Below are 57,035 nucleotides of genomic sequence, written 5' to 3'. Positions count from 1 at the left end.
GGAGCCGGCGGAGGCAGGGGGTGCCGGCGGCGCGGGCGGAGGCATGGCCGCGGGCGGCGACGTAGCCGCCGACGAAGAAGAAGAGGGCCAGCGTCTGAAGGAGCCAGGAGACGGGTGTCAGCGCCGGCATGTAGTGCAGCGGGCTGGCGGCGCGCACGGTGCCGCTGTCGGCGACGAGGGCGGTGACCAGCCAGTGGCCGAGGACGACGCCGAGGATGGCGAGCGCACGCAGGGCGTCGATCCCGCGGTCCCGGGTGACCGGGGTGGCGGCGTCGATGCGCAGCAGGAGGTCACGCACGAGCGCCGCCGGCGGACGAGGGACCCGGGAGAGCGGGGCCCGGGGCGCACGAGGCGTCGGAACACGGCACCGGCACGGGCGGACGCCGGCCGTCGGCGGTCGCCGCGGCACCCGGCGGGCGCGGCACGCGTGCCGTCGCCGCGGCCGTCGGCCCGGCGTCCGCCCCGGCGGTGGTGCCCCGCCCGGCACGGGTCGCCCCTGCCGTCACCTGCGCAGGCGCGGAACCGGCGCCGCGGGCCTCCGCCCGCACCGGTCCCCCTGCGGTGGCGGAGGTCGCGCAGGCGGCCTCGCCCCGCACGATCCGGGCCATGCTCCGCAGCGGTACGGAGCCGGGGTCCAGGTAGTCGCTGTGGCCGCCGGAGCCCGCGGGGAAAGGGCAGGCGCCGAAGTCCGGTGAGGCCGGGTCCGTGCCGAAGCCGAGCGTCGTCACGAGCAGCGGGATCCGCACATGCGGTACCTCGCCCACCCAGTCGTCCGCGCCCCGCCCCGCCCACACCGTGGCGGACGCGCCCAGGTCGGCGGCGCTGCCGGCGCCCACCCCCGGGCTGCCGTACAGCACGATGTCCGCGACCCGCGCCCCCGCCGCGGCACGGCCGCAGACCACGGAGCCGTACGAATGGCAGAGCAGCGAGATCCGGGCGCCCGGGCGGGCGGCTCCCAGCGACCGGACGAAGTCGCGCAGCCGGGGTGCCGCGGCCTCGGCGCGGTCCGCGGTGAGCGACGCGGGGCTGACCGTGTGCGGCGTCGCGTAGCCGAGCCAGGCGATGACGGCTCCCGGCGCCTCGCCGGGCGCACCCGTGCGCAGTTCGCCGCGCAGTGCGCGGGCACCGGCGCGGAAGCGCCCGTACGAGTCGAGACCGGTGCCGGAACCGGGGACGAGGACCGCGATCCGCTCGGCGTGCGCCAGGTCGCCGAACACCTCGGCGCTGCGCCCGCCGTCGCGGCCGTCGAACGAGAGGACCTGCCGCCCCGGCGCGGCCATCGCCCGCAGCGAGCCGGCGCGGCGCCGGTCGCCGTGGGCGGCGGCCATCCGCGCGGCGGCCCGGATGCCGTCGCGGTTGGCGGCGTACCGCTGTGCGAGGGCGGTGGGAGTCGCGGCGCCCACGTCGAACGGCACCTCCGGCACCGGCGCCGGCACGGCGGCGGGACGCGCCGCCGCGGCCACGGGCAGCGCGACGGACGCGGCGACCACCGCGGCCAGCAGCCCGCGCCGCCACCGCCCGTTGCCCCGCCCGCCGCCGGGCCGGGCATCGGAAGGCCGGGCGCCAGAGGGACGGGCGTCAGAACGGGTGTCAGAAGGCCCGGAGCCGCGTCCGGAGCCGTGCAGGCCGCCACGGCGGTCCCGGCCACCGGCACCGCCCGCGCCCCGCACCCCGGCGCCCGGCAGACGCGCGCCGCGGCCCTCCCCGGCCCCGCCCGCGCGCCCTCCGCTCCCCGGACGGCCCCCACACCCCGCCGCCGGCCTCGACCCCCCGCCGGTCGAGGCGGGTTCGCGGGGTGGGCGCCGTGCCATGAGGTTTCCTCTCACCGGGTGTGTTCCGGTGAGGAAGGTACGAACCGCCGGCCCTCGTCGGCGTCCCGCCGCAGAGCCCCTCTGCGACGTAGCTCTCAGGTATGACGGGTACCGGCCGCGGCAGCGCCCCCGCTCAGCCCCGCAGCACCGCCCTGTCGACCAGCGTGACCAGCGGCACCTCGAACTCCCCGCTCTGCGTCTCCGGCCGCGCCGCCAGGTAACCCCGGACCCGGGCGAGCACCTGCTCCCGCTCGTCCTCCGGGAGCAGCAGCACGCGCGAGTGCGTGGCGACCATCGCCGTCAGCGCGTCGCGCGTGTACCGCAGCCTGTTGGGGAACCGCTCCCGCTCAACCGGCTCGTACCGTTCGTGCGCCGGCACGTCCACCTCGTCCGACAGGTCGGCGAAGCACGCTTCGCCGCGCGTGACCTCGTCCAGTCCGTTGATCCAGTCCACCTCGCGGTCGCCCTGGTTCCACAGCCCGGCGACCACCCCGCCCGGCCGCAGCACCCGGGCGATCTCCGGCAGCGCCCGCTCCGGGTCGAACCAGTGGAACGCCTGCCCCACCAGCACCGCGTCCACCGACCCGTCCGGCAGCGGAATCCGCTCCGCCGTGCCCTGGTGCGCCGGCACGTCCGGCAGCGCACGCCGCAACTCCGCCCGCATCGCCGGGTCCGGCTCCACGGCGGTGACCGGCACCCCCTCCGCGACGAGCGCGGCGGTCAGCTTGCCGGTGCCCGCGGCGAGGTCGAGGACCTCCGGCCCGGGGCGGTCCGCGACCGGCGCCAGGGCCCATCGGACCGCGGATGCGGGGTAGTCGGGGCGGAATTCGGCGTAGGCCGCGGCCTGGCCGCCGAAGGAGGAGGCGCGCCGCCGGTGCAGCTCGTGGTCCGTAGTCATGATCGCCACGGTACGCCGTACGCGAAGTCGCCGGACAGACGCGTTCCTCCGTGCTGCCCGGGTCACCCGGACCGCCGCGGGCGCCGCCGCCGTACGATCCCGCCATGCCGCACGAGCGCCCCGAAGGCTGGCCCGCCCCGCCCGGCACGACCGCGCTGAGCGTGTCGCTGCCCGAGGTGGATCCCGTCGTACGGAACTGGCGGACCCGCTACGACACCGCGGCCGCCCACGGCGGCACCGCCCACGTCACCGTCCTCTTCCCCTTCGTCCACCGCGACCGCGTCGACGCCCCCGTACGCGCCGCGCTGCGGCGGCTGTTCGCCGCGCAGGAGGCGTTTTCGGTGAGGTTCGCGCGCTGCGCCCGCTTCCCGGGTGTGCTGTACCTCGTCCCCGAGCCGGACGACCCGCTGCGGGCGCTGACGAAGGCGGTCACCGAGGAGTGGCCCGGCCACCCGCCGTACGGCGGCCTCTTCGGCGACCTCGACCCGCACCTGACCGTCGCCAACAGCGGCGGCGAGGCGGTGCACGCGGCGATCGAGGCGGACCTCGCGCCCCGGCTGCCGGTCGCGGCGCGGGTGGCCGCGGTGGACCTCGTGGCGTACGACGGGCGGCGGTGGCGTCCGTGGCTGCGCTTCCCGCTGGGCGGGCTCCCCCACGGCGGACAGCGCCCCGGGGCGGCGGGGCCGTACGAGGGGTAACCGCGCGGCGGGCGCCGCATCCCCGCGGGTCCAGCCCTCCGCGGGTTCAGCCCTCCGCGGCTCCCGCGGTCCTCGCCCGCCGTTCGTACGCCTCCCGGGCGTCGAGCAGGTCGTCCCAGTGCTCGGCCGCCCACGTGCACGCCGCGCGGAGCGGCTCCAGCATGCTCCGCCCCAGCGGCGTCAGCGCGTACTCCACCCGCTGCGGCGGCCCCTCGTACGCCGTGCGCGCCACCAGCCCGTCGCGCTCCAGGGCCCGCAGCGAGCGGGTCATCATCTTGGGCGTCACCCGCCGCAGCGGGACGCGGAGTTCCGAGTAGCGCCGCGGGCCGCCTTCCAGGCACGCGAGGATCAGGGCTCCCCACTTGTCACCGAAACGGAACGGCAGGATCGACGACGGGCACAGCTCGTCGAACATGTCGGGGCGCAGCGGCTCGCTCATCCCGCCAGCGTAGGCGGCGGTCCCGGTATCCCGGAGGAAACCGCGGGTCCGGTTAGCGTGCGCGGAACATCGGCCGAGCGGAAGGCACGGAGGTACGCGGGATGGGCGGGATCGTGGTGTACGGGGCGGGCGGCAGGGCCGGTCGCCGGGCGGTGGCGGAGGCGCGGCGGCGCGGGCACGAGGTGGTGGCCGTGGTGCGGGACCCGGCGAAGCACGCCGGCGTCGCGGGCGAGGGGGTACGGCTGGTGGCCGGGGACGCGACGGACACCGGCGCGGTGGCGTCCGCCGCCGCCGGCTGCACCGCGGCGATCGCCGCGGCGGCGGTGTACGGGGAGGGAACGGACCCGGACGCCTTCTTCCGCGACTCGGCCAGGGCACTGGTGGCCGGTCTCGCGCGGGCCGGGGTGCCGCGGCTGGTGGTGGTCGGGCTGGCGTCGTTGCTGCCGGACGCCACGGGCCGCCGGCTGCTGGACGATCCGGCGTTCCCGGCGGAGTTCCGCCCGTTCTGCGAAGCGCACGCGGCGGGACTGGACGTCCTCCGCGCGGCGCCCCCGGAGCTGGACTGGCTCTACGTCAGCCCGGCCGGCGACTTCGACCACGACGCCGGCCGCACGGACCGCGGCTGGCGCGTCCCTCCCCACGGCGACCCCGGGGCGCGGATCTCGTACCAGGACTTCGCGGTCGCCCTGCTGGACGAGGCGCTCTCGCCCCGCCACCACCGTATGCACCTGGCGGTGGCCCGGGGCCTCTGACCGGCCGGGGCGGCTGTCCCGTCATCGCGCCCGGTCGCGGAACACGTGCCGGTACGTCCGCGGCGACACCCCCGTCTGCCGGGCGAAGTGGTGCCGCAGGTTCGCCGCGCTGCCGAGCCCCGAGCGCCGCGCCACCGCCTCCACCGGCACGTCCGTGGTCTCCAGCAGCTCCTGCGCCAGCCGGACCCGCTCGTGCAGCAGCCACTGCAGCGGCGTGACACCGAGGGTGTCGCGGAACCGGCGGGCGAAGGTGCGCTCGGCGAGGTGCGCGGCCTGCGCCAGCCGGGCCACGGTCAGCGGCTCGTGGAGCCGGGCGCGGGCCCAGTCGAGCACGGGTGCCAGCCCGTGGTCCGCGGCGGGGCGGGGCGGGGCCGCGGGGAGCTTGGCGTACTGGGCCTGGCCGCCCTCGCGGTGCGGGGGGACGACCATGCGCCGGGCCACCTCGTTGGCGACGGCGGAGCCGTGGTCGCGGCGGACGAGGTGGAGGCAGAGGTCGACGGCGGCGCCGGTGCCGGCGGAGGTGAAGACGGGCCCGTCCTCGGAGTAGAGCGCGTCGGGGTCGACGCGGACGCGGGGGAAGCGGTGGGCGAAGTCGGCGGCGTTCATCCAGTGCGTCGTCGCGCGCCGCCCGTCCAGCAGGCCGGCCGCCGCCACTGCGTACGCGCCCGCGCACAGCGTGACGATCCGCTTGCCCGCCTCGTACGCCTTCCGCACGGCGGCGACGAGGCCGGGGGGCGGGTCGAGCTGGTGGCTGCGGGTGAGGCCGGGGATGAGCACGGTGTCGGCCGCGGCCAGGTCGCCGAGGTCGTACGGGCTCTGCAGCAGGAGCCCGGGGGCGGTGGTCAGCGGTCCCGGCTCGGCGGCGCACAGGCGCAGCTCGTACCAGGGGTCGGCGAGGTCGCTGCGGTCGAGGCCGAAGACCTCACAGGGTACGGCCAGTTCGTAGGCGGGGGTGCCGTCCGTGACGGCGACCCCGACGACGTGGCGGCGGGTCGGCGCGTGCGTCGGCGGTGGAGGCATGGCAGGAATTTAGCGCAGGAAGGCATTTCCGCCCATGGCCGCGGACGGGAGCGGCGGGAGAGGCTCCGGGCATGGCCGACACGACCAGCGGCGCCGCCCCCGCGGCCGGCGCCGAGCCGCCGCATGCCGCGGCTCCGGTACGCCCGGGGCGTGGCCCGGAACACCCGCGCGGACACAGCCCGGGCCCGCCGGCGCGGGACCGCGCACCCGCGCGCTCCGGCGGCCTCACCGCCGCGCAGGGCACCGCGATGTACGTCGGCGCCGTCCTCGGCACCGGCGTCATCACCCTGCCCGCGCTCGCCGCCGACACCGCGGGCCCCGCCTCCCTCGTCGCGTGGGCGGCGCTCGTGGTGATCTCCGTGCCGCTGGCCCCCACCTTCGCCGCCCTGGGCGCCCGCCACCCCGACTCCGGGGGCGTCTCGACGTACGCCCGGCTCGCCTTCGGCGAGCGCGCCGCGACCGTCGTCGGCTGGTGCTTCTTCCTCGCGATACCGCCGGGGGCAGCCGCCGCCGCGCTCTTCGGCGGGGCGTACGTCTCCGCGGCCGTGGGCGGCGGCACGGTGACCACCACCGCCACCGCCGCCGCGCTGATGGCCGCCGTCACCGCCGCCAACGCCGCGGGGCTGAAGGTGACCGGCCGGCTGCAACTGGCGCTCGCGGTGCTGCTCGTCGTCCTGCTGCTGACCGCCGTGCTGCTGTCGCTCCCCCATGCCCGTACGGACCATCTGACGCCCTTCGCACCGCACGGCTGGAGCGCCGTCGCCCCCGCCGCCGCGCTGCTGGTGTGGAGCTTCGCGGGCTGGGAGGCGATCACGCACCTGGCGGGCGAGTTCCGCCGGCCGGCCCGCGACCTGCCGCGCGCGACGGGCGCCGCCGTCGCGCTGGTCGGCGTGCTGTACCTGACCGTCGCCTTCGCCGTCGTCGCGGTGCTGGGCCCGGCCGCCGCGGACTCCGACGCCCCGCTCGGCGACCTCATGGCCCGCGGACTCGGCGGCCCGGCCCGCTACCTGGCCGCGGGCGCCGCGCTGCTCCTCACCCTCGGCGTCATGAACGTCTACTACGCCGGCGCCGCCAAGCTCGGCGCCGCCCTGGGCCGCGACGGCGCGCTGCCGGCGAAGCTGGCGCGGGGCAGCGAGGCCGGGGAGGTACCGCGGCGCAGCCTGGCGGTGATCTCGGCGCTGGGGTTCGCGGCGCTGGCCGCGGTGACGCTGACGGACACCGGCACGAAGCCGCTGGTGCTCCTGACCACGGGCTCGTTCACCACGGTGTACGCGGTGGGCGTGGCCGCCGCCTTCCGGCTGCTGCCGCGCGGCAGCGGAGGGCGGAAGGCCGCGGTGCCGGCGCTGGTCGCGGTCGGCGCGCTGCTGGTCGCCTCCGGCCCGTACCTGCTGTGGCCGCTGGCGGTGACGGTGGCGGCCTGGCTCTTCACCGGACGCCGCCGGCCGGTGCCGGGGGCCGGTACGCCGGCGCACGGGTGAGGACCGGGCGCCCAAGGCGCCCGGTCCTTACCGGCCCGGGTCGTCACCGGGCACGTGCCGCCCGGCGCAGGTCGCTCAGTCGAAGCTCAGCTCGCCCGTGCGGGTCCGCTTCAGCTCGAAGAACTTCGGGTACGACGCCATCGCCAGCGCGCCGTCGAAGATCCGCAGCGCCTCCTCGCCCCGCGGGACGGCGGTCAACACCGGCCCGAAGAACGCGACGCCGTCGATGTGGATCGTCGGGGTGCCGACGTCCTCGCCGACCGGGTCCATGCCCTCGTGGTGGCTCGTGCGCAGCGCCTTGTCGTACGCGTCGCTGTCCGCCGCCGCGGCCAGCTCCGCCGGCAGGCCCACCTCGGCGAGGGCGCCCTTGACGACGGTCCCGTAGTCCTTCTCGCCCTCGTTGTGTATGCGAGTGCCGAGGGCGGTGTAGAGACCGCGCAGGACCTCCTCGCCGTGCTGCTCCGCGGCGGCGATGCAGACCCGCACGGGGCCCCACGCCTTGTCCATCAGCTCGCGGTACCAATCCGGCAGCTCGCGGTCCTCGTTGAGCACGGACAGGCTCATCACCCGGAACCGCAGGTCGATGTCCCGCTGCCGCTCCACTTCGAGGATCCAGCGGGAGGTGATCCACGCGAACGGACAGGCGGGGTCGAAGTAGAAGTCGACCTTGGGCGTTTCACCGGTGGCAGCCGCCATGGGCCATCTCCCTGCTGTGATACGGATGCATGCGTCTTTGACGGCAGGGTCAACACCGACCGTCCCGGCCGCATTCCGAGGAGGCAGCCATTTTCCCCGACACCCCCGCGGTCCTGCTGCTGACCGGCGTGCAGGCCGCCGGCAAGTCCACGGTCGCCCAGTCGATCGCCGAACGGCTGCCGCGCTCGGCGCACGTGCGCGGCGACGTCTTCCGCCGCATGATCGTCGGCGGGCGCGCCGAGATGACGCCGCGGGGCTCGCCGGAGGCGCTGCGGCAGGTGCGGCTGCGGTACGGGCTGATGGCCCGGACGGCGGACGCGTACGCGGCGGCGGGGTTCACGGCGGTGGCCCAGGACGTCGTGCTGGGCGCCGAGCTGGCGCGCACCGCGGCACTGTTCCGCACCGAGCCGCTGTTCGTCGTCGTGCTGGCGCCCAGCCCGGAAACGGTCGCGGCCCGCGAGGCGGGGCGGGCGAAGAGGGCGTACGGGCCGGCATGGGGTGTGCGGGACATGGACGACGTCCTGCGCAACGAGACCCCGCGCCTCGGTCTGTGGCTGGACACCTCCGGCCGGACGCCGGCGGAGACGGCGGACGAGATCCTGGCCCGCGCCTGGCGGGAGGCCCGCGTCGAGCGCTGAGAGCGCCCCCCCCACGCGACGAGGGCCCTCCGGCCGCGTGCCTGCTCTCGGTGAATCCCGGCTACGCGGGCGCGGCGGCGTGGGCGGACGAGTAGGTGCGGGCGCCCGACTCCGCGGAGGACGCCTTCGCGGCCCCCGGCGGCTGACGCGCCGGGCGGGAACCATCCGGTACGGGCACGCCGGCGGCTCCCGGGCGGCGCCCCGCGCCGTGGCGGCGGTCCCGCACCGCCGCACCCGGCGGACGCGTACGGAACGCACCCCCGCCCGTCATTCCTGCGGGTCCTCCCGGTCCCGCCGCGGGGGTTCCAGCTCCTCGGCCGGTGTCTCGTCCCCCCGGTCCACCGCCTCCGGCAGGTCCGCCTCGTCCACGGAGCGCCCCGGGTCCCCCAGCTCCAGCGTGCCCAGCGGGTCGATGGGGTCCAGCGGCGGGGGCACGCCCTCCTCGCCCGTGTCCGCCTCGGGCCCCGCCCCGTCCGCCGGCGGCGGAGGAGGAGGGGGCGGGGCGGCCGCCGGCGGCTGCTGGCCGGCCGCGCCCGACTGCGCCCGCTCCAGGAACCGCAGCAGCTCCACCGGGAACGGCAGCACGAGCGTCGAGTTCTTCTCCGCCGCGACCGCGCCGACCGTCTGCAGCAGCCGCAACTGCAGCGCCGACGGGTGGTCGGACATCTGGTGCGCCGCCTGGGCCAGCTTCCGGGACGCCTGGAGTTCCGCGTCGGCGTTGATGACCCGCGCCCGCCGGTCCCGCGCCGCCTCCGCCTGCCGGGCCATGGAGCGCTTCATCGTCTCGGGCAGCGACACGTCCTTGATCTCGACCCGGTCGACGGTGACGCCCCACTCCACCGCCGGGCTGTCGATCATCAGCTCCAGGCCCTGGTTGAGTTTCTCCCGGTTGGAGAGCAGGTCGTCCAGCTCGCTCTTGCCGATGATGGAGCGCAGCGAGGTCTGGGCCATCTGGGAGACCGCGAAGCGGTAGTCCTCGACCTTCACGACCGCGTCGGCCGGGGCGACGACCTTGAAGTAGACGACCGCGTCGACGCGGACCGTCACGTTGTCGCGGGTGATGCCCTCCTGGGCGGGGACGGGCAGGGTCACGATCTGCATGTTGACCTTGCGCATCCGGTCGACGAACGGAACGATCATCGCGAAGCCGGGGCCGCGGATACCGGGCCGGAGCCGGCCGAGCCGGAAGACCAGCCCCCGCTCGTACTGCTTGACCACCCGGGCCCCGGCCATCAGGCCGATGGCCCCGAGAGAGACGATCGTCACCCCCACTGCGATCAGTGCCTCGACCATCACGGCTCCCTGCGTCGCGTGCGATCGGCCGTTCCGTCTTCACGTTAGCCCCGCCCGAGCACCTGGGACAGTTTTCGGAGGCACCCTCCGAAAGGTGCCCCGGCCGGGCTGCCGGGCAGGTACTGCAACCCGCACCGCCCCCGCCCCGGGGTGATCCGGGCGGGGGCGGCGGCCGGGGCGCTCAGGCCCTGGGCATCAGGGTCAGTAGACGCTCACCCCGTAGGCGTTCAGCGCCTCCACGACCGGCTGGAAGAACGTCGTGCCGCCGCTGGAGCAGTTGCCGCTGCCGCCGGAGGTCAGGCCGAGGGCCGTCGTGCCGGAGAACAGCGGGCCGCCGGAGTCGCCGGGCTCGGCGCACACGTTGGTGCGGATCATGCCGTAGACGATGTCGCCGCCGCCGTAGTTCACGGTCTGGTTCAGCGCCGTGACGCTGCCGCCGTGGAGGCCGGTGGTGGAGCCGCTGCGCTGCACGGACTGCCCCACGGTCGGGTTGGCGGCGCCGGTGATGTCCCGGCTGCTGCCGTTGTACAGGTTCACGGTCCCGGGGTGGGTCTGCGAGGTGTTGGAGTACCGCACCAGCCCGTAGTCGTTCGTCGGGAAGCTCGACCCGGCGGTCGGGCCGATGGTGGTGGTACGGCCGGAGTTGCTCCACCAGGTGCCCGCACCGTCGGTGCAGTGGCCGGCGGTGACGAAGTAGTACGTGCTGCCGCTGCGGACGTTGAAGCCGAGCGAGCAGCGCCAGCCGGACGCGTAGATCGCCTGGCCGCCGTTGATGTAGCGCTGGAGTTTGCCCTGCATGCGCTCGATCCGCAACGCGTCGGCGTCGGCGCCCGCGGTCCGCTTGATGTGGGCCACCTCGGCGTTGGTCACGGTCTCGTCGATGCTGACGACGAGGGTGCCGGTCTTCTTGTCGACGCCCCACGCGGTGCCGCCGACGTCGGCGGCGAGCACCGCGTGGTCGGCTCTTTCCAGGGTGGCGACGCTGAAGCCCTCGGGCGGCTGGGCGGCGCCCGAGGCCGGCATCGCGAGCGCGGCTCCGGCCAGCGCGGCGGTCAGTGCGGCCACCAGCCGCAGTCGCTTCTTCATGCCGCTCAGTGGGGGTGTGCGCTTGATCCTCACTCAATCCTCCGAGTGTGCTCGGGGACCCGCCGGACGGGCGGGTCCGTGAGGCGCAGCCACGGGGCGCGGAAAACTCGGAAGGGCTCGCCCGGCCGGCTGTCGTGCTCCCCGGCCGTGGGGGTGCGGCCCCGTAATTTTCGTCGTGCCCCTGACAAGCGCTGCTGAGAGTATTCAGACGATGACAGGTGTGCACAAGTAGGCACGGGCACATGGTGGCGTAAGCCCGCCCCCCGGCCCGCCCGACCGGCCCGGCCGGGCCGCCGACCACTCGAACAGCGCGGGAACCACCCGAGCGGTGGCGAAACACCCGCCCGGCCCCCGCCGGCATCCGCTGTCACCCCGTCAGGCCCCGTGCGCAGGGGGAACTCTGACGGTCCGACAGCCGTTTCTGTGCCAGTACTGTCACGAACCAGGCGCGTGCCCTCTATCTGATTGGCACATCATCCGCATCATGGATGACCATAGGTGAGCGGACAGACATCCCCGGACTGCTCCGGGGACAGCCCACGCCGCGGGAGAGGGAGGAGGCGTCATGGGATCGGTACGCAGGGCTAGTGCCTGGCTCGGCCTCGTCGACGACAACGAAGACGAGCGCTACTACGACGGGTACGAAGACGACAGCGCGGACACCCCGGAAGACGCCGCTTGGACGACGGACCCGCGCGTGCGCGTGGCGTCCCAGGTCGCCCAGGAGAAGGGACGCCGCATCGCCACCGTGTCGCCGGACGGGTTCCGGGATGCGCGCGGGATCGGCGAACTCTTCCGCGAGGGAGTCCCCGTCATCGTGAACCTCACGATGCTGGAGGCCGCCGACGCCAAGCGCGTCGTCGACTTCGCGGCGGGGCTGACCTTCGGGCTGCGCGGCTCCATCGAGCGCGTGGCGACGCGGGTGTTCCTGCTGACCCCCGCGGAGTACGCGATCGTGCCGGGCGAGATGCCGCGCTCCACCCAGGGCGGGTTCTTCAACCAGAGCTGACGCGACGACACCGCCGCAACGACGACGGATTCCGGGGCTGGGCCGTACGGTTCAGCCCCGGAACGCGTCCAGCCCGGTCAGCGCCTTGCCCAGCACGAGCTGGTGCATCTCCACCGTGCCCTCGTACGTCAGCACCGACTCCAGGTTCGTGGCGTGCCGCATCACCGGGTACTCCAGCGAGATGCCGTTCGCCCCCAGGATCGTCCGGGCCGTCCGGCAGATCTCGATCGCCTCGCGGACGTTGTTGAGCTTGCCGAAGCTGACCTGCTCCGGGCGCAGCGTGCCGGCGTCCATCCGCGTGCCCAGGTGATGCGCGAGCAGCACGCCCTTGTGCAGTTCGACGGCCATGTCGGCGAGCTTGGCCTGGGTGAGCTGGAAGCCGCCGATGGGCCTGCCGAACTGCTCGCGCGTACGGGCGTACTCCAGCGCCGCCTCGAAGGACGACCGGGCCGCGCCCATGGCACCCCAGACGATCCCGTAGCGGGCGTGCGTCAGACAGCTCAGCGGGCCGCGCAGCCCGGGGGCCCCGGGAAACACCGCGTCGGCGGGCAGCCGCACCTCGTCGAGGACCAGCTCGGCGGTGACCGAGGCGCGCAGCGACCACTTGTGCCTGATCTCGGGCGCGGTGAAGCCGGGCGCGCCGGCGGGGACGACGAAACCGCGGATGCCCTCGTCGGTACGGGCCCACACCACGGCGACGCCGGCCACCGAGCCGTTGGTGATCCACATCTTGCGGCCGGTCAGCACCCAGTCGGAGCCGTCCCTCTTCGCGTACGTGCGCATCCCGGCCGGGTCGGAGCCGTGGTCCGGCTCGGTCAGCCCGAAGCAGCCGATGACCTCGCCGGCGGCCATCCGCGGCAGCCACTGCTGCTTCTGCTCCTCGGAGCCGAACCGCCAGATCGCGTACATCGCCAGCGAGCCCTGCACGGAGACCAGCGAGCGGATACCGGAATCGGCCGCCTCCAGCTCCAGGCAGGCCAGCCCGTACTGCACGGCGGAGGCGCCGGCACAGCCGTAGCCCGTCAGCGACATGCCCAGGGCGCCCATCGCGCCCAGCTCACGGGCCAGTTCACGGATGGCGGGCAGCTCGCCGCTCTCGTACCACTCGGCGATGTGCGGCAGCACACGGTCGGCGGCCCAGCCGCGCACGGTGTCGCGCACGGCGATGTCCTCGGGGGCGAGGAGGTCGTCAACTCCCAGCGGATCGGCGGGGTTGAACGGCGGCGTAGTGCTTGCGGCCATGGCTGTCGTCCTCCGGCGGTCCGTCGGGATCACGGTCCGACGCTACTGGCGCGTAATCGGCGTCGTCCAGCCTCCCCGCGCCGGGCGTGACGTCTCCCACACGCCGGACGCGCCCGGGCCCCGCGCGCCGCCGGCGCACCGGCCCGCGGCCGTCCGGTGCACCCACGGCCGCACCCCGCTCCCGCCGCACCTCGACCGGGGCCACCGCGGGGGCGCCGGGTGACGCGGCGGCGCCCTTCGCCGGGCCGGCGCCCGCCTCGCCGGGCTCGCCGCAGTCCATCGACCGCGGCAGCCGCAGCGCCGTGAGCGCGCCGAGCAGCAGCAGCCCGGCGCTGACGGCCAGCGTGACGTGCATGCCGTGGACGAACGCGTCCCGCGCGGCGTCACGCAGGGTGGCGCCGGCCGCGCCGCCCAGCTCGCCCGCGGTCTCGTACGCCTCGCCCAGCGAGTTGCCCGCCGCGTCGGTCGCGCTGGCCGGCACGCCGGGCACGGTGCCCAGCGCGGGACGGTAGACGGCGTTCATCACGCTGCCGAGCAGCGCTATGCCGATGCCCGCGCCGAGCTGGTACGAGGTCTCGCCGATGGCCGCGACCCCGCCGGCCTGCTCCGCCGGGGTCTCGCTGAGCATCGATTCGTAGGCGCCGAAGATGGTCGTCTCCAGCCCGTACCCCAGCAGCACGAAGCCCGCGCACAGCACCAGTGGCCGGTCCTCCTCGCCCAGGCTGATCAGCCCGGCGACGGCGACGGCGGTGAGCAGGAAGCCCAGCGCGACCATGAGGCGCGGGCCGAGCCTGGTGACCATCCGGGAGCCGGCGAGACCCGCGGCCACGGCGGCGACGGTCAGCGGAACCAGCCGCAGCCCGGTCTGCAGCGGGCTGAGGCCCAGGACGAGTTGCATGTACTGCACGGCGACGAGCTGCAGCCCCACCAGGGCCAGGAGCGCGAGGACGATGCAGCCGACGGCGGTGCCGAAGGAGCGGCAGGAGAGGACGCCGAAGTCGACGAGCGGGTGGGTACGGCGGCGCTGCCTGCGGACGAAGAGCACGAGCAGGGCGCAGCCGGGGAGCAGCGGCCCGACGACGGCCGGGTGCAGCGGCCCGTCACCGGCGCCGGCCTGCTTCAGCGCGAGGACCACGCCGAAGAGACCGGCCGCCGCCATCAGCGCACCGAGGACGTCCCAGGGGCCGGCCCGGTCGGCGGTGGACTCCGGCAGCAGCCAGCGGCCCACGGGCACGGCGATCACCATCAGCGGGATGTTGATCAGGAAGACCGAGCCCCACCAGAAGTGCTCCAGCAGGAAGCCGCCGAGCAGCGGCCCGATGGCCGCTCCCACGGCGGCGGTGGCGCTCCACAGCCCGATGGCCGCGGCGCGTTCGCGGCGGTCGGGGAAGACCTGGCGCAGGATCGACAGCGTGGCCGGCATGATCATGGCGCCGCCGACGCCGAGGAGGGCGCGGGCGGCGATCAGCACGTGGGGGTCGCTCGCCGCGGCGGCGAGCGCGGAGGCCAGGCCGAAGAGCGCGTAGCCGAGGAGCAGCACGCGGCGGCGGCCCACCCGGTCGCCGAGGGTGCCGAAGAGGATCAGCAGGGAGGCGGCGACCAACGGGTAGGCGTCGACGATCCACAGCAGGTCGACGGCGCCGGGCTTGAGGTCCTCGGTGAGCGCGGGGACGGCGACGTGCAGGACGGTGGCGTCGAGGGCGACGAGCAGCAGGCTGGAGCAGAGGACGGCCAGCACGGTCCAGCGCCCGGCGCCGCGGGCACCGGGAACGTCCCGCGGCGGGCTCGTGGCCGTGGCCGTCCCTGACATCTCCGCACCTCCCGGACTCGCGCGAGTCGACAGCGTACGCGAGTCCCGCGGGCGCGGGACTCGGCACCACCCGGAGAGGTGACGGCGCTACCGGTTGCGCGGGGCACGGCCTCCTCCGGTCCCGCTCCAGTCCGCCCCCGGTCCGGCTCGGCTCGTTCTCCGGTGTCCCTCGTGCCGGATCCGCTCCGCTGACGTGCCATGATTGCCCGCCCCCGGTCCGGGAAGTCACTGGTTGAGAGCTTTGCCCACCCTGTGTGACGCCCGTCACACACCCACGACCCGGACCGTCCGCAGGTGAACGGTCCGCAACGGCGCGGCGAAACTCCGATAAACGGAGGAACGCAAAATCAATTGACCGATTGGCCGAACTCAGATATTCACAGAAAGCGGAAGACGTGAGTCCTGAAATGGCGGTGGGGTAAGTGCAGTTGAGGGCGGAGTCCACATCACATCGGCATTACAAAGCGGTCCGATTGGTCAATCCGCGGCAGTCGGCGATGTAGCGTCGATTCCGTGCGTACCGAAGAGAGGCGTCCGCAGGGAGCGGAGCGCCCGACCACACACGGCGGCCGGCGGCCGCGTATGACCAGGACCCGGCTGTGGCTGTTCTGGTCGTCGCTGGCCGTCTACGCGGCGATCGTCGCGGCCGTGGTGACCACCTCGTGGCTGGTGCACCTCGACTGGCAGCTGATGCTCTTCCGGCCGTACAAGCAGTGGCCGCAGTTCCATGCCTTCCTGGACTACTTCGTGGTGCTGGGCCAGCGCGCGCCCACCGCCGTCGCGGTGCTGGCCTGGCTGGGCTGGCGCGCCTGGCGCCAGCACACCCTGCGCCCGCTGTTCATGCTGGCGGGGTCGCTGCTCCTGCTGAACCTCACGGTCGGGGCGGCGAAGATCGGCATGGGCCGGCTCGGCCCGCACTACGCCACCGAGATCGGCTCGAACGAGATGTGGGCGGGCGGCGATATATTCCCTTCGGGTCACACCGCGAACGCCGTCGTGACCTGGGGTGTCGTGGCCTATCTGGCGACGACGCCGCGGGCCCGCAGGACCGCCTCCGTGGCCTGCGCGATGGTGGCGCTGGGCGTCGGCGGCACGACCGTCTACCTCGGTACGCACTGGCTCAGTGACGTGCTGCTCGGCTGGGTCGCCGGCCTGCTCGTGCTGCTGGCCCTGCCCTGGTTCGAGCCCGGCGTGGCCCGCGCGGAGGCGTGGCTGCTGCATCTGCGGGACCGGCTGCGCGGCTCCGCCGCCGCCGGACCGCCCGCACCGGCCTCACTGTCCCCGCTGGCCACGCGCGTCTCCATAGTCTCTCAGCGCCCCACCGGCGCCGGCGCGCAGACCGCGCGGGAGATGGCCCGGCTCAGCTCGGGAACGGGCACGGCCGCCCGCCCGGACACCTGGCCACACCTGGCCTCACGCCCGCACACCGCGCGGCCGGAGCGTCCGCCCGTCACCCCGGGCGGCCACCGCCGCCCGCCGTCGGACCGCCCCGGGGGCCGGCCGCAGGCGCGCACGGGCGGCTGACCCCGCTACCCGACCCAGCAGCGCGTCACCCGGCCCTCCTGGACGGTGAAGTTCAGCCGTCCGCCCATGAACTCCATGGTGATGATGGCCCCGGGGGGCAGCGAGCGGACCGTGGTCCAGCCGCGGCCCCTGGCCCGCTCCTCGGCCTCGGAGGCGGCCAGCCCGACATAGCCCTCGGGGTCGTCGTCGGGGTTCGAGGACGGTGCCGGCACGTTCGGTGGAGTCGCCATGGCGTCCACGCTATGCCCCTGGTCACGGTCGCGGTAGGGCGGCGGACCACGGGCATGTCCCGGCCCTGTTCACCGCGGGTCACACTTCTGTCACAGCGCCCGCCGGCCGTCGAGGGGTGAAAACAGGGCCCGTACAAGCGTCCGAGAGGCACTTCCTGACGGGCTATCGGGAATTGCTGCCAGCGTCGCTAATCACACCGGCCGTTTACCCGACTGGCCCCCTGGAATTCACCGGATTTCACCCGTCCGGCGGTGCCCGGTGTCAACTCCGCATAAAACCTCCGGGCGACTCTCCGCGACACACCGGGCGAACGCGCGTAGCACGCCGGATCCGTCCGCCGGTGGCACCGTCGTGCCGTGGACGCGCGCGTCGTCACACGTGACCTACGAGCGGAAGGTGCACAGGCGATGGGGACGACTCAGGCGGCACCGGCACCGGCACCTGCTCCCCCGCGCGCCCGACGGCACGGCGCGGTGGTCGTGGACTGGCTGACCACCACGGACCACAAGAAGATCGGGCACCTCTACCTGATCACCTCGTTCGCCTTCTTCCTCTTCGCCGGCCTGCTCGCCATGGTGATGCGGGCCGAGCTGGCCCGGCCGGGGATGCAGTTCCTCAGCAACGAGCAGTTCAACCAGTCGTTCACCATCCACGGCACGATCATGCTGCTGCTCTTCGCGACGCCGACGTTCGCCGGGTTCGCCAACGAGATCATGCCGCTGCAGATCGGCGCGCCCGACGTGGCCTTCCCCCGGCTGAACATGCTGTCGTACTGGCTGTTCCTCTTCGGCGGGCTGATCGTGGTGAGCAGCTATCTGACGCCGAGCGGCCCGGCGGACTTCGGCTGGTTCGCGTACGCGCCGCTCAACGGCGAGGTGCACTCCCCCGGCGTGGGCGCCGACCTGTGGATCATGGGGCTGGCGCTGGCGGGCTTCGGCACGATCCTGGGCGCCGTCAACTTCCTCACCACGATCATCGGGATGCGCGCGCCCGGCATGACGATGTTCCGGATGCCGATCTTCACCTGGAACATCCTCTTCACCTCGATCCTCGTCCTGATGGCGTTCCCGGTGCTGGCCGCGGCGCTGCTGGTCCTGGAGTCGGACCGGCGGTTCGGGTCGGTGGTCTTCGACGGATCCGTGGGCGGGGCGCTGCTCTGGCAGCACCTCTTCTGGTTCTTCGGCCACCCAGAGGTCTACATCATCGCACTGCCGTTCTTCGGCATCATCAGCGAGATCATCCCGGTCTTCTCCCGCAAGCCGATCTTCGGCTACGTGATGCTGGTCGCCGCCACCGTCGCGATCACGGGCCTGTCGATCATGGTCTGGGCGCACCACATGTTCGCCACCGGGGCGGTGCTGCTGCCGTTCTTCTCCGCCGCGTCGTTCCTGATCGCGGTGCCCACGGGGGTCAAGTTCTTCAACTGGATCGGCACGATGATCAACGGCTCGCTCTCCTTCGAGACGCCGATGCTCTGGTCCATCGGGTTTCTGGTCAGCTTCCTCTTCGGCGGGCTGACGGGCGTGCTGCTGGCCTCGCCGCCGCTGGACTTCCACGTCACGGACACGTACTTCGTCGTCGGCCACTTCCACTACGTGGTCTTCGGGACGGTGGTGTTCGCGACCTACGCGGGCTTCTACTTCTGGTGGCCGAAGCTCACCGGGAAGCTGCTGGACGAGCGACTGGGGAAGATCCACTTCTGGACCCTGTTCGTCGGCTTCCACGCCACGTTCCTCGTGCACCACTGGCTGGGCGCGGAGGGCATGCCGCGGCGGTACGCGGACTACCTGGCCACCGACGGCTTCACCACGCTCAACACCATCTCCACCATCGGCGCCTTCCTGCTCGGCGCCTCCACGCTGCCGTTCCTGTACAACCTGTGGCGCACGGCGAAGGAGGGCGAGAAGGTCGACGTGGACGACCCGTGGGGCTTCGGCCGCTCCCTGGAATGGGCCACCTCCTGCCCGCCGCCGCGGCACAACTTCACCGCCCTGCCGCGGATCCGCTCCGAGTCGCCGGCCTTCGACCTGCACCACCCGTACGCCGTCACGCACGAGCAGCGCGGGCCGGCCGGCAAGCGGGACATGGTCGATCCGGAGGCGGAGTGAGGGCGGCCGAAAGCGGCCCTCAGGCGGCCTCCGCGCCCTCCCGGGTGCGGTGCGCGTACAGCCCGCTCAGCACCGTGCCCGTCAGCGGCAGCGTCGGGCGGTGGGCGTGGAGCCGGGTGAAGAGGTCGTCGTAGCGCTCGGCGGCGCGCGCCGGGTCGAACCGCGCGGCGTTCGCCAGCGCCGCGGTGCCCATCTCCTGGCGCAGGTCCTCGTCGTCGATGAGCCGCAGCAGACCGCGGGCCACGGCCGCCGGCTCGCCCGGCGGCACGAGCAGGCCGTCCTCGCCGTCCCGGATGATCTCCCGCGGGCCGAGCGGGCAGTCCGCGGCGACGACCGGGAGGCCGCCGCGCATGGCCTCGGCGATGGTCAGCCCGAACGACTCCAGCGTCGAGGTGTGCGCGGCGATCGAACTCTTCGGCCACTCCGTCTCCAGCGGGTGCACGGTGCCCATGAGGAGGACGTGGTTGTACAGGCCGAGGCGGTCGATCTGGGCGCGCAGCGCGTCGTGCCGGGGGCCGTTGCCGTAGATGCGCAGATGCCAGTCGGGGCGCGCCCTGGCGACCCGGGCGAACGCCTTGACGAGGTGGTTGAAGTGCTTGAGGGGTGCGAGCCGGCCGGCGGCCATGACGCACCGGGCGGAGTTGTCGGACGGCGGCACGGACGGCGCCGGGACACCGTTGGGGATGGCGGTCACCACCACGCCCGGCAGCCGCAGTTGCTCGCGGTACGCGCGGGCGTCGGCATCCGTCATCGTGACGACGGCGTGCAGCCGCGGGTACGCGGCGCTCAGCGCCACCCGCAACTCCCGGGGGTGGGTGCCGAACGTCAGGTGCTCCTGGCCGATGCGCAGGACTCCGCGGCGGGTGTGCCGGGCGACGGCGACGTTGAGCCCGGGGCGGGTGCCGATGACCGCGTCGGCGTCGAGCGTCCGCAGGTGTGCGGCCAGAAGGCGGTCGGTGAGCGCGCTGTACTGGTCGTAGCGGCCGTCCGCGGACGGGTAGAGGCGCGCGGGGAGGGCGTGGTCGGGGTGACGCCCCGTGGCGTCGCGGGGGCTGTCGGGGCGCTCGTCGACGAGGGAGCGTACGGGCACGTGCGGCCCGGCGTCGAAGACCGGCTCGTCCTTGTGGCGGAAGACCGAGACGATCTCCACGTCGTGCCGGTCGGCGAGCGTACGGGCGAGGGTGAAGGTGGTGCGGACGGTGCCCCCGACGGCGTACGCGTTGCTGATCAGGAAGGAGATCCGCATGGTCTACCTCGGGACGGGTGCAGTCCCCCCGACCAGGTTCGCACAGCCGGGGGGAGCCCGCATCACGCCAGATCAGGGCCGGTACGGGAGCTGCGGCACGGTGAAGCAGTTCTCCGTCATCTCCCCCTGGCCGACCCAGCCGCCGGCGCCCTCGTTCGCGTCGTCCCGCCAGCGCGCGACGGACACGCACGTGGGCCGGGTCCGCGGCGGTTCGGGCACCTGCTCGAAGCGGGCGGGCAGCAGCAGCCCGTCCGCGTCGTACGGCTCGGCGCGCGCCATGAAGTCTTCGACGCACGCGCGCGTCAGGTCCGCGCCGCACGACGTCGCCGCGTCCGCGAACCACATCGCCGCGGCCCAGCCCTCCAGTTGCCACTGGGAGCGGGTATCGGTCTCCGCGTAGCGGTCCATACCGTCGCGGAACGCCCTGACCGCCGGATCGTCCGTGTCCTCGTAGTTGCGGCTGGAGCCGGTGACCCAGAGGGAGTTGCGGCAGCGTTCGGCGTCGGCGTAGTCCTCGCGGACGCTGGAGTTCCAGTTCTGCACGTTGGTGACCTTCGCGGTCAGCTCCACGCCGGCCTCGTCGAGTGCCCGGCAGAGTGTGGCGTTGCCGGCCGTGTCGACGGCGTCGAAGACGAGGTCGACGCCGCGGTCGCGCAAGTCGGCGGCGACCGCCTCGAAGTGGGGCAGCGAGAAGTCGACCTGCTCGGTGACGACGTCGTAGCCCTCGGCCTCCAGCCCGTCGGCCACGCTGCGCGCGTAGGAGGCCGAGGCCGCCTGGTTGTACGAGACGACGGCCGCGGTGCGGGCACCGTGCTCCCGCTTGAAGTAACGGTAGATTTCGGTGCCGCCGTACAGGTCGCCGTCCCAGCCGGCCTTGCCGCCGGTGCGCGGGGCGCGGCTGCCGTAGATGCCGTACAGGTGCGGGTACGTCTCGTACGCGGCCCCGATCGGCTGGCCGCCGATGTCCGGCACGCCGGCCTCGCTGACCTGCGGCGCGCCGGCGTAGTTCAGCGAGGTGGTGGCCACGAGCGCGAACACCTTCTCCTTCAGCACCAGTTCGCGCACGCAGTCGCTGTTGCCCAGGCCGCTGCCGCCGTCGTCGCAGGTGACGACCTCGACGGGGCGGCCGTTCACGCCCCCGCGCGCGTTCAGCGCCTCGAAGTAGGCCCGTGCGCCGTCCTGCGGCCCGCTGAACGCGTCGCCCACCGGGCTCGTCTCGCTGGCGATGATGCCGACCCTGACCGGCTCGCCGCGCGCCTCACCCGCCGCCGCGGCGTCGCCGCCCCGTCCGGCGGGCCGCTCGGTGAACTCGCTCTCCGGCACCCGGCTGCCGCACGCCGCGGTCAGCAGCACCAGCGCGGTCACGGCCAGCGCGGCGCGCCCCGGCCCGGTCAACTCAGCACCCGGGCCCCGGCGAACCGCTCATCTCGACGAGCGTGCAGATCGCCCGCTTCGACACCTTCCAGGTGCCGTCCTGGAGCACCGACACGCCCGTGGCGCCGGGCACCACCGTCCGGCCCTTGAGCGCGATGTCGTACGTCACGTCCGCCTCCTCGGCGGAGTCGAACTCCACCGACGTGACCTTCGCCCCGACCTGCTTCCAGCGCTTGTCATCGGCGAACGCGCTCATCAGTGGCCGCATCGCCTCGCCGTCCTCCAGCACCGCCAGCTTCGCGTCGGCGTCGGAGTCGGGCGAGAAGAACGTCGTCCAGTTCTCCTCGATCTCCTTCTCCGCCGCCGCGGGGTCGGCCGGTTCCCCGCCGCCCTCCGGGGCGGCGGGGCTGCTCTCCGAGGCCTGCGCACTCGGCAGCTTCTCCGGTGTGTCCGCGCCCCCGCCGTCGTCCCCGCAGCCGGCCGCTCCCAGCCCTGTGAGCAGTACCCCGGCGACCAGCCACGCGGCGCTGCGCATGCGTGCTCCTCGGGTCATCCGTCCTCACCCCTGAACGTCGTCGTGCCCTGAGTGTCCCGCCGATCCGTCCGCTCTACTGCGCTGGAGAACCACACACGGCATAGTGCCTCCCAGGCGGCTGAGATGCACAGGGGGCAGAATGCGGCAAACCGGCCACGCACGCGGGGACTCGCTGAAGGCCGTGGCCTTGCAGTGGGGCGGTTGGGCCGCGCTCGCCGCCGGGGCCGTGCTGTGCGCCGTCGGCTGGTACGGGGTGTCGGGCGAGCGGTTCGCCGAGCGGCAGATTCCGTACCTGGCGTCGTGCACGATCCCCGGGGCGGCGCTGATCGTCGCCGGGGCCGTGCTGCTCTCGCGCGGCGACCGGGGTCTGGCGGCGGCCCGGGTGGAGGAGCTGTACGGGCTGCTGGTGGCGGCGGACGGGGATGCTCCCGGCACTCCCGGCCCGGCTCAAGGGCCCGGGCCCGCGGCGGAGTCCGGCGGGGAGGGCCCGTACCTGGCGGTGCCCGGCGGGACGCTCTACCACCGTCCCGGCTGCGCTCTCGTCGGCGGCAAGCCCGGCGCCGTACCGGTCGCGGATCCCGCGGAAGCCGCCGACGAGGGGAGGGCTCTGACCCCGTGCCCGGTCTGCGAGCCGGACCCCGGGGACGCCGCCGCGCCGGAGGCATGAGGTGTCGCTGACGTATGAACTGACGCTGGCCGGGCTCGCGGTGGGCAGCGCCGCGGCACTCTCCGGCATCGGCCTCGTCGTCACGTACCGCGCCACCGGCGTGCTCAGCCTCGCGCACGGCGCGGTCGCGATGGTCACCGCGTACGTCATGCGGCAGCTCGCCGTCGGCTGGGACTGGCCGCTGTGGGCGGCGGCGGCCGTCAGCCTGCTTGTCGTCGCCCCCGGCATCGGGCTGCTCATGGGGCGGTTCGTCTTCCGGCCGCTGTCGGTGCTGCAGGCGGACGGGTCGGGGGCGGGCGGCGCGCAGGCGCTGGTGGCGTCGCTCGGGGTGTTCGTGCTGCTGACGGGGGCGGCGGGGCTCCTGTGGGGCACGGGTGCGCGGACGGACGCGCCGGAACTGCTGCCGTCCGACCCGTGGGTGCAGCTCGGTACGGCGGTCGCGCTGGCGGGCGGGGTGGCGGCGGTCACACGGTGGACCCGGTTCGGGCGGGAGCTGCGCGCGGTGGTCGACAACCGGCGGCTCGCCGCGCTCAGCGGCATCGACGCCGACCGGGTCGCGGACGCCGGCTGGGCGTTCGGCACGTTCACCGCGGGCGTCACGGGCGTCCTGCTGGCGCCGGAGTACCGCCTGGACCCGTACGGGCTGCCGCTGCTGGTGATGGCCGTGACCGGGGTCGCGGTCGCGGCCGGGCTGCGGAGCCTGCCCGCCGTCGTGGCGGTGGCGCTGGCGGTCGGCGTGGGGCAGGCACAGCTCACCCGGCTCCATCCGGAGGGCTGGGGCGAACAGGTGGTGCAGGCGCTGGGGGCGAACCTCTACGCGGTGCTGCTGCTGGTGGCCGCGCTGGCGCTGCCGCGGCTGCGGGCCGGCTCCGGCGACGGCTTCCTGCGGGTGCCGGCCGAGACGCCGGCCCCGGCGGCCGGCGACGGGCGGACCTGGCTGGTCGCCGGGGTGCTGTTCCTGCTGCCGCTGGGCTTCGCGGGCTCCGATCTGGCCACGTCGGTCCAGGTGCCGGCGCTGGCGGTGGTGCTGCTGTCGCTGGTGGTCGTCACGGGGCACGGCGGCCAGGTCTCGCTGGGACAGGCGGCGTACGCGGGGCTGGGGGCGCTGTTCACGGCGCTGCTGGCGTCGGGGCGGTTCCCGGGCCTGCCCGGGCTTCCGGAGCTGGCGGCACTCATCGTCGCGGTGCTGCTGGTCGCCCCGCTGGGGCTGCTCACGGGATATCCGGCGATCCGGCGGCAGGGCCTGGCGCTGGCGCTGGTCACGCTGGCGGTGGGGGTGGCGGTGAGCCGCTTCGTCTTCGCGCAGCCCTACGCGACGTCGGGCCTGACGCTGGGCCGCCCGGCGGGCTTCACGGGGGACCGGGCGTTCTACGTCCTCGAACTGCTGCTGCTCGCCGCCGCGGTGACGGCTGCCCGGGCGCTGCGCCGGGGCCGCCCGGGCCGCGCGCTCGCGGCGATGCGCGACCACGAGTCCGGCGCCGCGGCGGCGGGGGTGCCTGTGCCGTCGCTGAAGGTCGCGGCCTTCGCCGCGGGCGCGGCTCTGGCGGCGCTGGGTGGCGGCATACTGGCGATGGGCGCACGCGCCTTCGACCCCCAGGCCTTCGATCCGGTCCGCGGCCTGCTGTGGTTCGCGGCGGTGGTCGTGGTGGGCGCGGACAGCATGCTGGGCGCACTTGTGGCGTCGGCCCTGCTGGTGGGGCTGGACGCGGGCACCCGCGGCGGCATGGCGGCGGCGGTGATCGGCGTTCTGGCAGTCCTCCTGGGGCGCTTCCCGGGCGGCCTGTACGAGGCCCTCCACCGGGCGGCGGCCCGCCGGCGACGACCACCGCGGCTGACGCCGCTGGGGTTGCGCGTACGGACGAGGCTGGCGCCCCTCCGGCCGGCGGTGGCGGCGGAGGGCGCCCGAGGCGCAGCGTCACGGCCCCGGACGACGCAGGGCTCGTACGCCTCTTCGCATGCCGCGGGCGACGCGGTGGCCGAGGCTGCCCCGCCGGAGGCGGCAGGGCGCGTCGGCGCCCGCGGCGGCGCCGGACCCGACGCGGGCGACGCCGCGGGCGCAGAGCCCGGCCACGCGCGGGATGCCGGCCGCCGGGCTTCGCCCGGTCCGCGCCCGGGCCAATGGCTGCCGACCGGCGACGCCCGGTCCGGCGCCCGCGGCACGCGGACCTCCGCCCGCGCCGCCGGCCGCTTCCGCAGGCCCGGCCCCCTCGCCGCCGGCGGATCCCGTACGCCCGAAGCGCCCCGGACGGGCCTCGTCGCCCGCGGGATCGCGGTGTCGTACGGGGACTTCTCCGTGCTCTCCGGCGTGGACCTCCGCGTCGTGCCCGGTCAGGTCACCGCGCTCGTCGGGCCCAACGGCGCCGGGAAATCCACCCTGTTCCACTGTCTCGCCGGGACCCTCCGGCCCCGCGCCGGGCGGGTCGTGCTCGACGGGCGGGACGTGACGCGGCGCCGTGCGCACGTGCGGTCCCGGCTCGGTCTCGCGCGGACGTTCCAGCAGCCCGCCGTCTTTCCCTCCCTCACCGTCGCCGAGAACGTCGGCGTGGGCGCCGAGCAGGGGCACGTCCGTGACCCGGCGGCCACCGACCGCGTGCTGCGGCTCCTCGGCCTCGACGGACCGCTGCGCGACGCGCCCGCCGAGGACCTGCCCACCGGCACCCTCCGCCGCGTCGAACTCGGCCGCGCCCTCGCCGGCGGCCCCCGGGTGCTGCTGCTCGACGAGCCCGCCGCCGGCCTCGACCTCGCCGAGGCCGCCGCGCTCGTACGCGTCCTGCGTGCGCTCGCCGCCGACGGCATGGCGCTGCTCGTCGTCGAGCACGACCTCGCACTCGTCGGCGAACTCGCCGACACCGTCCACGCGATGGCCGCCGGCCGCATCGTCGCCTCCGGCACCGCCGCCCAGGTGCTCGACGCGACCGGCGCCACGGGCGCGACCGGCCCGGCCGCCCCGGCGGCCCCCGCCGGCTCCGCCGGCGCACCCGCGGAGGCCCCGTGAGCACCGAGATCGCCCTGCGCCGCGCCCGCGTCCGCTACGGCCCCCTGGAGGCCCTGCACGGCGTCGACCTCCCGGTGCCCGCCGGCCGGCTCACCGTGCTGCTCGGCCGCAACGGCTCGGGCCGTACGACCGCGCTGCGGGCGCTCGCCGGGACGGTGCCGCTCGCCGCGGGGCGCGTGGTGTGGCGCGGCGAGGACGTCACGCGGATGCCCGCGTACGCCCGCGCCCGCCGCGGGCTGTCGCTGACGCCGGAGGTGCGCGCCGTGTTCGGCTCGCTGACCGTCGCGGAGAACCTGCGGCTCGCCGCCCCCGGCGGCGACACCGGTCCCGCGCTTGCCGCGTACCCGGAGCTGGCGCGGCTGCTGACGCACCGCGCCGGCACCCTCTCGGGCGGCGAGCAGCGGATGCTGGCCGTCTCCCGGGCGCTGCTGTCCCCCGCCCGGCTCGTCCTGCTCGACGAGCCGGGCCAGGGGATGTCCGCCGCGGTGGCGGCCCGTACGTACGAACTGCTCGGCGGGCTCGCCGCCACCGTCGTCGTCGCGGAACAGAGCCTGCCGCCCGGCCTTGCGGCCGCGGCGACGGTGGTGCACGAACTCCGTCGCGGCAACGTGGTGTTCAGCGGCGAGCCCGCCGAGGTGGGGGCGCCTCCCCGACCGGCTGCGCCCTGACTGGCGGGGGTACCCCCGGTGGCGCCCGGTGGCACGCTGAGGGAGGCTCAGACGTGCAGGCGCTGGCCCGGCAGGATGACGTCCGGGTCGTCGCCGATGACGTCGCGGTTGGCCTCGTAGACCTCGCGCCACGGCGTGCCGTGCGCTTCGGCGATACGGCTGAGCGTGTCGCCGGCCCTGACGGTGTAGGTGCCGTCGCCGCGCTTGAGCGGCTGGCGCTGCTTCTCACCGCGGTCCGCCCGCGGCTCCGTACGCGGTTCCGCGGGGTCCTCCTGCCCGGGCTGCGCCACCGCGGGGGCGCTGCCGGACGCGCCGGCCTCGACGGAGCAGTGCGGCCAGGCGCCCCACCCCTGCGCGGCCTGCACCTTCGTGGCGACCGCGATCTGCTGCTCCCGGCTCGCGCGGTCCGCGGTGGCGGCGTAGGCGGTGCCGCCGTACGCCTCCCACGTCGACGGGGCGAACTGGAGCCCGCCGTAGTAGCCGTTGCCGGTGTTGATCGCCCAGTCGCCGCCGCTCTCGCACTGGGCGATGCGGTCCCACACCCCGCTGTCCGCGGCGCCCGCCGGTGCGGCGGTGGCAAGGAGCGCGAGGGGGCTGAGGAGCGCGGCGGCTCCGGTGACGAGTGCGGCGTTCCTGCGTGTCCTGCTGGTGCTGATGGTGCTGATGGTGGTGCCTGCCTTACTGGTCGTACGGTCACTTCCGGTGGCGCGTATGTCGCCCTTCGGGAAAGGCATACGTTCCTCTCGATGGACCCGGGTCCCCTGCCCGGGCGGTGCTCGGTGCACGCGGCGGCCGAATCTAGGCAGCCTTGTCGGGCGGAATCAACCAAGACCCCGTCATTCGAGGCCAGTTGCCGGTTACCGCGGGTACCGATCAATACCGGACAGGACGCCCCGCCGGTCAAATCCGGCTTTGTCCGGCACCTCTTCGGTCGCACTGTGGCTCGCCTCACGGCGTCAACGACCGTGATTCGCACATCAGTTGACACTCAGTGAAAATTTCCGACCGACTCGCTACGGCCCGTACACCCCGTTCCGGCAATAGCCGCCGTGGGCGTGACTCCGCACACAGATCGCCCGTTGTGCCCAGATGAACACGCACCACGACACCGAGGAGCGACTCGTGCCCCGCATGCTCGAAGTGAGCGACGCCGTACGCGCCGAGATCGGCGACGAGGAGGCGGACCGGCTCGTCGCCGGCGAGTCCGCCCCCGGCACGTACGACTGCACCTCCTGCCGCGCCCCCGGCGACTCCGGGCAGCAGCAGACGAGCACCGTGCTCTTCGTGGGCGAGGAGACCGCGGTGCTCGCCTTCGCCCACGCCACCTGCATCCCCTCGCAGGTCGTCCCGGTCTCGGAGGATCAACTGCAGGGTGCCGTACGGTCGATCACGGCGGACGACGGACCGGCCCAGGCCCAGGCCCAGGCACCGGCCCCCGCGCCCGCGCCCGCGGAGCCGCACTCCCCCGCCGCCCTCGCGCCGGTGGTCTCCCCGGCACCGTCCCCCTCCTTCTCCGCCGCTCCCGCACCGCCCGCGGCACCGGCCGCCGCCGGCGGCGACCACGGCGAGGCGCAGGCGGTGCTCGGCGTCACCTGCGGGCTGGTGATGTGCGGCGAGGACGCCCGGCCCGCGCTCGTCGTCGAGCCCACCGCGCCCGTCCTCCGGCCCGGTTCCGAGGGGCCCGGAGACGACTTTCTGCCGCTGCTCATCGAGGGCGGCTTCCTGCCCGTGATGGACATGGTCAAGCCCCCGGCGCCGGTGACCGGCTGGTCGGTGCTGCTCGCCGGGGGCCGGCTGCACGCGGTGATGCAGCCCGGCGCCGGCGGTCAGCCGCCGTCCGTCTGGTGGCAGGCGCACCAGCCGCTGCCCGTCTCCGACGGCTGGCGGTCCGCCGCGGCGAAGGAGCAGGAGGTGCTGGTCTACGCCGCGCCCGCGGGTACGATCGGGCGGCAGCCGCGCGAGGACCTGCTCGGCGAGGCGCTGGCGCAGGCCGCCGGGCGCGGACTGCTCGTCGGCGCGACGATGCCGCTCACCGGGTCGTGATCCGAAACCTGGTCGGCGTACCGGTACCTGATCGGAGCAACGCGCACCCGCATCCCTCCGTACGGCATCTTCGTTGCAGGAGTGTGCACCGATACCACGCGATTCCGGGCATGCGCCCCGCCCACGAGCCCCATTCGGCCGCCCGCCCCTCGGAAACGCCGATCTACGACGCGCTGTTCGCCGAGTACCGCCGGCTCTTCCGGGCACTGCCCGGGGACCGCTCCGGCGAGGAGCAGCTCCGCTTCGACGCGATCATGAACGCCCGCCCCGCACTGCCGTCCCCGGGGCGGCTGCGGTCACACCTGCACGTGCACCGGCACCGCAGGGCGGGCGACTAGGGCCGCCCGCCCGCGTGCCGCGTACCCGCAGGGCGCGTACGCGGCACGTGCCTCCGCCCGGAACCGGGGCCGCTACTTCTTGCGGCCCCGCTTCTCCCGCACCCGTACCGAGATCCGGATCGGGCTGCCCTCGAAGCCGAACTCCTCGCGCAGCCGCCGCTCGATGAAGCGCCGGTAGTTCGCCTCGATGAACCCCGAGGCGAAGAGGACGAACCGCGGCGGCCTGGTCCCCGCCTGGGTGCCGAAGAGGATCCGCGGCTGCTTGCCGCCGCGCACCGGGTGCGGCTGCCCGGCCACCAGCTCGCCGAGAAAGGCGTTGAGCCTGCCGGTCGGCACCCGCGTCTCCCAGCCCGCCAGCGCCGTCTCCAGCGCCGGCACGAGCTTCTCCATGTGCCGTCCGGTACGGGCCGAGACGTTGACCCGCGGCGCCCAGCGCACCTGCACGAGATCGCGCTCGATCTCGCGCTCCAGGTAGAACCGGCGCTCGTCGTCCAGCAGGTCCCACTTGTTGTACGCGATGACCAGCGCCCGCCCGGCGTCGACGGCCATGGAGATGATCCGGGTGTCCTGCACCGCCAGCGTCTCGCCGGCGTCCACGAGGACGACCGCGACCTCCGCCTTCTCCAGCGCCGCGGCGGTGCGCAGCGAGGCGTAGTAGTCGGCGCCCTCCTGGAGGTGGACCCGCCGCCGGATGCCGGCGGTGTCGACGAAGCGCCAGGTCTTCCCGCCCAGTTCGATCAGCTCGTCCACCGGGTCCCGGGTGGTGCCCGCCACGTCGTCCACGACGACGCGGTCCTCCCTGGCGAGCTTGTTGAGCATCGAGGACTTACCGACGTTCGGCCGCCCGATGAGCGCCACCCGGCGCGGACCGCCGATCCCGCCGCCGAACGCCTGCGCGGGCGCGTCCGGCAGCACGTCGAGCACCGCGTCGAGCATGTCGCCGGTGCCGCGGCCGTGCAGCGCGGAGACGGGGTGCGGCTCGCCGAGGCCGAGCGACCACAGGTACGCCGCCTCCGCCTCGCCCGACTGCCCGTCGACCTTGTTGGCGCAGAGCACCACCGGTTTGCCGGCCCGGCGCAGCATCTTCACCACGGCCTCGTCGGTGTCCGTGGCGCCCGTCTGCGTATCCACCACGAAGACCACGGCGTCCGCGGCCTCCACCGCGAACTCGGCCTGGGCCGCCACGGAGGCGTGGATGCCGAGCACGTCCTGCTCCCAGCCGCCGGTGTCGACCACCTTGAAGCGGCGGCCCGCCCACTCGGCCTCGTACGACACGCGGTCGCGGGTGACGCCGGGGCGGTCCTCCACGACCGCCTCGCGGCGGCCGATGATGCGGTTCACCAGGGTCGACTTGCCGACGTTCGGGCGGCCGACGACGGCCACCACCGGCAGCGGGCCGTGCCCGGCCCGCGCGAGGTCGCCCTCGACCTCGTCGAGGTCGAAGCCCTCCTCGGCGGCCAGCTCCATGAACTCGGCGTACTCGGCGTCGCCCAGCTCCCCGTGCTCGTCTGGGTGGGCAGCGCCGTCCGGGCCCTGCTCCGGGGAGATGCCGGTCTCGCTCATCACGTTCCTCGTCCTTGCTTTCTCGGCCGCGTACGGCCCGGTGGGCCGGCCCGCGGCCTCACGTCCGGCCTAGCGGCCGGTGTCGCGCCTGGCGTCGGCCAGGTGCGCGGTCAGCCGGTCCTGGATGCGCAGCGTCGCCTCGTCCATCGCCTTGCGGGTACGCCGCCCGTCCGGCGACCCGGCCTGGAAGGGCTCGCCGAAGACGATGTCCACGTGCGAGCGCACCGGCGGCAGCGCCTTGACCACCCGGCTGCGCCGCTCCGCGGTGCCCAGCACCGCGACCGGCACCACGGGGGCGCCGGAGCGCACCGCGAAGTACGCGAGCCCCGCGCGGATCGAGGAGAAGTCGCCCTCTCCCCTGCTGCCCTCCGGGAAGATCCCGAGGACCCCGCCGTCGTCCAGCACCCCCAGCGCCCGGGTGATCGCCGCCCGGTCGACCGTGGTGCGGTCGATGGCCACCTGGCCGATGGTACGCAGGTACCAGCCGACGATGCCGACGAACGCCTCCTGCTTGATCAGGAAGTGCACCGGGCGCGGCGCGGTACCCATGAGGAGCGGGCCGTCGACGTTGTGGGAGTGGTTCCCGGCCAGGATAACCGGCCCGCTCGCGGGCATCCGCCACGCGCCGAGTATCCGCGGCTTGAAGTAGCCGTGCATGACGGGCGCGGACATCCGCCGCCCGACGAGCGCACCCCGTGTCTCCGGCACCGCGCCGGCCGGTGGGGTCACCGACCCTGCTGTTTCTCTTCGACGAGGGCCACGACATGCTGGATGACCTGCTCCAGGGTCAGTTCCGTCGTGTCCACCTCGATGGCGTCCGCCGCCTTGGCGAGCGGCGAGACCTTGCGGCCGGAGTCCGCGGCGTCCCGCCGGGCGAGCAGCGCCTGCGTGGCCGCCAGGTCGCGGGCTTCCCTGCCCTTCAGCTCGCCGCTGCGGCGGGCGGCCCGTACCTCCTCGGAGGCCGTGAGGAAGATCTTCACGTCCGCGTCCGGCAGCACCGTCGTGCCGATGTCCCGGCCCTCGACCACGATCCCGCCGCTCTTCACGGACTCGGCCGCGATCGACCGCTGCAGCTCGGTGATCCGTGCCCGTACCTCCGGCACCGCGCTGACGGCGCTGACCGCCGCGGTGACCTCCTGGGTACGGATCGGGCCCGAGGCGTCCGCGCCGTCCACGGTGATCGTGGGCGTCTCCGGGTCGGTGCCGGAGACGATCTGCGGCTTCTCGGCGGCGGCTGCGACCGCGGCGGCGTCGCCCACGTCCACCCCGTTGCCCAGCATCCACCAGGCCGCCGCCCGGTACTGCGCGCCGGTGTCGAGGTAGCGCAGGCCGAGCCGGGCGGCGACCGCCCGGGACGTGCTCGACTTGCCCGTGCCGGCGGGTCCGTCGATGGCGACGATCACGGGGGCCCGCTGGGCCCTGGCAGCGCTGTCCACGGGGCGAACGACACCCTTTCTCAGGTCTACGACGGGGTAAGGCCGAACTCGTGCGGCACTAGATTACTGCTACCTTCCCGGGCCCCGGCCACTGCCTCGTGCACTGCCCCGTTCACTGCCGCAGCGGCCATCCGCGCTCCCGCAGCGCGGCGGTGAGCGCGTGCGCGGCCGGCGGCTCGACCATGAGCTGCACCCGCCCCGCCTGCTGGCCGGTGGCGTGCTCGATGCGTACGTCCTCGATGTTGACGCCGGCCGCGCCGGCGTCGGCGAAGATCCGGGCCAGCTCGCCCGGCCGGTCGCCGATGAGCACGGTGACGGTCTCGTACGCGGCGGGGGCGGCGCCGTGCTTGCCGGGCACCCGCTCCCGGCCCGCGCTGCCGCGGCGCAGCACGTCCTCGATGCCGGCCGCGCCCGTGCGGCGCTTGGCGTCGTCGGCCGCCTGCAGCGCGCGCAGCGCCCGTACCGTCTCGTCCAGATCGGCGGCGACCTCGGCCAGCACCTCGGCGACCGGGCCGGGGTTGGCGGAGAGGATGTCGATCCACATCGCCGGGTCCGAGGCGGCGATGCGGGTGACGTCCCTGATGCCCTGTCCGCACAGCCGGACCGCGGCCTCCTCCGCGTCCTGGAGCCGGGCGGCGACCATGCTGGAGACGAGCTGCGGGGTGTGCGAGACGAGGGCGACGGCGCGGTCGTGGGCGTCGGCGTCCATCACCACGGGCACGGCGCGGCAGAGCGCGACCAGCTCCAGCGCGAGGTTCAGCACCTCGGTGTCCGTGGTCTCCGCCGGGCTCAGCACCCAGGGGCGGCCCTCGAAGAGCTCCGCGGTGGCGGCCAGCGGGCCGGAGCGCTCGCTGCCCGCCATCGGGTGGCTGCCGATGTAGCCGGTGAGGTCGCCGCCCAGCTCCTCCAGGGTGCGGCGGGGGCCGCCCTTGACGCTGGCGACGTCCAGGTATCCGCGGGCCACGCGGCGGCGCTGGGCGTCGGCGAGGGTGCGGCCGGTGAGCGCGGGCGGCACGGCCACGACGGCGAGATCCACGGGGGCGGGGGGCGGCTGGTCGGTACCGGCCCCCAGGGAGGCGGCGGTACGGGCCTGGTCGGCGTCGTCGTCCTGGAGGTACACCGTGACGCCTCTGCGGGTCAGCGCCAGGGCGGCGGAGGTGCCGATGAGGCCGGTGCCGATGACGAGGGCGGTACGCACGGCGCACAGGATACGCGGCGGCCGCCCCGCGGGGCGCGGGGAGGCCGCCGGGCAGGGTCCCGGGCTCGTCCGGACGCGGGGCCCGTACGGGCGGCCGGCGTACGGCCGTGTGCGCCTAGGGGCGTACGGTCCCGCAGGACCCGGCGGTCAGAGCCCGACCTCCTTCATCAGCATCCCGACCTCGGTGTTGGTCAGCCGGCGCAGCCAGCCCGACTTCTGGTCGCCCAGCGCGATCGGGCCGAAGCGGGTCCGTACCAGCTTGTCGACCGGGAAGCCCGCCTCGGCGAGCATCCGTCGCACGATGTGCTTGCGGCCTTCGTGCAGCACCACCTCGACCAGGTAGTTCTTGCCGGTGTTCTCCACCACCCGGAAGTCGTCCGCCTTGGCGTAGCCGTCGTCGAGCCGGACGCCGCTCTTCAGCCGCTTTCCCAAATCGCGCGGGAGCGGGCCCTGGATGGCGGCGAGGTAGGTCTTCTTCACGCCGTAGCGGGGATGGGTGAGGCGGTGGGCCAGCTCGCCGTGGTTGGTGAGCAGGATGATGCCCTCGGTCTCGGTGTCCAGGCGGCCGACGTGGAAGAGCCGGGTCTCCCGGTTGTCCACGTAGTCGCCGAGGTTCTGCCGGCCCTCCGGGTCGTCCATCGAGGAGACGACGCCGACGGGCTTGTTGAGGGCGAAGAAGAGATACGACTGCGTGGCCACGGTCAGCCCGTCGACCTTGATCTCGTCCTTCTCGGGGTCGACGCGCAGCCCCTGCTCGGTGACGATACGCCCGTTGACCTCCACCCGCGCCTGGTCGATCAGCTCCTCGCAGGCGCGCCGCGAGCCCATGCCGGCCCGCGCCAGCACCTTCTGCAGCCGCTCGCCCTCGGGCTCGCCGAACGTCTTGGGCAGCGTGCGCTGCGGCTTGCTGTGCCGGGCTCTGGTCCGCTCCTCCAACTGCGCGTCGTACTCACGGGAGCGCGCGGGCCGGCTCGGCGCGCCGCCGCGCCCCCGGCCCCCCTTCCCCGGGCCGCCCGGGCGCTCGCCCTGGGGGGCGCCGGACTTCTCGTACCGTCGCTCCTCGGGGCGGGGGCGGCCCTGCCGGCGCTGTTGCGCGTCGCGCTTGCCGCCCGCCCCCCGGGGGTCGGAGCCCGAGGGCTTCCTGCTGTTCCTGCCGCCGCTGCTTCGCATCTACCGTCAGTCCGTTGGTTGGGTCAGGTCTCGTCATCCACGTCGAACGACGGGACGCCCTCCTGGGACTCGCCCTCCACCGCGTCCGCGTCCGGAAGGAACGGGGCCAGCTCGGGGAGCTCGTCCAGGCCGCGCAGGCCCATCCGCTCCAGGAAGTAGTTCGTCGTCCTGTACAGGATCGCACCTGTTCCGTCTTCCGTGCCCGCCTCCGCGATGAGGCCCCGCTGCAGCAGCGTGCGCATGACGCCGTCGCAGTTGACGCCGCGGACCGCGGAGACGCGGGAGCGGGAGACCGGCTGGCGGTACGCGACGACCGCGAGGGTCTCCAGCGCGGCCTGGGTGAGCCGGGACTGCTGGCCGTCGAGGACGAAGTTCTCGACGGCGGGCGCGTAGGCGGCGCGGGTGTAGAAGCGCCAGCCGCCGGCGACGTGGCGCAGGTCGAAGCCGCGGCCCTGGACGGTGTACTCGTCGGACAGCTCGCGCAGGGCGTCGGCGATCTCGCGGGGGCGGCGGTCGAGGACCTTGGCCAGGTGCTCGGAGGTCACGGGCTCGTCGACGACCATCAGGACGGCTTCGAGGGCCGGGCGCAGCGGGAGGCCGGCGGTGGGGCTCGCCTCCTCCTGCGGACGCGGCTGCCGATCCGCCGCCTCCGGTTCCCTCTCCACCGCGTCCACCGTGTTTACCGCGTCCCCCGCGCCCGGCACGTCCGCCGCCGCTTCGCTCATCGCTCGTCCTCGCCTTCGTTCCCGCCGGCCGCATCAGCGTCGCCGGGCGCCGTGTCGAACTCGTCCGTCACCACCGGCACCACGTCCTCCCGCCCCGTCCACCGCACCGTCAGCGGCTCCAGCGCCCCCTCCTGGTCCAGGGCCACGGCCCGCTCCCGGTACAGCTCCAGCAGCGCCAGGAACCGGGCGACGACGGTCAGCGGGTCGGGGGCGTCGGCGATCAGCTCCTGGAAACCGACGGCGCCGCGCTCGCGGAGCCGGGAGACGACGACCTGCGCCTGCTCCTGCACGCTGACGAGCGGGGCGTGGATGTGGTCGACGTAGACCTGGGGCACCGGCTTGGGCTGCATCGCCTTGACCGCGAGCCGGGCGAAGCCCTCCGGGCCGATGCTGATGACCACCTCGGGCAGCAGCTCCGCGTGGTGCGGCTCCAGTCCGACGGTGCGGGGGTGGCGCTGCGACTCCTCCTCCAGCCGGCGGTGGAAGATGCCCGCTATCTCCTTGTACGCGCGGTACTGCAGCAGCCGCGCGAAGAGCAGGTCCCGGGCCTCCAGCAGCGCGAGGTCCTCCTCGTCCTCGACCTCGGCGGAGGGCAGCAGGCGGGCGGCCTTGAGGTCGAGAAGGGTGGCGGCCACGACGAGGAACTCGGTGGTCTGGTCGAGGTCCCAGTCGGGTCCCATCGCGCGGATGTGGGCCATGAAGTCGTCGGTGACGCGGTGCAGGGAGACCTCGGTGACGTCCAGCTTGTGCTTGGAGATGAGCTGGAGAAGGAGGTCGAAGGGGCCTTCGAAGTTGGCGAGCCGGACCCGGAATCCGCCGTCGCCGGGTTCGTCGCCGCCGCTTTCGGAGCCGGGTTCGCCGCCGGGCCCGGGGCCCGGTTCCGTGTCGGGCTCTGCGCCGCCGGGGCCCGCCGGGGCGGGTTCGGTCTCCGGGTCGGGGTCGGGCACCGGCCCCGGTTCGGGCTCCGGCGGGGCCGGTGCGGGGTCCGGTTCGCCGGGCCGCGGGGCGGGGCCCGGGATGGGCAGCGGCGGCTCCTCCGGCGGCGCGGGCACGGGCGCGGGTTCCGGCTGCGGCAGGGGCATGGGCTCGGGGTACGGCTCCCGCACCGGATCGGGTTCCGCGGGCCGCGGGGCGGGCTTGGTGGGCGTCGCGGCGACTCCGGGGCCGCGGCCGAGGGAGCGCCGGGCGGTACGCGCGGGGCGCTGCGGGTCGTCGTGCCTGTCGTCCATCGCTCGCAGCGTATCGCCCGGAGCGGTGCCGGCCGGGTTGCCGTCCGGCGGGGCGGCGCCCAGGTCATCCGGCACGGGCCGCACGGGCGCGGGCGTGTGTACGGGCGCGGGCGTCAGCGGCCGCGCAGGCGGCGTACGAGGATGCTCGCGTCGCCGCGCGACTCCAGGTCGGCCAGCACCACCGCGACGGCCTCGCGGACGATCCGGCCGCGGTCCACCGCGAGGCCGTGGTCGCCGCGGAGCACGAGCCGGGCGTGCTCCAGGTCCATCAGTTCCTCGGCGGAGACGTAGACCGTGATCTTCTCGTCGTGCCGCTCCCGGCCGCTGGGCCGCCGTGCCGCTCCGCGGCCCCGGCCGCGGCGGGGCTGGGCCGCCGCGGCGGCACCGCCGCTCTGCCTCGCGGACTTCGTACGCGCGGGGGCCGCCGGCTCGCGCTCGCTCTGCCGGGCCCGCCCGCCGGGGGCGGCCTCGGCGCTCGCCTCCCGGCCGCCGTGCTCCGTCGCCTCGGGGTCCCGCCGGGCCGGGGCGGCCCGGGTGCGCTTGCCGCCCGCCGGAGCCGCCGCGCCGGCCTTGCCGCCGGTGCCCGTGCGCTCGCCGTCGCCCGTACCGCCGGAGCCCTCGGGGTCCTCCGCGCCCGCCTCCGCGGCATCCGCGCCGGCCTCCGCCTCCGTACCGGCGGCCGCCGCTTCCGCGTCGCCCTCGCGACTCGGCGCGGGCACCCGCGGACTGCCGCCGGGCACCTCGCCGTTGGCCCGCTGCCGGTCCGACTGCGGCGTGGATGACTGGAGCGCTGTCCCCCCGGTGGTGCGGAAAAGCTCGTCGGCCCCTGGCAGGCTCACTCGGCGTGGCACCGGGCGAGCACCTCCCTGGCAAGCTGGCGGTAGGCGGCCGCGCCCACGGAGTTCGACGCGTACGAGGTGATGGGCTCGCCGGCGACGGTGGTCTCGGGGAACCGGACGGTGCGGCCGATGACCGTGTGGTAGACGTGGTCGTCGAATGCCTCGACGACGCGCGCCAGCACCTCGCGGCTGTGCACCGTGCGGGAGTCGTACATCGTGGCGAGGATGCCGTCGAGCTCCAGGTCGGGGTTGAGCCGCTCCTGGACCTTCTCGATCGTCTCGGTCAGCAGCGCCACGCCGCGCAGGGCGAAGAACTCGCACTCCAGCGGCACGATCACCTTGTGGGCCGCGGTCAGCGCGTTGACCGTGAGCAGACCCAGCGACGGCTGGCAGTCGATGACGACGTAGTCGTACTCGGGCAGCAGCGGCCTCAGCGCGCGCTGCAGCGTCTGCTCCCGCGCCACCTCGCTCACCAACTGCACCTCGGCGGCGGAGAGATCGATGTTGCTGGGCAGCAGGTCCATGTTGGGCACGGCCGTTTTGAGCAGCACCTCGTCGGCCGACATGCCCCGCTCCATGAGCAGGTTGTAGACCGTGAGGTCCAGCTCCATGGGGTTGACCCCGAGGCCGACGGAGAGGGCGCCCTGCGGGTCGAAGTCCACGAGCAGCACGCGGCGGCCGTACTCGGCGAGCGCCGCGCCCAGGTTGATGGCCGACGTGGTCTTGCCGACGCCGCCCTTCTGGTTGCACATGGCGATGACCTTCGCCGGGCCGTGGTCGGTGACCGGGCCCGGGATGGGGAAGTACGGCAGCGGGCGGCCCGTGGGACCGATACGCTCCCGGCGCTGCCGGGCGGCGTCCGGGGCGAGCGTCGCGGCGTACTCGGGATCCGGCTCGTAGTCCGCGTCCGGATCGTAGAAGTGACCCTCTGACAGGTCCTCGAAGTCGGAGGTGGCGGATGCGGCGAGACCTGTGGTGTCCTCGCCGCCGCCCTGGCTGCCGGTCATGGCGTTCACGTGATGACCGTCCATGCTCTGGTATACGTTTCCGCCCTGTGCGTGTGCCGAGAAGGTGTGGACGGCGACAGAGCCGACAGGCGCCTCCGCCCCCGAGGGATCGTGGCCCCGCGCAGGCGTGCCTGGACGACCACCCCCGGGAGCAAATGTCGACTCATTCACAAGTCGTCCTACCTCCTTGGCGTCCCGGACTGCGTTTCCAGTCCGAGTCACCTTGTCTCCTTGGTGACCAGGGCACTTCTCGATTGGTCAGCGTGGCACCATGCCGACGATTGGCGACTCTATGGCGTGTCGGGGTCCCGCAGCAACACAATCCCGCAGACAGAGCACGATGTGTCGGGTGTGGAACACCACTTCGGGCACGCCGTTTCGCGCAACAGCGCCCGGCCGAACCCCTGGTGACGAGGTTCAGCCGGTGACGTGGGGTTGACGGTGTCGCCGATGTGGTCGACGGGCAGCGCACCTGCGCGACATCAGCCCAGTACGCGCGAGAGTTCGGCCGCCGGAAGAGAGTGCGCCTCCGCCACGGGACCGTAAACGACCTGGCCTTCGTGGGTGTTGAGGCCGCGGGCGAGCGCCGGATCGCCGCGCAGCGCGCCCCGCCAGCCGAGATCCGCGAGCTTGACGATGTACGGAAGGGTGGCGTTGGTCAGCGCGTAGGTGGACGTGTTGGGCACCGCGCCGGGCATGTTGGCGACGCAGTAGAAGACCGAGTCGTGCACCCGGAAGGCCGGCTCCGCGTGCGTGGTCGGGCGGGAGTCGGCGAAGCAGCCGCCCTGATCGATCGCGATGTCGACAAGGACACTCCCCGGCTTCATCCGCGACACCAGCGCGTTGTCGACGAGCTTGGGCGCCTTCGCGCCCGGGATGAGCACCGCGCCGATCACCAAGTCCGCTTCCAGGACGGCCTGCTCGAGGGCGTAGGCGTTGGAGGCGAGCGTGCGCACCTTCGTGCCGAAGACCTTGTCCGCCTCGCGCAGCTTGCGCACGTCGGTGTCGAGCAGCGTGACATGGAAGCCCATGCCGACGGCGATCTGCGTGGCGTTCCAGCCGGAGACGCCGCCGCCGATCACGACCGCCTGCCCCGGCACGACCCCGGGCACACCGCCCGGCAGCACGCCGCGACCGCCCTGCGAACGCATCAGGTGGTACGCGCCGACCTGCGGCGCGAGCCGGCCGGCCACCTCCGACATCGGGGCGAGCAGCGGCAGTTGCCGGTCGGCGGTCTCCACCGTCTCGTACGCGATGGCGGTGGTGCCGGACTCCAGCAGTGCGTCGGTGCACGGGCGGGAGGCGGCGAGGTGCAGGTAGGTGAAGAGCACCTGGTCCTTGCGGAGACGGTGGTACTCCTCCGCGATCGGCTCCTTGACCTTCAGCAGCAGGTCCGCCTCGGCCCACACGTCGTCGGCCGCGGGCAGGATCTCCGCCCCGGCGGCGACGTACTCCTCGTCAGGGATGGACGAGCCGAGGCCCGCGCCCTGCTCCACGACGACCTCGTGCCGGTGGCGGACCAGCTCGTGCACTCCGGCGGGCGTGATGGCCACCCGGAACTCGTTGTTCTTGACCTCGCGTGGGATGCCGACCTTCACGATGGATCACGGTCCTTGGGGTGAGGGAATCTCGTCGGGCCCCGGTCGGGGTGTCCGCCGCGGCTTGGCCATTCTTAATGAAGGAGTTCTCCGAGTCCAGCCTTTGAAACTGGCAGTTTTTTGCAACGGGTCGATGGATTCACAGGTCCGCGGCGGCCGGCCGGGGCGCCGGACCGGCCTTCGGACCCTCCCCCGGGCCGGGTTCCCGGCCCTCCTCGGCGGCGGTCTCCGCGACGACATCCACGGGCTCCGGCCCGGCCACGCCTTCCGCTTCCGGCTCCGCAACGGCCACGGCGACGGGCACCGCGGCCTCCGGGACCTGCTCCGCCAGCCGTACCGCCGCCGCCCGGTGCAGCTCCGCCGCCTCCGGGTCGCCGACACCGTCGACGAGGTCCGCCAGCCTGAGCTGCACCGCCGCGCGCAGCGCGGTGTCGCCCGAGAGCCGCGCCAGGTCCATCGCGCGCGTGCACGTCCTGATGGCGTCCCGCGGATGCCCGGCGTACTGCTGCACCCGCGCCATCTCGCCCAGCGCCCGCGCCTGCCCGCCGACGTCCCCGAGCCTGCGGTGGGCCGCCGCCGCGGCACGCCACTCGCGCAGCGCCCGGCCCCAGGCCCCGGCATACGTGTGCACCGCCCCGAGCCGCCCCCGCAGCCGCGCCTCGTCGGCCGGCTCGCCGCGCGTCTGCCGCAGCGCCAGCGCCCGCCCGAACCAGTCCGCCGCCCGGCCCCAGTCGCACAGCTCCTGGTACGCCGCCCCGACCGACTCCAGCGCGCGCCCCACCGGCTGGGGATCCCGCACCTCGCGCGCCGCCGCCAGCGCCCCCCGATAGCGGCCGAGTGCTTCCTCGGGCCGCTCGGCGCGCAGGTCCAGGTCGCCGAGGTTGAGCAGCGCCGCCGCCTTCTCCCACACCAGCCCGCGGCGCTCGGCGACCTCCAGCACCAGCTCGTGCAGCCGGTACTGCTCGGGGGCGGCCTCCGCCTCGCCCCGGTGCGCCGCCAGCGCCCGCGACAGCGCGCCGATCAGCCGCCGCGCCAGCGTGTCCAGCTCCCCGTCGGCGACCGCCGCCCGGGCCGCGGCCAGCAGCGACGGCAGCCGGCCGCGCAACCACGCGGCGGCGGCCTCCGGTGACGGGAAGCGCAGCGCCCGCGGCAGCCCCGCGAGCCGGGTGTGCACCGCGGATCCGGCGGGTTCGGTGACGGCGCGGCAGGACTGCAGCAGGCGTACGTACCGCTCCAGCATCCGGGCCCGGGCGAGCAGCGCCTCCTCCTCTTCCACGCCCGCCAGCACCTCGCGCAGCAGCGGCTGCAGACAGCCGGGCACCTCGTACTGCGGGACGCTCACCCGCACCGGCTGCGGCACTTCGCGCAGCAGGCCCTGCCGCGCACAGTCCGCGAGCGCGACGCGGGCGGCGGCGACGGTACAGCCGGCGAGCGCGGAGGCGGAGTGGGCGTCGACCAGCCCGGCGGGCGCCAGCGGCAGCAGCCGCAGCAGGTGCGCGGCGGACGGCGGCAGCGATGCGTGGACGAGGCGGAACGCCCGCGCCAGCGCCTTCGGCGCGGAGGGCCGCCCGGCGGACCCCACGGTGCTGTCGCCCTTGCGGCGCAGCTCCCGTACGGCGTCGGCGACGCAGGCGTGCGGATGCCCGGCGAGCCAGCCGCCGGCCAGCACCAGCGCCGCGGGGTGACCGGCGCACTCCTCGGCAAGCACGTGCGTGGCCTCGGGGTCGCAGGCGATGCGCGTCTCCCCCGCGTACGCGGCGATGAGCGCCAGCGCCGCCGCCGGCTCCAGCCCGCCCAGGGTGCACGGGCGGACGTCCGGCACGCCTTTCAGCGGCCCCTCGGCGACGGCGACGACGAGGCAGTCGCGGGACTCGGGGATCAGCTCCAGAAGCTGTTCGGGGGCGGCGACGTCGTCGAGGACGAGCAGCGCCGAGCGCTCGGCCAGCGCGGCGCGCAGCTTCCCGGCGAGGTCGCCGGGGCCGGCCCCGGCGACCGGCGGGACGCCGAGGGCGTCCAGGAGGTCGCGTACGGACCGCTCCAGCGGTACGGCCGCGCCGCCGGGGCCGGAGAGCCGCGCGGTGTGCACGCCGCCGGGGTAGTCGCCCGCGACGCGGCGGGCCAGCTCCGCGGCGAGCGCGCTGCGGCCGGAGCCCGGCCGCCCGGCGATGAGCAGCACCCGGCTGCGCGGAGCGGGGCGGCCGGCGAGGGTGTCCAGCCCGGCGCGGGCGATGTCGGCGCGCAGGGCGTCGAGCTCGCGGGTTCTGCCGACGAACCGGTGGGGGGCGGCCTGTTCCGTCACGCCGGTGAGCGTAATTCACCCAGAGTGAAGGACGCCTCACGTGACGGCACATGGCCGAACGCCGGAACGAAAATCACCGCATCGGATCAACCGTCCGGCAGCCCCCACCGGAGTCGCTCAGGGCGTGAACGGGCGGGCCGGCCAGGGGGCGTTCGCCGGCCGCAGCGTGTCGAGACCGCCGTCCGTGCGGGCCGCGTGGAGCGCCAGCACGCCGAGCATCAGGCAGTTGTTGTGCAGGTCCCCGGCGAGGGCGCCGCGCAGCAGATCGGCCACGGGCACGCGGTCGAGGGTGAGATCCAGCTCCTCGCCGTGGGCCGCGTAGCGCTCACCGTCCGCCTCGGTCACCCCCCGGGCGAGGAAGACGCGCACGGCCTCGTCGCAACCGCCGGGCGTGGTGTAGACGTCGACGAGCACGCGCCAGTCGTCGGCCTGGAGGTGCGCCTCCTCGTACAGCTCGCGCCGGGCGGCGCTCAGCGGGTTCTCGCCGGGCACGTCGAGGAGGCCGGCGGGGATCTCCCAGAGTTTCTGCCGTACGGGGTGACGGTACTGGCTGAGCACCAGCACACGGTCGTCGTCGTCGAGGGCGAGGACGGCGACGGAGCCCGGGTGGACCTGGTAGTCGCGGCGGGCGACGGTGCCGTCGGGCATCACCACGTCGTCGGCGCGCACGGCGGTCTTGGCGCCCTTGAACGGCGTTTCGGAGGCGACGACCTCCCACGCGGCCGCCGTGTCCCGCAATTGCTCCGCCATCACTTGCCCCCCTCGCGCACGGCGGCCACCGGCTCCTGCGCACCGGCGGGCGCGCCCTGGGGGCCGCCCTGCTCCCGCACGCCGCCCTGCTGCGTTCCCGTCGGCTTCGCCGCCTCCTGCCGCGCGACGGCGGCCTTCACCAGGCCCGCGAAGAGCGGGTGCGGCCGGGTGGGACGCGAGCGCAGCTCGGGATGGGCCTGGGTGGAGACCAGGTACGGGTGCACCTCGCGCGGGTATTCCACGTACTCCACCAGCTTGTTGTCCGGGGAGGTGCCGGAGAAGGCGAGGCCGGCCTTCTTCTCCAGCTCGCTGCGGTAGGAGTTGTTGACCTCGTAACGGTGCCGGTGGCGCTCCTCGACGTACGGCTGGTCCGCGTACGCCTCCCGCACCACCGAGCCTTCCGCCAGCTTGGCCGGGTAGAGGCCCAGGCGCATCGTGCCGCCCATGTCCCCCTCGCCGGCGACGATGTCGAGCTGCTCCTCCATGGTGGAGATCACCGGATCCGTCGCGGCCTGGTCGAACTCCGTGGAGTTCGCGCCCGCGATGCCCGCGAGGTTCCGCGCCGCCTCGATGACGATGCAGTGCAGGCCGAGACAGATGCCGAGCAGCGGCACCCGTTTCTCCCGCGCGTAGGTGATCGCGCCGATCTTGCCCTCCACGCCGCGCTCGCCGAAGCCGCCGGGGATGACGATGCCGTCCACGTCCGCCAGGTGCTCGCGGGCGCCCTGCGGCGTGCGGCAGTCGTCCGACGTGACCCACTTGATCTTCGCGCGGGCGTTGTTGGCGAAGCCGCCGGCGCGGATCGCCTCCGTGACCGACAGATAGGCGTCGGGCAGGTCGATGTACTTGCCGACGAGCGCGATCGTCACCTCGTGCGCCGGCTCGTGCACGCGCCTGAGCAGGTCGTCCCACTCGGTCCAGTCCACGTCCCGGAACGGCAGGTCCAGCTTGCGGACGACGTACGCGTCCAGGCCCCCCGCGTGCAGCACCTTGGGGATGTCGTAGATCGACTTGGCGTCGATGGCGGCGACGACGGCTGCCTCGTCGACGTCGCACATGAGCGAGATCTTCCGCTTGATCGCCGCCGGCACCTCGCGGTCCGCCCGCAGCACGATCGCATCGGGCTGGATGCCGATGCTGCGCAGCGCGGCGACCGAGTGCTGCGTCGGCTTGGTCTTCAGCTCGCCGGACGGGCCGATGTACGGCAGCAGCGAGATGTGGACGACGAACACGTTGTCCCGGCCGACCTCGTGCCGCACCTGGCGGACGGCCTCCAGGAAGGGCAGCGACTCGATGTCGCCGACGGTGCCGCCGACCTCCGTGATCACCACGTCGACGTCGTCGGAGGCCATGCGCCGGATACGGGACTTGATCTCGTTGGTGATGTGCGGGATCACCTGCACGGTGTCGCCCAGGTACTCGCCGCGGCGCTCCTTGGCGATCACGCTGGAGTAGACCTGGCCGGTGGTGACGTTCGCCGAGCCGTCGAGGTCGACGTCGAGGAAGCGCTCGTAGTGCCCGATGTCGAGGTCGGTCTCGGCGCCGTCGTTGGTGACGAAGACCTCACCGTGCTGGAACGGGTTCATCGTTCCGGGGTCGACGTTCAGATACGGGTCGAGCTTCTGCATCGTGACGCGCAGCCCGCGCGCCTTGAGCAGCGCGCCGAGGCTGGAGGCGGTGAGCCCCTTGCCGAGCGAGGAGGCGACGCCTCCCGTGACGAAGATGTGCTTGGACGTCGTGGATGGCATGGCCAAGAGGGGCTCCCGTGGTCGCTGATGCAATGCGTGGCGGGGTGCCCCAGATCGAGGTGGGTCGCTCGGCGAGCGCCGCCGCCATTGGCCCGGCCGGCCCTCCGCTCCACGGGCTACCAGGGTATCAGTGATCCCCTGGTCACCGCCCGCGGCCGACCGCCGCCGGGCCGCCCGACCCGATCGGGTCAGGGGGAATTCGCGACCGTGGCCCGCGCGCACGCGCGAAGGCTTTATCCTCGGCGGAACGCACTTCTAGCTGGAGAGGCACGTGGCCGGGCGCATCGAGGACTACGCACTTTTGGGCGACATGCAGACGGCAGCGCTCGTCCGTCGCGACGGCACGGCCGACTGGCTCTGCCTCCCCCGGTTCGACTCCCATGCGGTGTTCGCATCCCTACTGGGGACCGAGGAGCACGGCTTCTGGCGCCTCGGTCCCGCGTACGCCCCCGAGGACGCCCCGCCGCCCGCCACCCGGCGGCGCTACCGGGGCGACTCGCTGGTGCTGGAGTCCGAGTGGGACACCCCGCGCGGCACGGTCCGGCTGATCGACTTCATGCCGCCGCGCGACGGCGCCTCGCCGCAGCTCATCCGCATCGTGGAGGGCGTCACGGGCCGGGTGCCGATGCGCTCCGCACTGCGGATGCGCTTCTCCTACGGCCGTATCGTGCCGTGGGTCCACCAGACCGACGACGGCCGCACCGTCGGGGTCGCCGGGCCGGACTCGGTGTGGCTCGACGCCCCGGTGCCGACGTACGGCCGGGACCTCACGACGTACTCCGACTTCACCGTCGGCCCCGGCGACCGGCTGGCCTTCACCATCAGTTGGCAGCCCTCGCACCGCGAGCCGCCGCAGCCCGCGGAGCCCGAGTCGGCGCTCACCGCCACCGAGGACTTCTGGCAGGAGTGGACCGAGCACTGTACGTACCACGGCCCCTACCGGCACGCCGTGATCCGCTCGCTGATCACCCTCAAGGCGCTGACGTACGAGCCGACCGGCGGCATCGTCGCCGCTCCCACCACCTCACTGCCCGAGGACATCGGCGGCGTACGCAACTGGGACTACCGCTTCACCTGGCTGCGCGACGCCGCCATCACGCTGTCCTCCCTGCTGCGCACCGGATACCACGAGGAGGCCCGCGCCTGGCGCGAGTGGCTGCTGCGCGCCGTCGCCGGCGACCCGGAGAACCTGCAGATCATGTACGGCATCGCCGGCGAGCGCGAGCTCGGCGAGTCGGAGCTGGACTGGCTGCCGGGGTACGAGAGCTCCCGCCCTGTGCGCGCCGGCAACGGCGCGGCGGGGCAGTTGCAGCTCGACGTCTACGGCGAGGTCGTCGAGGCACTGCACCTCGCGCACATGACGGGCCTCGCCCGCAACGACTACGCCTCGCTGCTGCAACTGAAGATGATCCGCTGGGTCGAGGAGAACTGGGACCGCCCCGACGAAGGGCTCTGGGAGGTGCGCGGCCCGCGGCGTCACTTCGTCCACTCCAAGGTGATGACCTGGGTCGCCGTCGACCGCACGATCAAGCTCATCGAGTCCGGCGAGGCCGACGGCCCGCTGGAGCGCTGGCAGCGGCTGCGCGACGACATCCACCGCGACGTCTGCGAGAAGGGCTACGACCGGCAGCGCAACACCTTCACGCAGTCCTACGGCTCGCAGGAGCTGGACGCCTCGCTGCTGCTGATCCCGCAGGTCGGCTTCCTGCCGCCGGACGACAAGCGCGTCATCGGCACCATCGAGGCCATCCAGCGCGAGCTGGGCACCCCCGACGGCTTCATCCGCCGCTACCCCACCGCGGGCGACGAGACCGGCAGCGACGGGCTGCCGGGCGACGAAGGGGCGTTCCTCGCCTGCTCGTTCTGGATGGCCGACGACCTGGCGATGATCGGCCGGGTGCAGGAGGCGCGGCAGTTGTTCGAGAAGCTGCTGGCGCTCCGGAACGACCTGGGGCTGCTCGCGGAGGAGTGGGACCCGCGGCTGCAGCGCCAAGTGGGCAACTTCCCCCAGGCGTTCAGCCACGTGCCGCTGATCGACACGGCGCTGCGGCTGAGCGCGTCGGGGGCGTACGGGTAGCCCTCGGCGGGCGCGGAGGCGCGGGCGGCGGCAGGGAGTGCTCCGACGCGCGGCAGGCGGTCGCCGGCGGCCCCGCGAGGGCCGTCAGGCGTCGTACGTCATCAACTCGTCGTAGATCGACAGGACCTGGGCGACGGTGTCGTCCTCGGTCGGCCAGGTGCCGGCCTGGGCGCGGCCCGCGGCGGACAGCGCCACGCGGTGCGCCGGGTCGTGCAGCAGGCCCGTCACCGCGTCGGCGAGCGCGCGGGCGTCCCCGTACGGCACGAGTTCCGCCGCGTCGCCGACGAGTTCGGGGACTCCCCCCACCGCCGTGGCGACCAGCGGGGCGCCCGCGTGCAGCGCCTCCTGGGCCAGCACCGGGCGCGCCTCCCACGGGCTGGAGAGCACCGCGACGTCCGCGGCGGACAGCAGCGTGGGCAGGTCGTCGCGGCGGCCCAGGATCCGTACGGGCAGCTTCTCGGCGTCGATCCGGCGCTGCAGCTTCCCGCGGGCCGGGCCCTCACCGGCGACCGCGAGCAGCGGCTGCTCCGGCAGCGCACGCCACATGCGGGCCGCGTCGAGCAGCGGTTCGTGTGCGCCGTACGCGTCGAGCGGGGCGGCGGTGAGCACCAGAGGGCGGTCCGGGGCGCCGAGTTCGGCGCGTACCTGCTGCCGGCGCAGCGCGGCACCGTCACCGCCCGGGTGCGGCTGCCGGGGCGCGGGGACGGCGACGGGCGCGAGCCGGGCGTCGCGGGCCCCGCGGCGGCGGGCGCTGTCGACGAGGTCGGTGGTGGCGCCGAGGACGACGCGCGCGGACCGGGAGACCCGTCGTTCGAGGAGCGGCAGCATCCGGCCCCGTACCCCGTCGGGGTGGCTTCTGGTGTGCCAGGTGACGACCAGCGGCCTGCGCTGGCCGAGGATCATGGAGCACGCCATCAGCCCGCACTGCAGGCCGTGGGCGTGGACGAGGTCCGCACCGGCGCAGGCGGCGCGCAGCGTGGTCGCCGTGCACAGCGGCGCGGTGGCCGGCCCGCCGCGCTCGGGCAGCCGCGCGACGTGCGCGCCGGCCGCGGCGAACCCGTAGCGCTCCGCGGCGGCGGGGGTGGCGACCACCGTGACCCGGATGCCCCGGGCCACCAGCCCGGCCGCCAGCGAGCGCACGTGGACACCGCTGCCGCCCTCGCCGCGGCCCACGAGCTGCACGGCGTGCAGCGCGGTGGGGCCGTGGGGCGGTGCGGGGGTGCTGCTCACTGGGCCGGAACTCCTGTCCGTGGCGTCGCAGGGCCTGCCCAGGATGCCACTCCCGGGGAGCCTCCGGACCCGGCCCGGCGCCGCCAACCGCTCTGTACGGGCGTACAGGTCAGACATGCACCACCCTTCCGGGCGACGCCCCGCACGCCCGTAGCGCGCCGGGAGGACGTCCGCGGGGTGCGGACACATGGTGCACGTCGCCCGACCATTCCGGTAGACGCAGGGGGCAAGGGCCCGGGTTGCCCACGGCACCCCGTTCGGCCCACACGCGACCCCCGTCCCGCGCGGGGCCCCGGGTGACCGGTCCGGGCCGGCCGGTCCGCGCGCGGCCCGCGGCCCGGGTCGCGCACCCCGGCTACTGGGCCCCCGCGCGGGCCGCCGCCAGCAGCTCCTCCGCGTGCGCGCGGGCCGTCTCCGAGTCCTCCTGGCCCGCCAGCATGCGCGACAGCTCCCGCACCCGCGCCTCGCCGTCCAGCACGGTCACGCCGCTGCGGGTGACCGCGCCGTCGCTGGTCTTCTCCACCAGCAACTGACGGTCGGCGAAGGCCGCGACCTGCGGCAGGTGGGTCACCACGACGACCTGCGCGCCGCGCGCCAGCCGGGCGAGCCGGCGGCCCACCTCGACGGCCGCCTTGCCGCCGACGCCCGCGTCGACCTCGTCGAAGAGGTACGTCGGCACGGGGTCGGAGCCGGCGAAGACCACCTCGACCGCCAGCATCACGCGCGACAGCTCGCCGCCCGAGGCCCCCTTGGCGATCGGCCGCGGCGGGGCGCCGGGGTGCGGGGCGAGCAGCAGCTCGACCTCGTCGACGCCCGTGGGTCCGAACGCCACGCGGCGGCCGTCGATCTCCAGACCCTCGGCACCGGCGGCGACCTCGGTGCTCCGCAGATCGACCGTCACCCGCGCGTGCGGCATCGCCAGCTCGGTCAGCTCGTCGGTGACGGCGGCGCCGAAGCGCTCCGCCGCGGCGGAGCGCGCCTCGGTCAGCGTCTGCGCCAGGTGCGCCAGCTCGCCGAGGAGCGCGTCGCGCTCGCCGGTCAGCTCCTCGATGCGGTCGTCGTCGCCGTCCAGCTCGGCGAGCCGGGCGGCTCCCGCCTCCGCCCATGCGAGGACGGCGGACACGCTGCCGTCACCGGCCGCTCCCCCGCCGGCGGCGGGCTCGTGGCCGTACTTGCGCATGAGGTGGGTGAGCACCGAGCGGCGCTCCTCCACCGCGGCCAGCCGCAGCGGGTCGGCGTCGATGCCGTCGCCGTACGCGGCCAGCTCCTGCGCGACGTCGCCCAGGAGGATGCCGACCTCGGTGAGCCGGTCGGCGAGCCCGGCGAGCGCGGGATCGTGGGCCCGTACGGCCGCCAGGGCGCGCTGTGCGCCGGCGACGAGCGTCCCGGCGTCGACGGCCTCGGGGTCCGCCGGGTCGCCCGCGAGGGCGGCGTGTGCGGCGGCGGAGGCGTCGGCCAGGGCCTCGGCGTGGCCGAGCCGTTCGGCCTCCGCGGCCAGCTCGACGTCCTCGCCGGCCCGCGCCTCCGCGGCGGAGATCTCCTCCAGGCCGAAGCGCAGCAGATCCGCCTCCTGCAACCGCTCACGCGCGCGGGTGGTGATCTCGTCCAGCTCGGCGCTGACGGCGCGCAGCCTGCGGTACGCCGCCGCGTACGTGGCCAGCGGCGCGGCGACCGCGTCGCCCGCGTACCGGTCGAGTGCCTGCCGCTGCCGCGCGGGCTTCAGCAGCCCCTGCTGGTCCGTCTGCCCGTGCACGGCGACCAGGTCCTCGGCCAGCTCGCCGAGGAGCCCGACGGGAACGCCGCGCCCGCCGAGGTGGGCCCGTGAGCGGCCTTCGGCCGAGACCGTACGGCTGATGAGCAGGGCGCCGTCGTCCAGCTCGGCGCCGGCGTCCTCGGCCCGTACCGCGGCGGGCGAGCCGTCGCCCACGGCGACCCGGCCCTCCACGACGGCGGACTTGGCGCCGATGCGTACGAGCGCGGCGTCCGCCCGCCCGCCGAGCAGCAGCCCGAGGCTGGTGACGACCATGGTCTTGCCGGCGCCGGTCTCGCCCGTTACGGCCGTGAAGCCGGGCGACAGCTCGACGACCGCGTCGTCGATGACGCCCAGGGACTGGATCCGCATCTCCTCCAACACGGTACGACCATACGAGGTTCCGGCACCGTGTCGCGAGCGGCGTCGTGATCAGGGGTGGGTCCGGAACGCGGCCGGCCGGTGCCGCCAGGCCGCGGCACAGGGCACAACAGCCGCGCGTGCGACGGGCCGTGCGTCAGTTCGGCGCCCCGCGCCAGCCCGCCACCGGCAGCGCGAACTTGGCCACCAGCCGGTCCGTGAACGAGGCGTGGTGCAACCGGGCCAGCCGCACCGGCACCGCACCCCGGCGCACCTCGACGCGCGCGCCGGCCTCCAGATCGACGGTCCGGCGGCCGTCACACCACAGCACACCGCGCTGCCCCGTCGGCTGCACCTCCACCGCCAGCACGGAGTCCGGGGAGGTCACGAGCGGCTTGGCGAACAGCGCGTGCGCGCTGATCGGCACCATCAGCAGCGCCGCCACCTCGGGCCAGACGACGGGCCCGCCGGCGGAGAAGGCGTACGCGGTCGACCCCGTCGGCGTCGCGCAGACGACGCCGTCGCAGCCGAAGCGGGAGACGGGCCGCCCGTCGACCTCGGTGACGACCTCCAGCATCCGCTCGCGGGCGGCCTTCTCCACGGACGCCTCGTTGAGCGCCCAGTCCACGTGCACGGTCCGGCCCTCGTTGCGTACCAGGACGTCGAGGGTCATCCGCTCCTCGACCTCGTACTCCTTCGTCACCACGCGGTCCACGACCTTGTCGAGGTCGTCCCGCTCGGCCTCGGCGAGGAACCCGACGCGCCCGAGGTTGACGCCGAGCATCGGCACGCCGGACTTGCGGGCGAAGGCGGCGCCGCGCAGCAGCGTCCCGTCGCCGCCCAGGACGATCAGCAGCTCGCAGTCGTCCATCACCCCGGGGCCGGCCTCCACCAGCTCCGCCTCCGGCGGCAGCGGCAGGTCGGCCGCCTCGCCGGCGAGCACGCGCACGCCGACGCCGCAGCGCAGAAGGCCGCGTACGACCAGCTCGGCGCTGCGGATCGCCGCCGGCCGGCCGGTATGCGCGAGCAGGAACACGGTGCGGTCTGTCATCGGGGCCCCTCCGCCACGGCACGTGCCACGTCCGCCGGGTCCAGCGCGGGCGCACCGGCGCGCAGCCACAGAAAATACTCGACGTTTCCCTTCGGCCCGGGCAACGGGCTGGCCGTCACGCCCAGCGCGCCGAGCCCGAGCGCCGCCCCCTGGGCGCCGACGCCGCGCACGGCCTCGGCGCGCAGCTCGGCGCTGCGGACGACACCGCCGCTGCCCAGGCGCTCCTTGCCGACCTCGAACTGCGGCTTGACCATGAGCACGAGGTCCGCGTCCGGCGTGGCGCAGCGCACCAGCGCGGGGAGCACGAGCCCGAGCGGGATGAACGACAGGTCGCCGACGACGAGTTCGGCGGGCACGCCGTCGAGGTGGTCGAGCGTCAGCTCGCGGACGTTCGTACGGTCCCGGACGGTGACCCGCTCGTCGCTCTGCAGCTTCCAGGCGAGCTGCCCGTAGCCGACGTCCACGGCGATGACGTGCGCGGCGCCGGCGCGCAGCAGCACGTCGGTGAAGCCGCCGGTGGAGGCGCCGGCGTCGAGGGCGCGCCGGCCGGCGACCCGCAGCCCGCGGGGCTCGAACGTGCCGAGTGCGCCGGCGAGCTTGTGGCCGCCGCGGGAGACGTAGTCGGGGTCGTCGTCGTCCGGGACGACGACGACGGCGGCGGACGTCTCGACCTGGGTGGCGGGCTTGCTGGCGACCATGCCGCCGACGGTGACCCGGCCGGCGGCGATGAGGCGCCCGGCGTGCTCCCGCGAGCGGGCCAGCTCGCGGCTCACCAGCTCGGCGTCGAGCCGGCGCCGCCTGGCACCGCTCACGGGTTCCCCGGCCGGTACGGAGACGGGTGGGCCCCGGGGCGGTTCGGGGTGTGACCGTAGGGCGCGGGGGACGGCGACGGCGCGGGCGGCCCGGGGCGGGCCCGGCCCTGGCCGTAGGGCGCGGGCGCCGGGTTCGCGGGGCGCGGGTTCCCGTGCGGCTGCGCGGGGCCGGGCGGGGGCGGGCCCTGGGTGCGGTCCAGCTCCTCCAGCGTCTCGCGCATCCGGCGGTGCGCGTCCTCGTAGACCTCCAGGTGGCTGCCGGTCGGCAGTTCGTCGGCGTCGGCGAGCCGATCGAGCACGGCGTCGACGTCGGCGTTGCCGGTGGGCGTGCGCGCGACGCCGAGCGGTACGGGCCCGGCCTCGACCGGCTCGGGCTCGACCGGCTCGGTCACGGGCTCCGGACGGCCCTCGTGCGCGGCTTCCGGTCCGGTCCGGGCCCGCGTGACGGCCCCGCCGGCGGCCTCCGCCACGTCCCCGAAGCCCGGTTGGGCTACGGCCTCGTGCCCTCGTTCCGCTTCGCCGCCGCCGACCGGCTCCGCCGCGCCCGCCGCTCGCGGTTCCGGCCACCGCGGCGCCGGCTGTCGCGCGTACGGCGGTACGGGTGCGGTCTCGGGTTCCGCTGCGGGCTTCGGCGTCGGCTCGCTCATGCCACGAACCGTACCCCGAACCACTGTCAGAACCCCGGTCAGACCCAGCCGGCCGCCGCCCCCCGCGTCTTGCGTGGCGGGGAGCCACCCGCGGCGCGGCGGGGCGCCCTGGGGACCGGGGCCCGTACGGGGAGCGGCGTCGGCCGACATCCGATGACGTTTCCTCACCTGACCAGAAGGGGGAGGGCGGCGCTCACAGCCCGAGGCGCGCCAGCGCCTTCCCCGGGTCGAGGCCGCAGGAGCCCTCCCCCGCGTACGTCCACGCCGCCGCGCACAACGCCCGCAGCCCGTCGAGCTGTTGCCCCTCACCGTCGAGCCGCAGCTCCCCCTCCGCGCCGCCCGCGGACGCGCTCCAGCCGCCGCACCGCGCGACCGGGGCACCGCCGTCACCCGCCACCGCCACCTCCGGCTGCGCGTCCGACAGCCCGCGCAGGTCCGCCGCCACATACGCCGGCCGGTGCCGCGGCCCGGCCGCGAGCAGTTCCGCGGCGCGGGTCACGCCGGTGAGCACCAGCAGCGCGTCGACGCCGCCGTTGTACGCGCCCTCGATGTCGGTGTCGAGCCGGTCGCCGACGACCAGCGGCCGCCGCGCCCCCGTCCTGATGATCGTCTCCCGGTGCATCGGCGTGCCCGGCTTCCCCGCCACCCGCGGCTCGGCACCCGTGGCCAGCCGCACCACCTCCAGCGCCGCGCCGTTGCCCGGGGCGATGCCGCGCGGCGTCGGAATCGTCACGTCGGCGTTCGACGCGAACCAGGGCAAGCCCCGCTGCACCGCGAACGCCGCCTCCATCAGCCGCTCCCACGGCATCCCCGGCCCGCCGTGCCCCTGGACCACCGCCGCCGGATCGTCGTCCGCCGACTCCACGACCACGAGCCCGCGTTCCCGCAGCGGCCCGGTCAGTCCCTCCCCGCCGATCACGAGCACCCGCGCCCCCGGCGGCACCTCCTCGGCGACCAGCCGCGCCACGGCCTGCGCGGAGGTGATCACGTCAGCCGGCTCCGCGGGCACGCCCATGTCGCTCAACTGCCGGGCGACGACGGCCGGAGAGCGGAGGGCGTTGTTCGTGACATACGCCAGCCGCATCCCGCGCGACCGGGCGCCGCCCAGCGCGGAGGCGGCGTGCTCGACGGCCGCACCGCCGATGTAGACGACGCCGTCGAGGTCCAGCAGCGCCGTGTCGTACGCCGTGCACAACGGCTCCGCACAGGCGTCGGTGCGGGTCCTGACGGGCTGGCTGGTCACGGTGGCGGCTCCTCGGGCAGGCGATATCGACGCCTCGATCATCGCGCATCGGCCGCGGCGCATACGATCCGGTCCATGCAGCGTTCACCCGGACTCGACCTCCGCCCCTTCCGCGGGCTGCGCTACGCGCCGTCCCGGGTGCGCAGCCTCGCCGCCGCCACCTCACCCCCGTACGACGTCGTCGTACGGCCGGACGGGCTGCACCACTTGGAGACCGCCGACCCCTACAACATCGTCCGCCTCATCCTCCCCCAGGCCGGCGACCCCGCCGCCCGTCACCGCCTCGCCGCCGACACCCTGCACCGGTGGCGAGCGGAGGGAGTCCTCGTACCCGACCCCCGGCCCGCGCTCTACGTGTACGAGCAGCGCAGGGGGGAACTGCTCCAGCGCGGCGTCATCGGGCTGCTGGCGCTGAGCGAGCCGGCGGAGGGCGTGGTGCTGCCGCACGAGGACGTGATGGAGGAGGTCGTCGCGGACCGCGCGGGCCTGATGCGCGCGACCGGCGCCAACCTTGAGCCACTGCTGCTGTCGTACCGCAGCGACGGCGTGGCCACCGGCACGGCGGGCGTCGTCGACCGTGCCACGGCACGCACCCCTCTGCTGGCCACGACGACGGAAGACGGCTTCGCGCACCGGCTGTGGGCGGTGACGGACGCGGCGGAGATCGAGACCGTACGCGCGGACCTGGCCCGGCGGCAGGCGCTCATCGCGGACGGACACCACCGCTGGGCGACGTATCTGCGGCTACGGGCCGAACACCCGGCGCAGCCGGGCGCACCGGGGCCGTGGGACTACGGACTGGTCCTGCTCGTCGACACGGCCCGGCACCCGCTCGTCGTCCGCGGCATCCACCGCGTCCTGCGCACCCTCGCGGCCACCGACGCACTGCGCCTCCTCGGCGACGACGCCCGTGTCCGGCCCCTCGACGCACCGCTGCCCGCGGCGCTGAGGGCGCTCGAAGAGACGCGGGGAACCGCGTTTCTCCTCGCGGGCGAGAACGGGCTGCACCTGGTCGACCGCCCGGACCCGGGCCTGCTGGCCCGTACCGTACCCACCGACCGCCCGGAGGCGTGGCGCACCCTGGACGCCACGGTGCTGCACACCACGCTCATCGACCACGTCTGGCGGCTCCGCGACGACCCCGAGCACATCGGCTACGTCCACGAACCCGAGGCCGCCACCGCCCAGGCGGTGCGCCTGGGCGGGACGGCGGTGCTCATGAAGCCGGTGCCGGAGGACGTCGTACGGGAACTCGCGCGGGACGGGGTGACGATGCCGCGCAAGTCCACGTCGTTCGGCCCGAAGCCGGCCACGGGTCTGGTGCTGCGGGCACTGGACCTGGGGTGACTCAGGGACGGGCGTCCTCGTCGTCGACCACGGGATCGTCGTCGGTGAAGTCGGCGTCAGCCTCGCCGGGGTCGCCGGCCGAAGCCTCCGGCTCCTCCCCGGCGCCCTCGGCGTCCTCGGCGTCCTCCGCATCGGGATCGAGTGCGTCGGTGAACTCGATGCCGTCCAGCTCGGCCAGCCGGTCGGAGGCGTCCGTGAGCCCGTCGTGGTCGGCCTCGACGGCCTTCGCGAACCACTCCCGCGCGTCCTCCTCGCGGCCGACCTCCAGCAGCGCGTCGGCGTAGGCGTACCGCAGCCGCGCGGTCCACGGGTGCACACCGGTCGACGCCAGCTCCGGGCTCTGCAAGGTGACGACGGCGGCGTCCGCCTGCCCCAGGTCACGGCGGGCCCCGGCGGCGACGAGCCGCATCTCCACCTGCCCGGCCTTGTCCAGACGCTGCACCTCGGGCTCCCCGGCCATCGCCAGAGCCCGCTCCGGCCGCCCCATGCCGCGCTCGCAGTCGGCCATCACCGGCCACAGGTCGGGACGCCCGCTCATCCGCCGCGCCGCCCGGAACTCGGCCAGCGCCTCCTGATACCGCCCCGTGTGGTACGCAGCGAAGCCGGCGGCCTCCCGTACGGCCCCGACGCGTGACGCGAGCCGCAGCGCCACCTTGGCGTGCTCATAGGCCCGCGGGGCGTCCTCGTCGAGCAGCCGGGCGACCATGACGAGGTTCTTGGCGACGTCATCGGCGAGCGTTTTGGGCAGGCTCTGCAACTCCTGCCGCACGGCCTTGTCGATCTCCATCCCGGTGACGTCGTCGGGGATGGACAACCGCCGCACGGGCGCCCGGTCCCCGTCACGCCGCGGCCCCCGCGCCCGTTCCCCCCGTCGGTCATCCCGCCGCTCGAACCGCCCTCCGTGCCCGTACCCGTCACGCCGGGGCCCGCGGGAGCGGTCGTCGTCACGGCGGAAGTCACGGCGAGGACGGTCGTCGCCACGGCCGACATCACGCCGCGGGCGGTCATCGTCACGCCGGAAGTCACGCCGCGAACGATCGTCATCACGCCGGAAGTCACGCCGCGGACGATCGTCATCGCGGCGGGGCCCACGAGGGCGGTCATCATCACGCCGGAAATCACGGCGAGGACGGTCGTCGCCACGGCCGACATCACGGCGGGGCCGGTCATCGTCGCGACGGAAGTCACGCCGCGAACGATCGTCACCGCGGTGGAAGTCGCGGCGCGGACGATCGTCGTCACGGCGGGGCCCACGAGGGCGGTCATCATCACGCCGGAAGTCACGCCTGGGCCGGTCATCGTCACGGCGGGGCCCACGAGGCCGGTCATCATCACGCCGGAAATCGCGCCGCGGACGGTCGTCATCACGCCGGAAATCACGCCGCGGGCGGTCATCGTCCCGCCGGAAATCGCGCCGCGGACGGTCATCGTCCCGGCGGAAAGTACGCCGGGGCCGGTCGTCGTCACGCCTCAAGCCCCGCGAGCGGTCGTCTCCACGCCGATCGTCGTCACGCCGCAGCCCACGCGGACCGTCGTCATCACGGCGGACATCACGACGCGGGCGGTCATCCTGCCGCCACGGCCCACGTCCCTGCCGGTCACCGTCCGGACGACGCGGCCCCCCGCGACGCTCTCCATCTCGACGGTCGAAACCACGCCCGTCACCGTCACGACGCCGGCCGCGGCCGTCACGGTCCTCGTCACGCCGGTCAGGCCCGTTGGTGGTCATCACTACGCTCCTCACACTCCGGTGGCACCGGAACGACACACAAAAAGGACCTGTGGTCCCAGCGCTCACGCTGGGACCACAGGTCCTCAATAATTGTTCGGCGGTGACCTACTCTCCCACACGGTCCCCCATGCAGTACCATCGGCGCGGTCGGGCTTAGCTTCCGGGTTCGGAATGAGACCGGGCGTTTCCCCAACGCTATGACCACCGAAACCCTCAAGGGGTCAGCGAACAAGCACACTCTTCAGTTAAGTGAACAAACTCAAGCCAACCCACAGACAATGGTTTGTTGTCTGGGAACAACACAGTGGACGCAAGCAGCTATGGACAAGCCCTCGGCCTATTAGTACCGGTCACCTCCACCCCTCACAGGGCTTCCAGATCCGGCCTATCAACCCCGTCGTCTACAGGGGGCCTTAACCCCTCATGGGGGTGGGAGTCCTCATCTCGAAGCAGGCTTCCCGCTTAGATGCTTTCAGCGGTTATCCCTCCCGAACGTAGCCAACCAGCCATGCCCTTGGCAGAACAACTGGCACACCAGAGGTCCGTCCGTCCCGGTCCTCTCGTACTAGGGACAGCCCTTCTCAAGACTCCTACGCGCGCAGCGGATAGGGACCGAACTGTCTCA

At 74.5% G+C, this 57,035-nt stretch carries 49 protein-coding genes, 2 rRNA genes and 1 pseudogene (1 of these 52 running past the window's edge); 15 read left to right on the top strand and 37 right to left on the bottom strand.

The window, feature by feature from the left end; all coding sequences use genetic code 11:
- From I003_RS0120085 to I003_RS0120075, 3 genes and pseudogenes are all read right to left on the bottom strand, one after another.
- Window positions 1-298, bottom strand: the 5' end (the start) of a protein-coding gene (locus I003_RS0120085; RefSeq protein WP_027773146.1) for an acyltransferase family protein. The gene continues 818 nt to the left of window position 1, outside the view; only the first 298 of its 1,116 coding nucleotides appear in the window; its start codon is at window positions 296-298; its stop codon lies off the left edge, out of view.
- Window positions 299-581: 283 nt separating this feature from the next.
- Window positions 582-1,502 (bottom strand): annotated as a pseudogene (locus I003_RS32710) (alpha/beta hydrolase); the annotation flags it as partial.
- Window positions 1,503-1,944: 442 nt separating this feature from the next.
- Complete coding sequence (locus I003_RS0120075) at window positions 1,945-2,709, bottom strand: class I SAM-dependent methyltransferase (RefSeq protein ID WP_027773145.1); 765 nt, start codon at window positions 2,707-2,709, stop codon at window positions 1,945-1,947.
- A 104-nt stretch (window positions 2,710-2,813) separates the two neighbouring features.
- Here I003_RS0120075 and I003_RS32705 point away from each other — a divergent pair, with 104 nt between their 5' ends.
- A complete protein-coding gene (locus tag I003_RS32705) occupies window positions 2,814-3,407 on the top strand; it encodes a 2'-5' RNA ligase family protein (RefSeq protein ID WP_051368346.1) in 594 nt (197 codons plus the stop codon).
- Between the two features lie 46 nt (window positions 3,408-3,453).
- Here the strand turns inward: I003_RS32705 and I003_RS32700 are convergent, their stop codons facing one another.
- Window positions 3,454-3,846: a winged helix-turn-helix transcriptional regulator gene (locus tag I003_RS32700; RefSeq protein ID WP_037721231.1), complete on the bottom strand. Its 393-nt coding sequence runs from the start codon at window positions 3,844-3,846 to the stop codon at window positions 3,454-3,456.
- 101 nt (window positions 3,847-3,947) lie between these two features.
- On the opposite strand from I003_RS32700, the gene I003_RS0120060 reads away from it, so the two are divergent.
- A complete protein-coding gene (locus tag I003_RS0120060) occupies window positions 3,948-4,598 on the top strand; it encodes an NAD(P)H-binding protein (protein WP_027773144.1) in 651 nt (216 codons plus the stop codon).
- A gap of 21 nt (window positions 4,599-4,619) precedes the next feature.
- Here I003_RS0120060 and I003_RS0120055 read toward each other — a convergent pair whose 3' ends face one another.
- Window positions 4,620-5,618, bottom strand: a complete 999-nt coding sequence (locus I003_RS0120055) for a helix-turn-helix domain-containing protein (protein ID WP_037721229.1) — start codon at window positions 5,616-5,618, stop codon at window positions 4,620-4,622.
- A 71-nt stretch (window positions 5,619-5,689) separates the two neighbouring features.
- On the opposite strand from I003_RS0120055, the gene I003_RS0120050 reads away from it, so the two are divergent.
- Window positions 5,690-7,096: an amino acid permease gene (locus tag I003_RS0120050; RefSeq protein WP_027773142.1), complete on the top strand. Its 1,407-nt coding sequence runs from the start codon at window positions 5,690-5,692 to the stop codon at window positions 7,094-7,096.
- Between the two features lie 75 nt (window positions 7,097-7,171).
- Here the strand turns inward: I003_RS0120050 and I003_RS0120045 are convergent, their stop codons facing one another.
- Entirely contained in the window at window positions 7,172-7,792 is a 621-nt protein-coding gene (locus I003_RS0120045; protein ID WP_027773141.1) for a mycothiol-dependent nitroreductase Rv2466c family protein, read from the bottom strand.
- Window positions 7,793-7,908: 116 nt separating this feature from the next.
- Between I003_RS0120045 and I003_RS0120040 the strand changes: the two genes are divergently transcribed.
- Window positions 7,909-8,430, top strand: a complete 522-nt coding sequence (locus tag I003_RS0120040; RefSeq protein ID WP_027773140.1) for an AAA family ATPase — start codon at window positions 7,909-7,911, stop codon at window positions 8,428-8,430.
- Between the two features lie 267 nt (window positions 8,431-8,697).
- Here I003_RS0120040 and I003_RS0120030 read toward each other — a convergent pair whose 3' ends face one another.
- Window positions 8,698-9,723, bottom strand: coding sequence for a slipin family protein (locus I003_RS0120030; protein ID WP_027773138.1), 1,026 nt, complete (start codon window positions 9,721-9,723; stop codon window positions 8,698-8,700).
- 201 nt (window positions 9,724-9,924) lie between these two features.
- Window positions 9,925-10,842 carry a trypsin-like serine protease gene (locus I003_RS0120025; protein ID WP_027773137.1) on the bottom strand — a complete coding sequence of 306 codons (918 nt, stop codon included), beginning with the start codon at window positions 10,840-10,842 and terminating at the stop codon, window positions 9,925-9,927.
- Between the two features lie 532 nt (window positions 10,843-11,374).
- Here I003_RS0120025 and I003_RS0120020 point away from each other — a divergent pair.
- Window positions 11,375-11,818 carry a cell division protein SepF gene (locus I003_RS0120020; RefSeq protein WP_027773136.1) on the top strand — a complete coding sequence of 148 codons (444 nt, stop codon included), beginning with the start codon at window positions 11,375-11,377 and terminating at the stop codon, window positions 11,816-11,818.
- A gap of 51 nt (window positions 11,819-11,869) precedes the next feature.
- Here the strand turns inward: I003_RS0120020 and I003_RS0120015 are convergent, their stop codons facing one another.
- Window positions 11,870-13,060: an acyl-CoA dehydrogenase family protein gene (locus I003_RS0120015; RefSeq protein WP_027773135.1), complete on the bottom strand. Its 1,191-nt coding sequence runs from the start codon at window positions 13,058-13,060 to the stop codon at window positions 11,870-11,872.
- The gene (locus I003_RS0120010) at window positions 13,008-14,870 is read right to left on the bottom strand and encodes an MFS transporter (RefSeq protein ID WP_027773134.1); all 1,863 of its coding nucleotides are present in this window, start codon (window positions 14,868-14,870) and stop codon (window positions 13,008-13,010) included. The genes I003_RS0120015 and I003_RS0120010 overlap by 53 nt, the downstream gene beginning before the upstream one ends.
- A 582-nt stretch (window positions 14,871-15,452) precedes the next feature.
- Here I003_RS0120010 and I003_RS0120005 point away from each other — a divergent pair.
- Window positions 15,453-16,394: a phosphatase PAP2 family protein gene (locus I003_RS0120005; protein ID WP_027773133.1), complete on the top strand. Its 942-nt coding sequence runs from the start codon at window positions 15,453-15,455 to the stop codon at window positions 16,392-16,394.
- 5 nt (window positions 16,395-16,399) lie between these two features.
- Here the strand turns inward: I003_RS0120005 and I003_RS0120000 are convergent, their stop codons facing one another.
- Window positions 16,400-16,624 carry an I78 family peptidase inhibitor gene (locus I003_RS0120000; protein ID WP_051368345.1) on the bottom strand — a complete coding sequence of 75 codons (225 nt, stop codon included), beginning with the start codon at window positions 16,622-16,624 and terminating at the stop codon, window positions 16,400-16,402.
- Window positions 16,625-17,032: 408 nt separating this feature from the next.
- On the opposite strand from I003_RS0120000, the gene ctaD reads away from it, so the two are divergent.
- Window positions 17,033-18,733 (top strand): aa3-type cytochrome oxidase subunit I, encoded by a 1,701-nt coding sequence (gene ctaD, locus I003_RS0119995; protein WP_486584302.1) that lies wholly within the window; start codon window positions 17,033-17,035, stop codon window positions 18,731-18,733.
- Window positions 18,734-18,752: 19 nt separating this feature from the next.
- On the opposite strand, the gene I003_RS0119990 is transcribed toward ctaD, so the two are convergent.
- The 3 genes from I003_RS0119990 to I003_RS0119980 form a co-directional block, all read right to left on the bottom strand.
- Window positions 18,753-19,979 (bottom strand): glycosyltransferase family 4 protein, encoded by a 1,227-nt coding sequence (locus I003_RS0119990; protein WP_027773130.1) that lies wholly within the window; start codon window positions 19,977-19,979, stop codon window positions 18,753-18,755.
- Between the two features lie 72 nt (window positions 19,980-20,051).
- A complete protein-coding gene (locus I003_RS0119985) occupies window positions 20,052-21,374 on the bottom strand; it encodes an ABC transporter substrate-binding protein (RefSeq protein WP_027773129.1) in 1,323 nt (440 codons plus the stop codon).
- A gap of 1 nt (window position 21,375) precedes the next feature.
- A complete protein-coding gene (locus I003_RS0119980) occupies window positions 21,376-21,888 on the bottom strand; it encodes an MTB12 C-terminal domain-containing protein (protein WP_486584301.1) in 513 nt (170 codons plus the stop codon).
- Between the two features lie 226 nt (window positions 21,889-22,114).
- On the opposite strand from I003_RS0119980, the gene I003_RS0119975 reads away from it, so the two are divergent.
- The 3 genes from I003_RS0119975 to I003_RS0119965 are packed head-to-tail and all read left to right on the top strand — an operon-like array spanning window position 22,115 to window position 26,218.
- The gene (locus tag I003_RS0119975) at window positions 22,115-22,555 is read left to right on the top strand and encodes a hypothetical protein (RefSeq protein WP_027773127.1); all 441 of its coding nucleotides are present in this window, start codon (window positions 22,115-22,117) and stop codon (window positions 22,553-22,555) included.
- Between the two features lies 1 nt (window position 22,556).
- The gene (locus I003_RS32695; protein WP_078564204.1) at window positions 22,557-25,550 is read left to right on the top strand and encodes a branched-chain amino acid ABC transporter permease/ATP-binding protein; all 2,994 of its coding nucleotides are present in this window, start codon (window positions 22,557-22,559) and stop codon (window positions 25,548-25,550) included.
- Window positions 25,547-26,218 carry an ATP-binding cassette domain-containing protein gene (locus I003_RS0119965; RefSeq protein WP_027773126.1) on the top strand — a complete coding sequence of 224 codons (672 nt, stop codon included), beginning with the start codon at window positions 25,547-25,549 and terminating at the stop codon, window positions 26,216-26,218. Before I003_RS32695 ends, I003_RS0119965 begins: the two co-directional genes overlap by 4 nt.
- 47 nt (window positions 26,219-26,265) lie before the next feature.
- Here I003_RS0119965 and I003_RS0119960 read toward each other — a convergent pair whose 3' ends face one another.
- Complete coding sequence (locus I003_RS0119960) at window positions 26,266-26,952, bottom strand: LysM peptidoglycan-binding domain-containing protein (RefSeq protein ID WP_027773125.1); 687 nt, start codon at window positions 26,950-26,952, stop codon at window positions 26,266-26,268.
- A 355-nt stretch (window positions 26,953-27,307) separates the two neighbouring features.
- On the opposite strand from I003_RS0119960, the gene I003_RS0119955 reads away from it, so the two are divergent.
- Window positions 27,308-28,261 carry a hypothetical protein gene (locus I003_RS0119955; RefSeq protein ID WP_078564202.1) on the top strand — a complete coding sequence of 318 codons (954 nt, stop codon included), beginning with the start codon at window positions 27,308-27,310 and terminating at the stop codon, window positions 28,259-28,261.
- Between the two features lie 110 nt (window positions 28,262-28,371).
- The gene (locus I003_RS0119950) at window positions 28,372-28,599 is read left to right on the top strand and encodes a hypothetical protein (RefSeq protein ID WP_027773123.1); all 228 of its coding nucleotides are present in this window, start codon (window positions 28,372-28,374) and stop codon (window positions 28,597-28,599) included.
- A gap of 72 nt (window positions 28,600-28,671) precedes the next feature.
- Here the strand turns inward: I003_RS0119950 and der are convergent, their stop codons facing one another.
- The 13 genes from der to pyrG all read right to left on the bottom strand — a co-directional run bounded on the left by der (window position 28,672) and on the right by pyrG (window position 44,161).
- On the bottom strand, window positions 28,672-30,162 hold the full coding sequence (gene der, locus I003_RS0119945) for a ribosome biogenesis GTPase Der (RefSeq protein WP_051368344.1): 1,491 nt from the start codon (window positions 30,160-30,162) through the stop codon (window positions 28,672-28,674).
- A 69-nt stretch (window positions 30,163-30,231) separates the two neighbouring features.
- Window positions 30,232-30,834: a lysophospholipid acyltransferase family protein gene (locus I003_RS0119940; RefSeq protein ID WP_037721227.1), complete on the bottom strand. Its 603-nt coding sequence runs from the start codon at window positions 30,832-30,834 to the stop codon at window positions 30,232-30,234.
- 53 nt (window positions 30,835-30,887) lie between these two features.
- On the bottom strand, window positions 30,888-31,598 hold the full coding sequence (cmk, locus tag I003_RS0119935; protein ID WP_027773120.1) for a (d)CMP kinase: 711 nt from the start codon (window positions 31,596-31,598) through the stop codon (window positions 30,888-30,890).
- 112 nt (window positions 31,599-31,710) lie between these two features.
- Window positions 31,711-32,796, bottom strand: coding sequence for a prephenate dehydrogenase (locus I003_RS0119930; protein ID WP_027773119.1), 1,086 nt, complete (start codon window positions 32,794-32,796; stop codon window positions 31,711-31,713).
- 147 nt (window positions 32,797-32,943) lie between these two features.
- Window positions 32,944-33,966: a pseudouridine synthase gene (locus tag I003_RS0119925; RefSeq protein WP_027773118.1), complete on the bottom strand. Its 1,023-nt coding sequence runs from the start codon at window positions 33,964-33,966 to the stop codon at window positions 32,944-32,946.
- A 23-nt stretch (window positions 33,967-33,989) separates the two neighbouring features.
- Window positions 33,990-34,691: an SMC-Scp complex subunit ScpB gene (scpB, locus tag I003_RS0119920; protein ID WP_027773117.1), complete on the bottom strand. Its 702-nt coding sequence runs from the start codon at window positions 34,689-34,691 to the stop codon at window positions 33,990-33,992.
- Window positions 34,688-35,920, bottom strand: coding sequence for a segregation/condensation protein A (locus I003_RS0119915; protein WP_027773116.1), 1,233 nt, complete (start codon window positions 35,918-35,920; stop codon window positions 34,688-34,690). Before I003_RS0119915 ends, scpB begins: the two co-directional genes overlap by 4 nt.
- A gap of 113 nt (window positions 35,921-36,033) precedes the next feature.
- Window positions 36,034-36,759, bottom strand: coding sequence for a hypothetical protein (locus I003_RS0119910; RefSeq protein WP_027773115.1), 726 nt, complete (start codon window positions 36,757-36,759; stop codon window positions 36,034-36,036).
- Window positions 36,756-37,775, bottom strand: coding sequence for a ParA family protein (locus I003_RS0119905; RefSeq protein WP_486584300.1), 1,020 nt, complete (start codon window positions 37,773-37,775; stop codon window positions 36,756-36,758). Before I003_RS0119905 ends, I003_RS0119910 begins: the two co-directional genes overlap by 4 nt.
- Window positions 37,776-38,248: 473 nt before the next feature.
- Window positions 38,249-39,364, bottom strand: coding sequence for an alanine dehydrogenase (gene ald / locus I003_RS0119900; RefSeq protein WP_027773113.1), 1,116 nt, complete (start codon window positions 39,362-39,364; stop codon window positions 38,249-38,251).
- Window positions 39,365-39,503: 139 nt separating this feature from the next.
- Window positions 39,504-41,663, bottom strand: coding sequence for a tetratricopeptide repeat protein (locus tag I003_RS32690; protein ID WP_037721225.1), 2,160 nt, complete (start codon window positions 41,661-41,663; stop codon window positions 39,504-39,506).
- A gap of 117 nt (window positions 41,664-41,780) precedes the next feature.
- Window positions 41,781-42,413 carry an NUDIX hydrolase gene (locus I003_RS0119890; RefSeq protein WP_027773112.1) on the bottom strand — a complete coding sequence of 211 codons (633 nt, stop codon included), beginning with the start codon at window positions 42,411-42,413 and terminating at the stop codon, window positions 41,781-41,783.
- Window positions 42,413-44,161, bottom strand: coding sequence for a CTP synthase (gene pyrG, locus I003_RS0119885; RefSeq protein WP_027773111.1), 1,749 nt, complete (start codon window positions 44,159-44,161; stop codon window positions 42,413-42,415). Before pyrG ends, I003_RS0119890 begins: the two co-directional genes overlap by 1 nt.
- A 271-nt stretch (window positions 44,162-44,432) precedes the next feature.
- Here pyrG and I003_RS0119880 point away from each other — a divergent pair, with 271 nt between their 5' ends.
- A complete protein-coding gene (locus tag I003_RS0119880; protein ID WP_027773110.1) occupies window positions 44,433-46,238 on the top strand; it encodes a glycoside hydrolase family 15 protein in 1,806 nt (601 codons plus the stop codon).
- A gap of 84 nt (window positions 46,239-46,322) precedes the next feature.
- Here the strand turns inward: I003_RS0119880 and I003_RS0119875 are convergent, their stop codons facing one another.
- The 6 genes from I003_RS0119875 to I003_RS0119850 form a co-directional block, all read right to left on the bottom strand.
- Window positions 46,323-47,468 (bottom strand): glycosyltransferase family 4 protein, encoded by a 1,146-nt coding sequence (locus I003_RS0119875; protein WP_027773109.1) that lies wholly within the window; start codon window positions 47,466-47,468, stop codon window positions 46,323-46,325.
- A 355-nt stretch (window positions 47,469-47,823) separates the two neighbouring features.
- The gene (recN, locus tag I003_RS0119870) at window positions 47,824-49,590 is read right to left on the bottom strand and encodes a DNA repair protein RecN (protein WP_027773108.1); all 1,767 of its coding nucleotides are present in this window, start codon (window positions 49,588-49,590) and stop codon (window positions 47,824-47,826) included.
- Window positions 49,591-49,735: 145 nt separating this feature from the next.
- A complete protein-coding gene (locus I003_RS0119865; protein ID WP_027773107.1) occupies window positions 49,736-50,629 on the bottom strand; it encodes an NAD kinase in 894 nt (297 codons plus the stop codon).
- On the bottom strand, window positions 50,626-51,441 hold the full coding sequence (locus I003_RS0119860) for a TlyA family RNA methyltransferase (RefSeq protein WP_027773106.1): 816 nt from the start codon (window positions 51,439-51,441) through the stop codon (window positions 50,626-50,628). The genes I003_RS0119865 and I003_RS0119860 overlap by 4 nt, the downstream gene beginning before the upstream one ends.
- A complete protein-coding gene (locus I003_RS36970; RefSeq protein WP_027773105.1) occupies window positions 51,438-52,088 on the bottom strand; it encodes a hypothetical protein in 651 nt (216 codons plus the stop codon). Before I003_RS36970 ends, I003_RS0119860 begins: the two co-directional genes overlap by 4 nt.
- Before the next feature lie 193 nt (window positions 52,089-52,281).
- The gene (locus I003_RS0119850) at window positions 52,282-53,373 is read right to left on the bottom strand and encodes an HAD hydrolase-like protein (RefSeq protein ID WP_051368343.1); all 1,092 of its coding nucleotides are present in this window, start codon (window positions 53,371-53,373) and stop codon (window positions 52,282-52,284) included.
- Between the two features lie 33 nt (window positions 53,374-53,406).
- On the opposite strand from I003_RS0119850, the gene I003_RS0119845 reads away from it, so the two are divergent.
- Complete coding sequence (locus I003_RS0119845) at window positions 53,407-54,678, top strand: DUF1015 domain-containing protein (RefSeq protein WP_027773103.1); 1,272 nt, start codon at window positions 53,407-53,409, stop codon at window positions 54,676-54,678.
- A 1-nt stretch (window position 54,679) separates the two neighbouring features.
- Here I003_RS0119845 and I003_RS0119840 read toward each other — a convergent pair whose 3' ends face one another.
- A complete protein-coding gene (locus I003_RS0119840; RefSeq protein WP_027773102.1) occupies window positions 54,680-55,501 on the bottom strand; it encodes a tetratricopeptide repeat protein in 822 nt (273 codons plus the stop codon).
- A gap of 78 nt (window positions 55,502-55,579) precedes the next feature.
- Here I003_RS0119840 and I003_RS36130 point away from each other — a divergent pair, with 78 nt between their 5' ends.
- On the top strand, window positions 55,580-56,500 hold the full coding sequence (locus tag I003_RS36130; RefSeq protein WP_027773101.1) for a ribonuclease E domain-containing protein: 921 nt from the start codon (window positions 55,580-55,582) through the stop codon (window positions 56,498-56,500).
- 2 nt (window positions 56,501-56,502) lie between these two features.
- Here the strand turns inward: I003_RS36130 and rrf are convergent.
- Together rrf and I003_RS0119825 are read right to left on the bottom strand one after the other, a co-directional pair.
- Window positions 56,503-56,619: ribosomal RNA gene (gene rrf / locus I003_RS0119830) — 5S ribosomal RNA — on the bottom strand.
- Between the two features lie 111 nt (window positions 56,620-56,730).
- Window positions 56,731-57,035 (bottom strand): 23S ribosomal RNA (locus I003_RS0119825); the annotation flags it as partial.

This window comes from Streptomyces sp. CNQ329 (genome assembly GCF_000482585.1).
Note: the sequence above shows the minus strand (reverse complement) of the source record. Positions and strands in the feature narration are given on the sequence as shown.

Coding starts and splice junctions, on each gene's coding strand:
- I003_RS0120075 (WP_027773145.1), bottom strand. CDS start 2,709: ATGACTACGGACCACGAGCTGCACCGGCGGCGCGCCTCCTCCTTCGGC.
- I003_RS32705 (WP_051368346.1), top strand. CDS start 2,814: ATGCCGCACGAGCGCCCCGAAGGCTGGCCCGCCCCGCCCGGCACGACC.
- I003_RS32700 (WP_037721231.1), bottom strand. CDS start 3,846: ATGAGCGAGCCGCTGCGCCCCGACATGTTCGACGAGCTGTGCCCGTCG.
- I003_RS0120060 (WP_027773144.1), top strand. CDS start 3,948: ATGGGCGGGATCGTGGTGTACGGGGCGGGCGGCAGGGCCGGTCGCCGG.
- I003_RS0120055 (WP_037721229.1), bottom strand. CDS start 5,618: ATGCCTCCACCGCCGACGCACGCGCCGACCCGCCGCCACGTCGTCGGG.
- I003_RS0120050 (WP_027773142.1), top strand. CDS start 5,690: ATGGCCGACACGACCAGCGGCGCCGCCCCCGCGGCCGGCGCCGAGCCG.
- I003_RS0120045 (WP_027773141.1), bottom strand. CDS start 7,792: ATGGCGGCTGCCACCGGTGAAACGCCCAAGGTCGACTTCTACTTCGAC.
- I003_RS0120030 (WP_027773138.1), bottom strand. CDS start 9,723: ATGGTCGAGGCACTGATCGCAGTGGGGGTGACGATCGTCTCTCTCGGG.
- I003_RS0120020 (WP_027773136.1), top strand. CDS start 11,375: ATGGGATCGGTACGCAGGGCTAGTGCCTGGCTCGGCCTCGTCGACGAC.
- I003_RS0120015 (WP_027773135.1), bottom strand. CDS start 13,060: ATGGCCGCAAGCACTACGCCGCCGTTCAACCCCGCCGATCCGCTGGGA.
- I003_RS0120010 (WP_027773134.1), bottom strand. CDS start 14,870: ATGTCAGGGACGGCCACGGCCACGAGCCCGCCGCGGGACGTTCCCGGT.
- I003_RS0120005 (WP_027773133.1), top strand. CDS start 15,453: ATGACCAGGACCCGGCTGTGGCTGTTCTGGTCGTCGCTGGCCGTCTAC.
- I003_RS0120000 (WP_051368345.1), bottom strand. CDS start 16,624: ATGGCGACTCCACCGAACGTGCCGGCACCGTCCTCGAACCCCGACGAC.
- ctaD (WP_486584302.1), top strand. CDS start 17,033: ATGGGGACGACTCAGGCGGCACCGGCACCGGCACCTGCTCCCCCGCGC.
- I003_RS0119990 (WP_027773130.1), bottom strand. CDS start 19,979: ATGCGGATCTCCTTCCTGATCAGCAACGCGTACGCCGTCGGGGGCACC.
- I003_RS0119980 (WP_486584301.1), bottom strand. CDS start 21,888: ATGCGCAGCGCCGCGTGGCTGGTCGCCGGGGTACTGCTCACAGGGCTG.
- I003_RS0119960 (WP_027773125.1), bottom strand. CDS start 26,952: ATGCCTTTCCCGAAGGGCGACATACGCGCCACCGGAAGTGACCGTACG.
- I003_RS0119955 (WP_078564202.1), top strand. CDS start 27,308: ATGAACACGCACCACGACACCGAGGAGCGACTCGTGCCCCGCATGCTC.
- I003_RS0119950 (WP_027773123.1), top strand. CDS start 28,372: ATGCGCCCCGCCCACGAGCCCCATTCGGCCGCCCGCCCCTCGGAAACG.
- der (WP_051368344.1), bottom strand. CDS start 30,162: ATGAGCGAGACCGGCATCTCCCCGGAGCAGGGCCCGGACGGCGCTGCC.
- I003_RS0119940 (WP_037721227.1), bottom strand. CDS start 30,834: ATGTCCGCGCCCGTCATGCACGGCTACTTCAAGCCGCGGATACTCGGC.
- I003_RS0119925 (WP_027773118.1), bottom strand. CDS start 33,966: ATGCGAAGCAGCGGCGGCAGGAACAGCAGGAAGCCCTCGGGCTCCGAC.
- scpB (WP_027773117.1), bottom strand. CDS start 34,691: ATGAGCGAAGCGGCGGCGGACGTGCCGGGCGCGGGGGACGCGGTAAAC.
- I003_RS0119915 (WP_027773116.1), bottom strand. CDS start 35,920: ATGGACGACAGGCACGACGACCCGCAGCGCCCCGCGCGTACCGCCCGG.
- I003_RS0119890 (WP_027773112.1), bottom strand. CDS start 42,413: ATGGCGGAGCAATTGCGGGACACGGCGGCCGCGTGGGAGGTCGTCGCC.
- pyrG (WP_027773111.1), bottom strand. CDS start 44,161: ATGCCATCCACGACGTCCAAGCACATCTTCGTCACGGGAGGCGTCGCC.
- recN (WP_027773108.1), bottom strand. CDS start 49,590: ATGCGGATCCAGTCCCTGGGCGTCATCGACGACGCGGTCGTCGAGCTG.
- I003_RS0119865 (WP_027773107.1), bottom strand. CDS start 50,629: ATGACAGACCGCACCGTGTTCCTGCTCGCGCATACCGGCCGGCCGGCG.
- I003_RS36970 (WP_027773105.1), bottom strand. CDS start 52,088: ATGAGCGAGCCGACGCCGAAGCCCGCAGCGGAACCCGAGACCGCACCC.
- I003_RS0119850 (WP_051368343.1), bottom strand. CDS start 53,373: ATGATCGAGGCGTCGATATCGCCTGCCCGAGGAGCCGCCACCGTGACC.
- I003_RS0119845 (WP_027773103.1), top strand. CDS start 53,407: ATGCAGCGTTCACCCGGACTCGACCTCCGCCCCTTCCGCGGGCTGCGC.